We start from the raw sequence: 50097 nt of genomic DNA on the forward strand, positions 1-50097 counted from the left end.
CGTGCTCGCGGTGCTGGCTGGCTGCAGCACCGATGACGTCGACGGCCCCGGCGACACGACGGCCACGGAGACGACGACCGAGACGACCACGGAGGAGCCTGCCGCCGAGGAGACGGGCGACGACTCCGAGTGGTTCGTGCAGGCCGACTACGACGAGCAGGACGCCCAGCGCTCGGCATCCTTCGAGGGTGACGTGTCGGAGCCCTGGCTGCAGTACATCGACGGTCCGATGAGCGACACCGCGGAGTACAAGTCCGAGGGCGCCAAGAAGGTCTGCTTCGCCAACGCCTCGGTCAGCAACCCGTGGCGCCAGACCGGCTTCATCACGATGAACCAGCAGCTCGAGGCGCTCCAGGACAAGGGCGTCATCTCCGAGATGGAGGTGCGGGACGCCCAGGACGACGACAACACCCAGCTGGCCGACATCGACTACTTCATCTCCGAGGGCAACTGCGACGCCTTCGTCATCTCGCCCAACTCCACGGCGGCGCTGACGCCGGGCGTGGAGCGTGCCTGTGAGACCGGCAAGCCGGTCATCGTCTTCGACCGTGGCGTCGAGACCGACTGCGCCACCACGTTCATCCACCCCATCGGCGGCTACGCCTGGGGCATCGACACGGCCGAGTTCCTCGTCGACAACCTCGAGGAGGGTGACAAGGTCATCGCGCTGCGCATCCTGCCCGGGGTCGACGTGCTGGAGACCCGGTGGGCTGCGGCCAAGAAGATCTTCGAGGAGAATGGCATCGAGGCTGATGACTTCTTCACCGGCGCCGACCCCAGCGAGATCAAGAACTACATCACCGACGCCCTCAACCAGGGTGAGGTCGACGGCGTGTGGATGGACGCCGGCGACGGTGCCGTGGCTGCGATCGAGGCCTTCGAGGACGCCGGGGTCGACTACCCGGTGATGACCGGCGAGGACGAGATGAGCTTCCTGCGCAAGTGGGAGGAGACCGGTCTCACCGGGCTCGCGCCCGTCTACTCGAACTTCCAGTGGCGCACGCCGCTGCTCGCCGTCGAGAAGATCTTCGCCGGCGAGGAGGTCCCGAAGGAGTGGGTGCTCCCGCAGGTGCCGATCGCCGAGGACGAGCGCGCGGACTACCTCGAGGCCAACGACGGCATGCCTGACGGGCACTACGCCAAGTTCGGTGGCGAGGACCTGCCGGGCTTCCCGGAGGCCTGGCAGGACCGCTGAGTCGTGCCCGCCATCGGCATCAACACGTGGGTCTGGGTCTCTCCCCTGACCGACGCAGTGGTCGGCGACGTGCTCATCCACGTCGCCGACCTGGGGTTCGACGCAGTCGAGCTCCCGCTGGAGAACGTCGGCGACCTGAGCGTCGACGTGGTCCGATCCGCGCTCGAGCGGACCGGACTGAGGCCCTACGTCGTGGGCGCGATGGCACCAGGTCGCGACCTCGTCGCCACGGGGGGGACGGGCATCGCCGCCACGCAGGACTACCTGCGTGCGTGCATCGATCTCGCCCACGGCGTGGGCGCCCCAGCAGTGTGCGGACCGTTCTACACCTCGACCGGCAGGGTCTGGCGGATGTCGGGCGAGGAGCGTCGAGCGGCGTACGCCGAATGGCGGACCAACATCGCACCGGTCGCCGACCATGCGGGGGAGCGAGGGGTGGTGCTCGGCATCGAGCCGCTGAACCGCTACGAGACGTCGATGGTCAACACCGTGGCCCAGGGGCTGGAGCTGCTGGACGGGGTGCCGGCCACCGTAGGCCTGGCCCTGGACAGCTATCACCTCAACATCGAGGAGCGCTCGACTCCTGCCGCGATCCACGCGGCCGGTGAACGGCTGGTGCACCTGCAGGTGTGCGGCTCGGACCGCGGGGCACCGGGCGGCGACCAGACCGACTGGCCAGCCCTGCTGGCAGCACTGCACCACGTGGGCTACGAGGGCCCGCTCAATATCGAGAGCTTCACCGCCGACAACGCATCGATCGCCACCGCGGCGTCGATCTGGCGACCGCTGGCCCCCACCCAGGACGACCTGGCCCGAGACGGGCTGGCCTTCCTGCGGTCCCTGACTGCACGAGACTGATGAGGACTGACATGGACGACCGCCTGGGGGTAGCCGTCATCGGCTACGCCTTCATGGGCAAGGCCCACTCGAACGCCTGGCGCAACGTCGGAGCCTTCCATCCTCGGGTGCCCGGCATCCGGCAGGAGGTGCTGGTCGGTCGCGACCCGGCCCAGGTCGCGGCGGCCGCCACCCGCTACGGGTGGTCCCGGACGGCCACGGACTGGCGGGCGGTGATCGAGGACGACGCCGTCGACATCGTGGACATCTGCGTGCCGGGTCACCTGCACGCGGAGATCGCCATCGCCGCGTTGGGCGCCGGCAAGCACGTGCTGGTCGAGAAACCGTTGGCCAACACGATCGCCGAGGCCGAGGCGATGGTCGCCGCGGCCGAGGACGCCTCCCGGCACGGTGTGCGGGCCATGGTCGGCTTCAACTACCGGCGGGTGCCGGCCCTGGCCATGGCACGGGACCTGATCGCCGCCGGGCGCCTCGGCACCGTGCGCCAGCTGCGGGTGTCCTACCTCCAGGACTGGCTCGTCGACGCGGCAGCGCCGATGACCTGGCGGATGCGGAAGGAGGCGGCGGGGTCCGGGGCGCTCGGCGACCTCGGCTCGCACGCCGTCGACCAGGTGCGCTACCTGCTGGGCGCCGACGTGGCGTCGGCGAGCGGGCTGCTCGAGACGTTCGTCGGTGAGCGGACCGGCACCGACGGGCCGGAGGCCGTGACCGTCGACGATGCCGCCTGGGCCACGCTGCGGACCACGACGGGAGCGGTCGCCAGCATCGAGGTCAGCCGGATGGCGACGGGACAGAAGAACGCTCTCGCCATCGAGGTCTACGGCAGCCTCGGCTCCCTGCGCTTCTCCCTCGAGTCGCTCAACGAGCTCCACGTCTGCCTCGACGGCAACCCCGGTTTCACCCGGGTGCTCGCCACCGAGGCCCACCATCCCTACGTCGAGGCCTGGTGGCCCCCCGGCCACGTGCTCGGCTGGGACAGCACCTTCACCAATCAGGTCGCCGACTTCCTCGGGACCATCGCAGCCGGGACGGAGCCCTCCCCGAGCTTCGCCGACGGCCTCGCCGTACAACGTGTGCTGGCGGCGATCGAACAGAGTGCGGCACGCTCGGGGTCACCCGTCTCGCTGGAGGACCCCTCATGAGCCGTCCCTACACCCTGTTCACCGGCCAGTGGGCCGACCTCACGCTGGAGGAGGTGGCGGCCCACGCCGCCGGCTGGGGCTACGACGGCCTCGAGATCGCCGTGTCGGGCGAGCACCTCGACGCCTGGCGCTGCGACGACGACGACTACATCGCAGACCGGCTCGCCGTCCTCGAACGCCATGGCCTCCAGGTGTGGGCCATCTCCAACCACCTCACCGGCCAGGCCGTGTGCGACGACCCGATCGACTTCCGGCACCAGGCCATCGTCCGTCCCCGGGTGTGGGGCGACGGGTCTCCGGACGGCGTCCGTGCCCGGGCTGCCGAGGAGATGCAGCACACTGCGCGACTTGCGCAGCGGCTCGGCGTCGACACCGTGGTCGGCTTCACCGGCTCGTCGATCTGGCAGTACGTCGCAATGTTCCCGCCGGTGCCGGCGAGCGTGATCGAGGCGGGCTACCAGGACTTCGCTGACCGGTGGAACCCGATCCTGGACGTCTTCGACGAGTGCGGGGTCCGCTTCGCCCACGAGGTGCACCCCTCCGAGATCGCCTACGACTACTGGTCGACGATGCGGACGCTGGAGGCGGTCGGCCACCGGCCCGCCTTCGGCCTGAACTGGGACCCCAGCCACATGATGTGGCAGGACCTCGACCCTGTCGCGTTCATCACCGACTTCGCCGACCGGATCTACCACGTCGACTGCAAGGACACCCGGATGCGCCTCGGCGGCGGCCGCAACGGCCTGCTGTCCTCCCACCTCCCATGGGGCGACCAGCGCCGTGGCTGGGACTTCGTCACGGCTGGTCGCGGGGACGTGCCCTGGGAGGACTGCTTCCGGGCCCTGGGTGCGATCGGCTACGACGGACCGATCTCCGTCGAGTGGGAGGACGCCGGGATGGACCGGCTGCAGGGTGCCCCCGAAGCGCTGGCCCATCTCAAGCAGTTCGACTTCGACCGGCCCGCCCAGGCCTTCGACGCCGCGTTCTCCCAGGACTGAGCCGCTCAGCGGTAGGCCAGGACGATCCCGATCGCTGACGGGACGAGACCCAGCAGCAGCCACGATGAGACGGGCCGTCTGCCGTGGATCATCCGGGCCAGGGCAACCGCGATGACGCCGAACGCGCCGGCGATGAGGCACAGTCCGACGCGGGCCCCCGGACGTGGGTCCTCCAGGAAGACCGCGGCCAGGATCAGGCCCATCACGAGGTGGAAGATCGTGGTGACGACGAGCGCCGACATGACCCAGCGCTGGACGCGGGTCAGGTTCTTGTCCTCCGCGGCCCGGTCGCGCACCGGGCGAGGTGCATCGGGGTCGATGAGGTGGCGCCGGCGGCGGGGCTGTTCGGGCTCGGTCATGGCTGCTTTCGGTTCAGGGTGCGATGGTCAGGAAGATGAAGGAGGCGAGGAGCACGAGGTGCACGCAGCCCTGCAGCGGCTTGGCGCGGCCGGGGACGACGGTCAGGATGCCGACGATCACCGTCAGGAACAGCAGCACGATCTGCACGTTGTCCAGGCCAAGGGCCAGCGGGCCCTCCAGCCAGATCGAGGCGACCGCCAGGGTCGGGATGGTGAGCCCGATCGACGCCATCGCCGAGCCCAGGGCAAGGTTGAGGCTCACCTGCACCCGCTCGCGCGCGGCGGCGCGGACCGCTGCGATCGACTCGGGGAGCAGCACCAACAGCGCGATCACCACTCCGACCACCGCGTGGGGGAATCCCACGGAGGCAACACCGTCCTCGATGGCGGGCGAGACGATCTTGGCCAGTCCGACCACCGCCACCAGGGAGACGACGAGCAGCCCGGCGCTCCTCGCGGTGGTCCGGTTGTCCGGCGGATCGGCATGCCCGTCGCCGTCCGCGTCGACGTGGTCGCCCGGTGCGAGCGTGGTGCCGTCACGATCGACGGGCAGGAAGAAGTCGCGGTGACGGATCGTCTGGGTGAACACGAACATGGCGTAGAGAGAGAGCGACGCCACGGCCGCGAACGCCAGCTGGGCACCGGAGTACTCCGGGCCCGACTCCGAGGTCGTGAACGACGGCAGGACCAGGCAGAGGGTGGCCAGGGCGACCACAGTGGCCAGAGCGGCTCCGGTGCCCTCCGGGTTGAAGACGGCCAGGTGGTGCTTGAGCGCGCTGACGAGCAGGGACAGCCCGACGATGCCGTTGATGCTGATCATCACGGCGGCGAACACCGTGTCGCGGGCCAGGCCGGAGACGTCCTTCTCCGCCGTCACCATCAAGGTGACGATCAGTGCCACCTCGATCACGGTGACCGCGACTGCCAGCACCAAGGAGCCGAGAGGCTCTCCCACCCGGTGTGCGACGACCTCGGCGTGGTGGACCGCAGCGAGGACGGATCCGATCAGGACGGCGGCGGCCGGGGCGAGCATGACGGGCCCGAGGTCTCGTCCCCAGCTCGCGGCGAGCAGCAGACCCCCCACCAGCGGCGCGGCAGTCGTCCAGCTGGGGCGAGGCATGCCCCCAGCCTAGCGAGACGTGGTCGTCAGGCGTCCGCGGCGTGCATCGTCTCGAGCCGAGCGGTGAGCTTGGCCACGCGGTGGGAGTTTCCCGTCAGGTCGACGTACTGCTGGCCGAAGATCGCGAGCAGGGCGTCGTCGAGCCGACGTACGGCTCCGGCGGGGTAGCGGTAGCCCATCCGCCGGATGATCGCGTCGGGGTCGACCGACGTCAGGAGCCCGCCGAGCTCGTCGAGCGAGGTGATGCCCAGCTCGAGGAGGAGCCCGCCGATCCACCCGTAGTGGTCGGTGTGGGACCAGCCGGCGTCGGCGTACTGCCCCGCCAGGAAGGCCGCGAGCTCCTGGCCGCTGATCCGTGGGTCGCTGGGGTCGGAGTCCTCCGGCGAGACCGGTCCGACGGCCTGGAGGCGCTCACGGATGGTGGAGAACTCCCGGTCGGCCAACTCGAGCAGCCCCGCGGCCAGGGTGAAGCGCCGGTCGAGGTCGGGGACGTATTCCTCCGGGTCGGTGCCCTTGTAGCGGATGTCGTGCTCGAATTCGGCCCAGGCGTGCTGCAGCACGGTGCGGACCTGCACGCTGGCACGGTGGCCGCGCACTGCGTCGTACGGCGCCTGGTGATCCTTGCCGTCGTGGGGATCATCAGGGTCCGGCGTCACCAACAGGTGGCGGCTGGCATATCCGAACCCGCCCGCGCTGGCCGTCTCCTGGCCCATGTCACGGTCGTCGAGGATCGTCAGCTCGTCGTCGAGCAGCTCAGCGACTGCGGCCACGTCGCTGTGGACGTAGGTGATGACGCGCACCCCGATCTGGTCGGTGACCTGGTTGAGCGGATCGGGGTACAACAGCTCGTCGTCGACGACGCGAGCAGCCTTGGCGGCGAAGGAGGCCACGCTCTTGGTCCGCCCGGTGACGCTGAGGTAGTTGATGCCGGCGTCGTCGAGCAGGATGGTGATCAGCTCGACGAAGCGCTCGGTCGGCGCGACCAGCCCTGGTTGGCGAGCGGCGTAGGCGCGCACGGCCTCTCGCACCGGCCGCGAGGTCGGCGCAGGGGCGGGAAGCTGGGCGGGTTGGTCGGGGGACGGCACAGGCACAGCCTGCCGTGTCTGGCCCCGCTTCGCACCCGGCGGTTCCCCGGGGCGGTGGCGGCGGTCCTCCCCAGCTGCGACGAAGGCGGGATTGACCACGGCTCCGAGCAGGAAGGAGGCAGGCACGGCACCCTCATGAAGGAGCATTCCGATGGAACCTACCCGGCTCCGGATCACCCCGGTCATCGACGCCAGCGACGTGGCCTTCCTGTCCGGCTTCTGCCGTCACTCGATCCCCGAGCACGGCGAGCTGCCCTCGTTCGCCGAGGGCGGGATGACCCGGATGTGGCCCGGCCAACCAGCGGTGCCGTCGCCCTGGGTGCCGTGCGCCGACGGCTGCTGCCTCGTGCTGGCTCCTGGCCGAGCCCGGGTGGACGCGGCCGGTCAGTGGCTGCGCTTCCTCATCGATGAGTTCCTGGGTGCGCCCCGCCGGCTCGACGGGTGCATCGAGGTGCCCGGAGCAAGGGGCCGGGGTCCGGTGCTGCTGATCGTCGAGGGCGACGAGGTGTTCGAGGGTGAGCTGGGCGAGCAGCAGGACCGCGGGTGGTCGCGCTGATGCGCTGCTCGGGGGTGAGGGCTCAGTCCAGGACCCCCGCTGCTCGCGCGGGCTCGGCATACGCCCGCGCGAGCGAGGCGACCGTGTGGTGGGCGTTGAGCCCACTGGGGTTGGGCACCACCCACAGGACGGCACCACCGAACGTCTCCGGCTGGCGTCCCAAGGCGGCCTTCGGCACGCCGAACGCTCGGCGGTAGGCAGTGATGCCGGCGACCGCGACCACCCGCGGTGCTCGTTCGGTGACCAGGGCGACCAGCCGCTCTCCGCCGGCGCGCAGCTCCTCGGCGCTCAGCTCATCGGCCCGTGCGGTTGCCCGCGGCGCAAGGTTGGTGATGCCCAGTCCACGCGAGCGGAAGTACGCGCGGTCCGCCTCGACCATCCCGGCCGCTGCGTCGATGGGCCGGTCGATGATCCCGGCCTGCAGCAGCGCGGGGTAGAAGCGGTTCACCGGGTGCGCGAAGTGGGTCTGGGTGGCGGCCGTCCACAAGCCGGGGTTGATGCCGACGAACAGCAGCCGGAGGTCGGGACCGAGGAGGTCAGGCACCTCGGTGTCGCGGAAGGACTCGAGCTCAGCGCGGGTGAAGAGGGCCATGGGCATCCAGCGTAGGGCGCCCGACGGAACCTCCACGGTGGGACTATCGTCCAACTGCCATCGAGTCCGACCCTTCTCACCCAGTGAGGTCCACGTGAGCCCACGACCAGACCGACGCCTGACCGCTGGCACTCTTGCCTCCTGCGCGTTGTTGCTGACGACGCTCGCGGCGTGTGGCAGCAGTGAGAGCGAGGAGCCGACCAGCGCGACCGATTCCTCGGCCAGCGGCTCCGAGTCCGTGACCCCCTCCGGGACCACCAGCAGCACCACCGACCCCGAGGACAGCTCCTCGGAAGGCGCAGGGGGAAGCATGCCGGTCGGTGACACGGTCGAACCCGGGCAGGCACTCATCGTCAGCGCCTCCAACGTCGACGGGGAGACCTCACATCTCGCCAGCGCGTTGGTCGATGCCAAGGCCGTCGACAGCTTCCTCGCCGGCACCGACGCCAGACTGGCCGCCGACGTGCGGGCAGCGGTCAAGGACGTGCAGGTCCCGGACGGCAACACGCTCTTCGGTTCGGTCGTGGCCGTGGGCTGTGAGAGCCCGACGACGGTGGTGTGGGAGAAGACGTTCGAGGGCGTCCAGGTCACCGCGCCGATGCCCAAGTCCACCGTCCAGTGCCTGGTGCCGGTCACGTCGGTGGCGTTGTTCCTCGTGGAGGACAGCGTCTGATCACGGGTCTGACCCCGGGTCTGACCGAGGTCTGATCAGCGGGTGATTCGTCAGGCCGGCGGCGTCGTGGGCACCGGGGTCGGCGCGGGCGTGGGAGCCGGCGTGGGCGGCGGTGGCGGCGGCACGATCGGTGGGAACTCCGCGTGGTAGAAGATCGCGACCCCGTTCGCGACCTTGCGCTCCACGCCGGCCGAGCCTGGCTCGTCGATGTCGGTGGAGGGTTCGTTGATCACGCCCATCTCGCCGGTGACCTTGCGTGAGTACATCGTGGACGACCCGCCACCGTCGAAGTTCAGCGCGCTCTCGGCGCCGAGGGCCTGCATCATGTTGGCGAGCTCGACCATGGTGTAGCCGCGGCTGGCGGTGGAGCGCCCGTCGATGACGAGGAAGAGCAGCTTGCGGCCGTCGACGTCGATGCCTACGGCGGTGCGCGGGTGCATGAGCCGGTCGTTGACGACCGTTCGGACGCCGTTCAGCAGCAGCGGACGGTCCCCGGACACGGCCACCAGGGCGCCGGGCTTCGCCTTGAACTTGAAGGTCGCCTTGCGGCCCACCTGGAGCGTCTTGAGCAGCTTGGCCGCCGATCCCCGGCCGACCATGACCTGGCCCTTGATCTTGCGACCCTTGGACAACGCCCCCTTGTTGGAGACGATCTCGCCCTCGACGACGACCACCTCGCGGACCTGCTTGGTGTCGCCGTCGGTCACCGAGTAACCCTTGGTCCAGCCCCAGTCGGTCGTGTAGAGACCGATCGAGTTGTCGGCGACAGTCGGGGCGTTCAGACCGCTGAACTGCCAGCGCGGTCGCTGGCGCAGCTTGGTCTTGGTCGCCATGGGGCCGATCTGCGGGGTGCCGGCAGCGTCGAGGTAGAAGGACGCGTTCTCCGGGATCCAGCCCGTGGTCGAGCCGTGGAGCACTCCGCGCTCGCGGTCCACCCCGACGCCGAGCGGGGCGCCGGTGTCGGAGATGTCGAAGAAGTCGCCGTTGACGGCGCCGATCACACCCTCGGCCGCCCCCATCTGGCTGACGGTCTGGCGGCGTACGGCATAGGGCGCACCGAGGTAGTCGACGGAGATGTGGGGGGCGTTGAGGTCGATGGTCAGGAGGTTGGCGCGGATCGGGCCCCGCCCGTCCGACTGGTCCCACTCGCGGATCGTCATGCCCGGGGCGATCTCGTAGGTGACGTCACTCGTGACGGTGGCCGGCGTGGCGCGGGCGTTGCGGGGGAGTCGTCGGGCCACCAGGCCCGGAACGCCGTCGGAGGTCTGCCCTCGTCGAGTCATCACGGTGCCGCGCTCGCGCAGTGCGCGTCGTTGCAGGGGACCCAGGCCACGGCGGTCGTGGGCCCTGTCGCCGCCACCGTCGCCGCTGACGAGGTCGTGGGTGGTCATCGATGGTGAGGCGCCCGCAGAGACCGACACCGGGACAGCAACGAGGCAACAGGCGAGGGCGCCGCCGAGCAGGGACGAGGTCAATCGGTTCGAGGCAAACACACGCTCCACAGTAGGTCGGAGCCGGTGGCGGATCGCGGAGACACGGGGTGTGTCGCGGAGTGGTCCCGGGGATGTCGTCACGAGGAGGGAGACGCTCCCCCCGGCTCGTTGGTTGTCGCACTAGGCTGCGCGCCGTGGGCCAGCGTGTGGACAACGTCTTCCTCGAGGGCGACAACCTCGACGTGCTGGCCACGATCGAGCCGGGAAGTGTCGACCTCATCTACACCGACCCGCCCTACAACACGGGCAACGACTTCGCCTACGCCGACTCCTTCCGCACCGACCGCGGAGGTGCGGCCGGTCGGCATGCGGCCTGGGTGGACATGATGCGCCCCCGCCTCGTGGCGATGCACGAGGTCCTGTCGGTCCGGGGCGCGATCTACGTCAGCATCGACGACAACGAGGCGGCGTACCTGCGGCTGCTGCTCGACGAGGTCTTCGGTGAGGCCAACTTCCTGGCCCAGGTCGTGGTGAACCTCAACCCCAAGGGGCGACAGCTCGGCGGCGGGTTCGCGACGAGCCATGAATACGTCATGGTCTATGCCCGCGACGCCAAGCAGTGCGTGCTGGACGCGAGCAGCCACGACACGGTCGATGCTGCCGACTTCGGACAGAGCACCGAGGACGGCCGGGCGTTCCGGCACCTCCCGCTGCGCAACACCAACAAGAAGTTCAACCCGGTCACCGCCCCTACCCTGCACTTCCCGGTGTACGGCGACCCGCTGACCGGCCGGGTCGCCACGGCCGCCTTCGAGGGTGCCGTCGAGGTGCTGCCCGTCTTCGGTGACGGTCGACCGGCGGTGTGGCGCTGGTCCCGGCCGCGCATCGACCAGCGTCCCGACGACCTGGTGTGCCGGGAGATCGCCGGTCGGACCGGGACCCGCGTCGACGTCTTCCAGCGGGACTGGCTGCACCGCGAAGGCGGGCGGCGCAAGAAGCTCCCGACGATCTGGCTCTCGGAGGAGATCGGCTCCACCGACACCGCAGTGGCGGAGCTCAAGGCCCTCATCGGTCACGTCTTCGAGTCGCCCAAGCCGACCGGCCTGGTCAGGCGGATCCTGGGCACCATGCCGGCCGACTCCGTGGTGCTCGATCCCTTCGCGGGGAGCGGGACGACTGCTCACGCGGTGGCGATCACCAACGCGGCCGACGGCGGGACCCGCACCTGCCTGAGCATCAACTCCGCCGAGGCGACCCGTCCGGGGTCCAACGCCGCGAACGCCGGGTTCGCCACGGTCGCCGACATCACCCGCGCCCGGTTGGCTGCGGTGACCGAGCTCCATGGCGGTGGGCTCGAGCTCCGCTGACACCAGCCACTCAGATGCCGGCCGCCGCCTCCAACGCGCCGAGCTCGTCGTCGAGGTAGGTCAGCAACCGCTGGAGGTGCGGCACCGTCCGGCGGCATCCCGTGATCCCGAAGCACATCTTGTCGGCGTACGAGTTGCAGGTGATGTTGAGCGCCATGCCGTTGATGGGGATGGACAGCGGATAGGTCCCGACCATTTCGGCGCCGTTGTAGTAGCGCGTGGAGTTGGGGCCCGGGACGTTGCTGATGATCACGTTGAACGGCGGTCGCACCAGACCGTGCATCCGCATCACCGAGGTCAGGAGCGTCGGTGACATGCCGAGGGCGCTCATGGCGATGATCTGCGTGGGCGTCATCGACGACAGGGCGGCCTTGCCCTGACCCATCGAGCGGTGCACGGACTCGAGGCGGTCGCCGGCGTCGGGGAGGTGCGTCCCGAGCTGCACCATCACGGCCCCGACCGCGTTGCCGCCGTCGGCCGAGGCCACCTGGGACTGCTTGGCGTTGAGCCCGATCGGCACCATCGAGACCAGTGAGGTCTCGGGAAGGGCATCGAAGTCGATGAGGTAGGAACGCAGGGCGCCACTGCACATCGCCATCACGACGTCGTTCAAGGTCGTGCCGGTGGCCTTGCCGATGGCCTGCATCCGCTCGATCGGCCAGTCCTGCGCCGCGAAACGCCGGGACCCGGTGATCCCCTGGTTGAACATCGTCCTGGGGGCGTACAGCGACAGGGCCGAGGTCTCGTTGCGCACGCCGGCGCTGAGGGTCCGGATCAGCGCCCCCGGCAGGCCGGCGGCCTCGGCGCTGATTCCCAGGGCGGTGCGCAGCGCTGCGGCCGGCACCTCGGACGACGGGGTGGGCTCCGACGCCGGCCGGTCAACCTCGGGGCGGGGCGGACGAGCCCCCCACGGCGGCGCCATGTCGCGGAGGTCGGGATCCGTGCTCAGGACGCTCTGCATCAGCCGCATGGCCGAGACCCCGTCGACGAGTCCGTGGTGGACCTTGGTGTAGAGCGCGACCCGGCCGTCGCGCAGGCCCTCGATGACGTGGGCCTCCCACAAGGGTCGCTCGCGGCCGAGCCGCGTGGAGTGCAGGCGCGAGCAGAGGTCCAGGAGCTCGCGGACCCGTCCGGGCTTGGGGAGCGCGCTATGGCGTACGTGGTGCTCGATGTCGAACTGCGCGTCCGGTTCCCAGACGTACTGCCCCGCGGTCGCGAGGGAGCGTCGCGGGTGCTTGAGGAAGAGGGGAGCGATCGCCTGGGGGGTGGACATCGTCTCGTACATGTCCCGGACGTAGTTGCGACCAGCGCCCTCGGGCTTCTTGAAGAGCTGGAGCCCGCCGACGTGCATCGGCTGACGACGGTTCTCGGCATACAGGAAAGCAACGGACGTCGGGTCGATCGGTGTGACCACGCTGTGGATCCCCTCTTCGAAGAAGGCTGATCCTCGCGTGCTCCACGCTTGCTCACAAGGGCAACGACGATCTGGGTCCGCCTTTCGCTCTGGCAGGATCGCCAGCATGGAGGCGAGTCCGTTGGACCGCGTGTGGTCGCGCAGTCGTACGTCGCTGCGTGCCCGGATCGACAGGGTGCGCTCGAAGTCGTTTGCGATCGGGCAGTGTGCCGTCGCCGCGGGAGTGGCATGGTTGATCGCCCACGACCTGATGGGCCACGAGACGCCCTTCTTCGCGCCGATCGCCGCCGTGGTCAGCCTGGGGACGTCCTACGGCCAGCGCCTCCGCCGGGTGGCTGAGGTGACGGTGGGGGTTGCCTTGGGTGTCCTGCTGGGGGATCTCCTCGTGATCTGGCTGGGCTCGGGATGGTGGCAGATCGCGATCGTCGTGGCGCTGGCGATGTCGTTGGCCTTCCTCCTCGACGGTGGCCAGCTGATCGTGATGCAGGCGGCAGTCCAGTCGATCGTGGTGACGACGCTCATCGTCAGTCCGGGCGGAGCGCTGGTCCGATGGGCCGATGCGCTCATCGGAGGCGCGGTCGCGCTCGTCGCGGCGACCGCCGTGCCGGCCGCCGCGCTCCGGAGGCCACGCGAACAGGCGGCGAGGGTGCTGCGCAAGGAGGCCGAGATGCTGCGGGCTGCCGCCGACGTCATGGATGACGGGGAGCTCGACCGCGCTCTGGATCTCCTCGCCGACGCCCGCGACACCGACGACCTGATCCACGAGCTTCGCAGCGCGGCCGACGAAGGCCTCGCGGTGGTGGCTTCATCTCCGTTCCGGGTACGGCACAGGAACGGTCTGCGGCGCATGTCCGACCTCGTCGAACCGCTGGACCGATCACTGCGCAGCACGCGCGTTCTCGTGAGGTACGTCGCCATGGCGGCCTACCGTCGTCGGACCGTGCCCGTGGGCTACCCGCTCGTCGCCCGCGAGCTCGCCGCCGCGGTGGACCTCGTCGCAGACGAGCTGCAGGCCGATCGCCTGGCCGAGGCAGCGAGACCAGCCCTTATCGCTGTGGGCTTGGCGACCTCCGAGCTGCCCCGTGAGGACGCGTTGTCGGTCGAGGTGGTGCTCGCGCAGCTGCGGGCAGTGGTCACCGACCTGTTGATGCTGACCGGGATGGGGCAGCTGGAGTCGACCGACGCGATCCCGCCGCCTCGGGCGTGAGCCACGACTACCTTCCCTTGGGGCGGCCCCGCGTGCGGAAGGCCTAGGGTCCCCGCATGAACCTGGTCCGCCTCGCGGTGTCAGCGGCATTTTCTTCTCAGTGCGTCAGTTGTCGCAGCCTCGCCCGCGACAGCAGACACCGAACGCCTGCGGGACCGGTCTCACGATGTCGTGCGGGTGAGGTGCGAACGACTACAGCAGGACCCCTGCGTCGTGCAGCCCTTCACCGAACCCAAGGTGGCGTTCGCTGACATCGTCTGGGCACGACACACCTACTCCGATCGTCGCTTGGTCCTGCGGATGAGGCTTCGCGACGTGCTCGTGCGCCGTGATGTCGGGACCTACATCAGTTGGAGCGTGCGTGGGCCTCGCGACTCCGGACTGGGGGTGCAAGTGCTGTGGGATCCCGCTGGCCCTTCCCCCGACCTCACTACTACCGACATCACGAACACGCGAGGGGTGGACTACAAGTGCGCCGGCGCACGAACCACCGTCAGCGCCCGCACCGCTACCTTCACCTTGGCAATTCCCAAGCAGTGTCTGCCCGGTGCGCCATGGGTTCGCGTAGCTGCGGGAGTCATGGTCCAAGACTTGGCCAGGGGTAGCCTCTGGCACGACGACCCGCGTGTGGGTGACGACCTGCCAATCAAGTACAACGTCGCCGATCACCCTGAGGGCCCCAGGCTGTACCGAGGCTGAGTCGCGAGGTCAGGGCGAGCGGCGGGTCCGCTGAACCTCAGCCCGCGAGGACGTAGTCGACGCACAGCGCGGGTGCCTGGTGCTTCCGGATCGTGACGATCGGGGGTGGGTGTGTGCGGTGCTGGTGGCCGGTGGGGAGGGTTACCGCGACGGAACCGTCTGGTTGGGTGCGGGCCCGCCATCTCGGGGCGTCCTTGGCGTAGTTGCAGGACTCGCACAGTCCTTGGCTGTTGCGAGCGCTGGTCGGACCGCCGCCGGCATGTGGCTGGAGGTGGTCGACGTGCCGAATCGGCGCGTCGCACCACGGCGTGCGGCAGACCTGGTCACGGAGCCGGATGAACCTGGCCAGGCTGCCGCGGAAGAACCGCCCGGTGGCGTCCATCGAGACGAGCTCACCGGTGGACGGGCTGGTGTAGAGGCGTCGTAGCCAGACGTGTTCGTGGCGGTCGCAGGCTCCGGCCACGATCTCGCGGGCGAGCTCGGCTGGGACCGGTCCGAAACCGTCCAGCCGTGCGGGCTGGTCCGAGCCGCTGAACAAGGCAGTGTCGGTCATGATCAGGCCGAGCGAGACCCGTAGTGCCCCGGCCTCGCCGTCAGCGGTGCTAAGGACTTTGCCGACCAGGGTGTCTGCCATGAGCTGACCTTTGGCCCGCTCATCGCCGGCCGCTCGCGCAGCGTCAGCGGCGCGGGTCAGAGCCGCGAGGACCGCTACTCCGTCCTTCACCGGGAGCAGGGCTGTCAGGTAGGTCATGGTGTCGGGGGCGGGTCGCAAGGTCACGCGTCGCTGGGACTCCGCCCGGCGTCGCCGGGCGACCAGCGCGGCGGCGTCGAGACGCGCCACCTCCTTGAGACAGGCGCCGGCCAGCTCACGCTCGCCCATCGACTCGACGGTCTCGGGGCTGCCCGACACGAGCTCGTCCACGGCGAGTCGGTCCTCCAGGGTCAGACACGCCGTCTCGCGGGCGACGATCGTCGCCTTCCACTCGGTGATCCGCCCGGTCCGCCAGGCCGCCCACGTGTGCGGCAGCTTCGACCGGACGATCTTCGCCAGCCCCAGGTGCTGACGCCCGCGATGGGGCGACTCACGTCGAGCCAGCGCCACCTGCTCGGCAACGCCACGACCCCGGCGCGCAGCGGGGACCCCGGCGGCCTCCTGCTCGGCCCGCTGCGATGCATCGAAGCAGGCGAGGCGGTCCTGGGCAGCGGTGACGACACAGGCCAGACGCTCCAAGGCACGCAGGGTCTCGATCCGCTCAGGGTCGCTCAGGTCACTGGCGCCCTCGATCGTCGAGGACAGTCCGTCTGCCCACGACTCGAGGTTGCTCGCGCTCAGCACGCCCGCATCGCCGTCTGAGTCCGCCGGGCAGATCGGATCTTGTGGAGCTTCTTTTCCCGCACCCCGACAAGGAGCCGAGCCGTTTGCACACGCCGTGCTAGCCCGGATCCCAGGCTGTTCTCAACGGCCCGCGACGATCAGCCGCGACCGTTCAGAGCGAATCGCGGAGCTCTGCGACAACGGAGTCGACGACCGCGACGAGGTCTCCACCGGTAGCAGCGGCGACGGCTCGCTGGCGCTGGTAGGAGGCGCCACGACGAGGTATGTCGCCGACGGACCGCAGCTCGGTCTCGCAGTCGAGGCGACGGGCGACCGGCGCCAACCGCTCCAGCAGGTCGTCGAGGTCGTCGGTGACCAACCGCTCACGGGACTTCTCGTCGAGGATCACGATCGCGTCGAGGCCGTAGCGCGCAGCTCGCCACTTGTTCTCCTGCACGTGCCACGGTGGCATCGTCGGCAGGGTCTCGCCGGCTGCGAGCCGGGTGTCCAGGTCGACCACGAGACAGTGGATCAGTGCTGTCAGCGCGGCGAGCTCGTTGATGTCGGACATGCCGTCGCACACGCGGTTCTCCAGCGTGCCGAGGTGGGGCGCCGGCCGGAGGTCCCAGCGGACGTCGGCCATCGAGTCGATGACGCCGGTCGTGGTCTGGTCGGCGATACAGGACTCGAACTGCTCCCAGGTGTCGAACTGGAAGGGCAACCCGGCCGTGGGCAGCTGCTGGAACATCTGTGACCGGTTGGAGGCATAGCCGGTGTCCTGGCCCGCCCACACCGGGGAGCTGGCCGACAGGGCGAGGAGGTGCGGGTAGGTGTTGAGCATGGAGGACAGGACGGGCATCACCCGATCACGCTCGGGCAGGCCGATGTGGACGTGGACCCCCCAGATCAGCATCTGGCGGCCCCACCACTGCGTCCGGTTGATCAGCTCCTCGTAGCGCGGTCCCTCGGTCAGCTGCTGCGCCGACCAGCTCGCGAAGGGGTGCGTGCCCGAGCCGAGCAGGTCGACCCCCAGCTCGGCCGCCGCGGGCACGACGACGCCGAGGGTGGTGCGCAGGTCCTCGACCGCCTCCGACACAGTGCCGCAGACGCCCGTGACCACCTCGACGGTGTTGCGCAGCAGCTCCTTGTGGAGCCGCCCGGGATCGGCGAGCCGTGGGCTGGCGGCGGCGAACAGGTCGGCTGCCGTGTTGGACAGGTCGCGCGTCTCGCGGTCGACCAGGCCGAACTCCCACTCCACCCCGATCGTCGGGTCGGGTGAAGCCTTGAAGTCGATGCGCACCGGACCATCGTAGGGAGACGGTGGCGCCTGCGGGTCACCCCGACGAGCGGGTGCGAGCATGGGCGCGTGGTGGATGACCCGCGCGAGCTCAACCTGACGATCGACCTCTGCCTGCGGATCGGTGAGGTGCTGCTGTCCTCGGGTGCGGGGGCGGCGGACGTCACTGCCACCATGCAGTCAGTCGCCCACCACTTCGGCCTGCGCCACCCGGAGCTCGACGTGACCTTCACGGCGCTGTCGATGAGCTACCAGCCGTCGCCCGAGGAACCGGCGGTGCTGATGATCCGCAACATCAAGCACCGCGACATCGACTACGCCGACCTCACCCAGGTCGACCACCTGGTGCACGAGGTGATCGCCGGCAAGCTGGACCTCTACCTGGCGCGCACCCGGATGGCCACCATCCTCTCGGTGGGTCACCCGTGGCCGCGGTGGTCGGTCACCCTGGCGTGGGGCGTGATGTGCGCCAGCGTGGCCGTGTTCCTCGGCGGGGACTGGCTGATTGCCCTGATCGCGTCGGCCTCGGCGATGTCGATCGACCGCCTCCAGATGGCGCTCGGACGGCGCCGGCTGCCCACCTTCTACCTCCAGGTCGCCGGAGGTGCCGTCGCGACCCTGTTCGCCACCGCCCTCGCGGCCACTCCGTTGGCAGCCGACCTCTCACTGGTGGTGACCGCCAACATCGTGATGCTGCTGGCGGGTGTCGGTTTCATGGGGGCGATCCAGGACGCGCTCACCGGGTTCTACGTCACCAGCGGCGCGCGGATGATCGAGGCGCTGCTGGCCACCGCCGGCATCATTGCCGGAGTCAGCGGAGGGCTGTCCGTGGCTGACGTCGTCGGTGTCGACCTCGGACAGCTGGTCCCTGGCCGAGCGCTCGGCAACCACGTTCTGGTGGGGGTGATGGGAGCGGCCGTCTCGGCCGCGGCCTTCGCGTTCGCCTGCTACGCCCCGCGCCGAGCGCTGGTGCCGATCGCCCTCACCTCCGCGTTGGCGACCCTGCTGCACACGGTCGTCGCAGACACCGGTCTCGGCCGCACGTGGGCGGCTGCACTCGGTGCGTTCGTCATCGGCCTGGTCGCCTACGCCGTCGCCGGTCGCTTCCGGGTGCCACCGCTGGTGGTCGCGGTGTCATCGATCGTGCCGCTGCTCCCCGGCCTCCTCATCTACCGCGGGCTGTCCTTGCTGACAGCGGGCGGCTCCGGCACCTCAGAAGGCATCGTGGCGATGATGACGGCCGCGTCGGTGGCGGTCGCTCTCGCCTCGGGGGTGATCCTCGGCGAGTACCTCGCCCAGCCGCTGAAGCGCGAGACCTCACGCCTGGAGGCACGCCTCGCCGGCCCCCGCCTGGTCGGGCCCTACCGTGCGTCACGGCGGGGTGGCACGCGCGGCGACCGCATCACCTGACCTCAGGTGGCCAGCTCGGCCAGCCGCTCGAGCCACAGCAAATGGCTCCCGTCGTACGGCGCAGCGCCGGCCTCCACGGCCGCCCTGACCTCGTCCGCACTTGCCCGGGCCGCGGCGATCACGTCGGCCGGGTAGCCGAAGGACACCTGGTGCTCGAGGAACTCGTCCTCGTCGTCGATGAAGACCGAGCCGTCGAAGCGGCGGACCACGTCGAGGTCCAGGTCGACCGCACGCAAGAGGTCGCCCTCCCACTCCGCAGGCGTCGTGGCGTCGACATAGATCTGGACGTCGGAACCTGGGACACCAAGGTCGCCGGCAGCCGCCCAGAAGGTCGCCAGGTGCCACGGACGCTGCCCCTCGACCACCGCAGGGACCAGCCCGACGTGGTTGCGCTGCCCGATGAACTCGTGACCCGGTCGGGAGTACTGCGTCCCCGCCGGGAAGCCGAGCCACTCGCCGTGGTCGTCAGCTCCGAGGATCGTGGCTTCGTACTCCCAGTGCGGCCGGTCGCCCCACTTGCTCATCCGACAGCGGACACGGGTGCCGGGTGCACGGGTCATGCGGTCACGCTAGCGAGTGACGCGGGGGGCGATGCGGGCGACCACGTCCTGGTAGCGGGAGCCGGCGATCTTTGCGAAGTGGTGCAGCAGGTGGGCGTCGGCGCCGACGAGGACCCGGGCCTTGCCGGAGACGGCCCCCTTGAGGATGATCTCGGCGGCCTTGTCGGCCGTCATGCGCGCCAGCTTCTTCTCGAACACCGTCGTCAGCTTCGCGTGGTCCTCGCCGGTCGTCGTGCGGCCGTGGCGGACGATGCCGGTCCTGATCCCGCCGGGGTGGACGCAGGTCACGGTGACCGGGCGGCCGTTGATGAGCATCTCCTCCCGGAGCGCCTCGGTGAAGCCGCGGACGGCGTACTTCGTTGCGTTGTAGGCGGTCTGGCCGGGCATCGAGATCAGTCCGAAGAGCGAGGAGATGTTGACGAGCGCACCGTTGCCCGACGCGATGAGGTGCGGCAGGAACTCCTTGGTGCCGTGGACGACGCCGTTCAGGTTGACCCCGACGATCCAGTCGAAGTCGTCGTAGGTCATCTCCTCGAAGTCCCCGCTGACCGAGACCCCGGCGTTGTTGACGACGAGGTTGACGCGACCGAACTGACCGGCGACGGCGGTGGCCCACTGGGCCACTGCTTCCCGGTCGGAGACGTCGAGCACGTCGCTGCGGACCTCGGCACCGAGCGCCTTGACCATCTCGACGGTCTCGGCCAGGCCGTCGGCGTTCCAGTCGGAGAGGGCGAGCAGGGCTCCCTGCTCGGCGGCCAGCCGGGCCAGCGCGCGGCCGATGCCGGAGCCGGCTCCGCTGATGACGACGACTTTGTCCTGGACGCTCTCGAGGCTCATGCGCGGGCTCCTTCGGTCGTGCGGGCGGGTTCGAGGTCGTAGTGCTCCGCGTCAAAGCGAGCGAGGAGCTTGCGGAAGGAGATCGTGCTCCGCGGCCACAGCGTGGTGTTCTTGCCGTGCGCATCGAGATACCAGCTCGAGCATCCCCCCGCCGACCACACCGTGCGCTTCATCCGGCTCTGGAGGTTGGCGTTCCACTCGTCCTGGGCCTGTTGACGCGGCTCGATGGCGGCGTACTCGTGCGTCTTCATCGTCCGCAGCGCGTCGAGGACGTAGGCGATCTGCGACTCGATGATGAAGACCATCGAGGAGTGGCCCAGACCGGTGTTGGCCCCGACGAGCTGGAAGAGGTTGGGGAACCCGTGGGTCGTCGTGCCCTTGTAGGACGCCATACCGCGCTCTGCCCACACCTCGGCCAGGGATCTCCCGCCCCGGCCGTACAGGTGCTCGGCGATCGGCTGCTCGGTGGTCTGGAAGCCGGTCGCCACGACCAGGACGTCGATGGGTCGCTCGGTGCCGTCGGCGGTGACGACGGCGTCGCCGGTCACCTTGATGATCGGATCTGTCACCAGGTCGACGTTGTCGGCGGCGAGGGCGGGGTAGTAGGTGTTGGAGATCAGGATGCGCTTGCAGCCGATCTCGTAGGTCGGGGTGACCTTGGCGCGGAGCTCCGGGTCGTCGATGGCCTTGGCCATGTGGGCGAGGGCGATCTTCTTCGCCGGGGCCATCAGCTTCGGGTTCCAGACGAAACCGGGCACGTAGAGCTCGCGGCCGAGGTAGATGCCGGCGCGGTAGGCACGCTGGACGGCTGGGACGGTCTTGAACAGCAGGCGCTCCAGGCGGGTGTAGCGGCGGTCGTTGCGCGGCATGACGTACGGCGCAGTGCGCTGGTAGACGTCCAGGTGCGCCACGTCGGGGGCGATCGCCGGGACGATCTGGATGCTGGACGCGCCCGTGCCGATCACCGCGACCCGCTTGCCGGTGAGGTCGACATCGTGGCGCCAGCGCGCCGAGTGGAAGACCTCGCCCTGGAAGGTCTCGATGCCCTCGATCTCCGGCAGCTTCGGTGCCGAGAGCCCTCCGGACCCGGAGATGAGGGTCTTCGAGATGACCTCACCGCGAGTGGTGGTCACGTGCCAGCGCTGGTCGTCCTCGTCCCAGCGCGCGTCACTCAGCTCGGTGTCGAAGCAGAACCGGTCAAGCGTCCCGGACTCCTCCGCGACCGTGCGCAGGTAGGCCTCGATCTCCGGCTGCGGGGAGAACGACATCGACCAGTCCGGGTTGGGTGCGAACGAGAAGGAGTAGAGCTGGCTGGGGACGTCGCACGCCGCGCCGGGATAGCTGTTGGCGCGCCACGTGCCGCCGACGCCGCCGTCCTTCTCGATGACGAGGAAGTCGTCCTCGCCGGCTTCGGCCAACCTGATCGCCATACCGAGACCGGCGAAGCCCGCGCCGACGATCAGATGGTCGACCGTGGCCGGGAGCGTCCGCTGCTGTGTCATGGGGGGAGGCTATTGCGATTACTGAATATCCGTCAATAAGATGTGGTCGTGACCACGTCCGCTCGCACCAGGCTGGCTCCCGAGGCGCGGCGTCTCCAGCTGCTCGACCTCGGCGCGCGCCTGTTCGCGACCCATTCGGTCGAGGAGATCTCGATCGACCTGCTGGCGGAGGAGGCGGGGGTCTCCCGGGGTCTGCTCTACCACTACTTCGGCTCCAAGCAGGACTTCCGTGAGGCCGTCATCAGGCACGCGGTCGAGGACCTCGTCGCCCAGACCGCGCCCCCCGCGACCGGGGAGCCGATCGAGCGACTGGTCGTCTCGCTGGGGGTGTACGTCGACTACGTGCTCGCCAACCTGACCTGCTATCGCTCCCTCGTCCGCGCCGCCGCGGGGGGCACCGGCGAGGTGCAGGCGCTCTACGAGGAGGGACGCGCAGCGCTGACGGACCGCATCTTCCGCGAGGACAGCCTGGGCGAGGTCGTCACGGACACTCCACAGTCGCGGCTCGTCGTCCGCGGGTGGACGGCGATGGCCGAGGAGCTGGTGCTGGCCTGGTGCGACGACCCGTCAGGGATGACCCGCGACGAGCTCGTCGGAGTGCTGGCGTTGTCGCTGCCGGCCCTGGTCGACCTGGTCTGAACGGGGAATGGTCCAGACCAGGCCAACGGGGAGTCCTTCACCGCCTGGCCGATCACCGTGTCCAACCCTGCGGGTGGCGTCACGACGGGTTTGCGTCCGCAGGTGTGGGTGGTCTGCGCCCCGGCTCCTTGACAGCAGGGAGATCCTCAGGGCAGGTGCACTGCGACTGAGGTGTCCTCGTTGCTGGACTGCAGCACGATCCGTCCGCCGTGCGCGGTGACGATGGCGTCGACCAGCGCGAGACCCAGCCCGGCACCGCCGGTGCTCGTGCGCGCCTCGTCCGCGCGCACGAACCGCTCGAACGCATGGTCGGTGAGATGGGCGGGGAAGCCGGGACCGTCGTCGTGGACCACGAACCCGTCGGGTCGGCCGGTGACCGTCACCGTGGTGCCGGGCGGTGTGTGGTGGTGGGCGTTGGTCAGCAGGTTGGTCGCCACCTGGTGCAACCGGTGCGTGTCGCCACGTACCTCCACCGGCTCCTCGGGGAGCACGAGTCGCCAGACGTGCCCCGGCGCGCGTACCCGCGCATCGGCAACCGCCTCGAGCAACAGCTTGGTCAGGTCGACGATGTCGTCGGCCAGGGGCCGTCCCGAATCGAGCCGCGCAAGCAGAAGGAGGTCCTCCACCAAGGAGGTCATGCGAGCCGACTCCGACTCGACCTTCTCCAGCGCGGTCGCTGTGGCCTCGGGCTGGCGCCGCGCGAGCTCGGCGTAGCCCGCAATGGTGGCGAGCGGCGTCCGCAGCTCGTGCGAGGCGTCGGCCACGAACTGACGGACCTGCTGCTCGCTGCGCTGCCGGGCGGCCAACGAGGTCTCGACGTGGTCAAGGAGGATGTTGAGCGCGGCACCCACCTGTCCCACCTCGTTGCGCTCGTCGGTGAGCCGCGCGGGGACCCGGTCCCCGAGGTCGATCTCGCCCTCGGAGAGCGGCTGCTCCGCGACCCGGTGGGCGGTGGCGGCCACCTCCCGCAGTGGGGCGAGCTGGCGGCGTACGACGAAGGCGCCCAGCCCGGCCGCGACCAGGACCGAGAGGAGTCCCAGCACCGCCTCGGCGAGCACGAGTGCGCCGACCGACTCGTCGACGTCCTTGGTGGGTAACCCCACCACGACGACACGGTCCCCGACCTTGCCCTGTGCCACGCGATAGCGACCCACGCCGGGCAACGACACGTCGCGGACCCGTTGATCGACCTCCATCCGTCCCAGGACCTCGTAGGCCTCCTGGCTCAGGGATCGGGACTCGCCGGGACGATCACCCACCACGATCCCCTCGTGGCCGAGCTCTCCGGCGAACACCGCGACGAGGGTGCCGGGAGCCTGGTTGCGCAGGTCGGGCGTTCCCCGACCAGGGCCACCCGGTCCGGCGTCATCCAACCGGTGCAGGGTCTCGACCACGTCCGCGTCGAGGCGTTCGGTCAAGGCGTTCCTCATCACCAGCGTCGTCGCGACCCCGAGCAGGACGGCGACGAGGGCCACGAGTCCTACGGCCGTGATCACGAGGCGTGCCAGCAGGGTGTGCATCGACAAGGTCTTCATGTGCGCGGTTTCAGCACGTAGCCGGCGCCGCGCATGGTGTGGATCATCGGCTCGCGACCGGCGTCGATCTTCTTGCGCAGGTAGGAGATGTAGAGCTCGACCACGTTGGCCTGCCCGCCGAAGTCGTATTGCCAGACGCGGTCCAGGATCTGTGCCTTGCTGAGCACCCGGCGGGGGTTGCGCATCAGGAAGCGCAGCAGCTCGAACTCCGTCGCCGTCAGGCGGACCTCGTTGCCGTCGCGGAAGACCTCCCGACTGTCCTCGTCCAGGCTCAGGTCTCCGACGACCAGTACGTTGCGAGCGTCCGCGACGCTGGCACCGGACCGTCGCATCAGGGCGCGCAGACGAGCGACCACCTCCTCGAGGGAGAACGGCTTGGTGACGTAGTCGTCGCCCCCGGCGGTGAGTCCGGCGACGCGGTCCTCGACAGCGTCCTTGGCGGTGAGGAAGAGGACCGGTATGTCGGGCCGGGTGGCACGCATGCGCCGGAGCACCTCGAGGCCGTCGAAGTCGGGGAGCATGATGTCGAGCACGACCACGTCCGGCCCGACCTCGGCGGCTGCCGAGACGGCCTGCCGACCGGTGTGGACCATCGTGACCTGCCACCCCTCGTAGCGCAGGGCCATCGACAGCAGCTCGGCGATGTTGACCTCGTCGTCGACGACCAGCACGCGCACGGCAGTGCCGTCGTCCCTGGTCAGCTCCATAGGGCCCATCGTGCACACTCGCGCTGTGTGTTTGCTGTGAGGAGCGTGTCACGGACATCTGTGCCAGCTCATGGCCGGCTCACAGCGGGCTGACAGGTACGCCGGTCACGGTGTGGACATGACTGATGACAAGCACGACCCCACGCCCGAGACCGAGCCCATCCACGAGCACCACGAGCACCACGAGCACCACGAGCACCACGAGGCGACACGGCCTCCTCGCCGGGGCCTGCGGGACCGGTTCGCCGCCACCGGCGACCGCCTTCGCGGCACCCGAGGACTGGTGGCAGCCACCCTGGCGGCCCTGATCATCGGGGGCCTCGGCGGCGCCGCCATCCATGCGGCCGTCGAGGACGGCCACCACGACCGCGGGGAGTTCAGCCGCGGCGAGCACCCGAGGGGACCCCACGACGGTGATCATGGCGGCCCGGGAGTCCCCGGCCGCCTGCCGGGCATGCTCCCGCCCACGACTGTCCCTGAGGGCGGCTGACCCGACCCGACCGTGTGGGTCTGGTGCCCACCATTGGCGCCAGATCCACACGGTCGGCGCAAAGCGGGTTGCGGCGTAGGCGAGAATGGGAGGGTTGTGCAGATCTCCTACCCGCCCGCGCTGCCCGTCTCGGCACGACGCGTTGACATCGCGGCCGCCATCCGAGACCACCAGGTCGTCATTGTCGCGGGCGAGACCGGGTCGGGGAAGACCACCCAGCTGCCCAAGATCTGCCTCGAGCTCGGCCGCGGAGCCGGACCCGCCGAAGGTGGCAAGCTCATCGGCCACACCCAGCCCCGCCGGATCGCCGCGCGCAGCGTCGCCGAGCGCATCGCCGAGGAGCTCGGCACCGAGCTCGGCGACGTGGTCGGCTACCAGGTGCGGTTCCTGGACAAGACGTCGAGGAGCAGCCGGGTCAAGCTGATGACCGACGGCATCCTGCTGGCCGAGCTGCAGCGTGACCGTCAGCTGGAGAAGTACGACACGATCATCATCGACGAGGCCCACGAGCGCTCGCTCAACATCGACTTCCTCCTGGGCTACCTCAAGCGCCTGCTGCCCCGCAGGCCCGACCTCAAGATCATCATCACCAGCGCCACGATCGACGTGGAGCGGTTCGCCGAGCACTTCGCCGCACCCGTGGTCGAGGTGTCGGGGCGGACCTTCCCCGTGGAGATCCGCTATCGCCCATTGCTGGAGTTGCCGGAGGACGACGAGGAGGGCGAGCCGGTCCAGCGCGACCAGACCGAGGCGATCATCGCGGCCGTCCGGGAGCTGTCGGCCGAGGGCCCCGGCGACGTGCTGGTCTTCCTGCCGGGCGAGCGCGAGATCCGCGACACGGCCGACGCCCTCGAAGCGCTGAAGAGTGATCGGCTGGAGGTCGTGCCGCTCTACTCCCGGCTCTCCGCGGCCGAGCAGCACCGCGTCTTCTCGAGTCACCCCATGTCCGTACGTCGCGTCGTGCTCGCCACGAACGTCGCCGAGACCTCGCTGACCGTGCCCGGCATCCGCTACGTCATCGACACCGGCGTCGCGAGGATCTCGCGCTACTCGCTGCGCACCAAGGTGCAGCGCCTGCCGATCGAGCCCATCAGCCAGGCGAGCGCCAACCAACGGTCGGGTCGCTGCGGGCGGGTCGAGGCGGGCATCGCGATCCGGCTCTACGCCGAGGAGGACTTCGGGGGGCGCCCGGAGTTCACCGACCCCGAGATCCTGCGGACCAACCTCGCCAGCGTGATCCTGCAGATGACGTCGCTCGGACTCGGCGACATCGCCAGGTTCCCGTTCGTCGAGCCGCCCGACAAGCGCAACGTGCGCGCCGGGGTCGAGCTGCTCGAGGAGCTGGGCGCCGTGCAAGGGCCGACCCTGACCAAGCTCGGCAGACGGCTGGCTCGGCTCCCGATCGACCCACGCCTGGGCCGGATGATCCTGGAGGCGGACCGGCTCGGCTGCGTCCGGGAGGTGATCGTCATCGCCGCTGCCCTCAGCCTGCAGGACCCGCGCGAGCGTCCCGCGGAGAAGCAGGCGCAGGCCGACCAGCAGCATGCCCGCTTCAAGGACGAGACGTCCGACTTCCTCACCTGGCTCAACCTGTGGCGGCACATCAAGGAGCAGCAGCGTGAGCTCAGCTCGAGCGCCTTTCGGCGCATGTGCAAGCGCGAGTTCCTCAACTACCTGCGCGTGCGGGAGTGGCAGGACTTCGAGTCGCAGCTCCGCCAGGTCTGCAAGGAGATGAAGGTGGACGTCGGGCAACCCGCCGACACCCCGGACACGGACGGCATCCACCAGGCGCTGCTCTCCGGACTCCTCAGCCACATCGGTGCGCTCGAGGAGCGGGAGCGGTCGCGCCCGGGGGAGCGGAAGCCGATGCGCGAATACGTCGGCGCGCGTGGCGCGCGCTTCGCCATCTTCCCCGGCAGCGTGCTCAAGGGGAGCAGCCCGCCCTTCGTGATGGCCGGCGAGCTCGTGGAGACCGGTCGCCTGTGGGGTCGGCAGAACGCCGCGATCAAGCCGGAATGGGCCGAACGGCTCGGCAGCCACGTGGTCAAGCGCAGCTACTCGGAGCCGCACTGGTCGGCCAAGCGGGTCGCGGTCATGGCCTACGAGAAGGTCACGCTGTACGGCGTACCCATCATCGCCGACCGGCTGATCACCTACGGGCGGGTCGACCCGGCCCTGTCGCGCGAGCTCTTCATCCGGCACGCGCTCGTGCAGGGGGAGTGGCGCACCAGGCACGCCTTCTTCCATACCAACCGCGCGCTGGTGGAGGAGGCCGAGGAGCTCGAGCACCGGGCCAGGCGGCGCGACATCGTCGTGGACGAGGAGACGCTCTTCGACTTCTACGACGCCCGGGTCGGTGCCGATGTCGTCAGCGGCGCGCACTTCGACCAGTGGTGGAAGCGGGAGCGTCGCGAGCGTCCCGATCTGCTCACCTTCGACCCCCAGATGCTCACCCATGCCACCGCCGAGGAGATCCGGGCCGCGGACTTCCCGACGAGCTGGCACGACTCCGACGAGGCCGGGCTCACCTTCCCCATCAGCTATCACTTCGAGCCGGGCGCGGACGAGGACGGACTCACCATCGAGGTGCCGGTGGCCACGCTCAACCGGGTCGAGGCTGCCGACTTCTCGTGGCTGGTGCCGGGGCTGCGCGAGGAGCTGGTCACCGAGCTCATCCGCAGCCTGCCCAAGAACCTCCGGGTCAACTTCGTCCCAGCACCCAACACTGCCCGGGAGTTCCTCGCGGCCGTGCCGGCGGGGGCCGAGCCCCTGCTCGACGCCCTCGAGCGCTACCTCCTCTCCACCAAGGGGGTGGTGGTCCCCCGTGAGGCCTGGGACTGGAGCAGGGTGCCCTCGCACCTGCAACCGACCTTCCGCGTGGTCGACGAGGAGGGCCAGGAGGCGGCCAAGGGCAAGGACCTCGAGTCGCTGAAGGCACCGCTGCGACCCAGCCTCGAGCGCGCGATCGCCGACGTCGCCGCCGACTCCGGCATCTTGGCCACCGGACAGACCTCGTGGACGTTCGGCAACCTCGAGGAGTCCTTTGTCCAGCGCCGAGCGGGCCACGAGGTGCGCGGCTTCCCGGCGCTCGTCGACGAGGGCAGCACCGTCGGGGTGCGGGTCTGTCCCTCTGCCGAGGAGGCCGCGGCGTGGCACCGGTCAGGCCTGACCCGGCTGCTCCTGCTCGCCCTGGGGCCGGCACCGACCCCTGAGTCACTCGGGCTCGACCAACGCAGCAGGCTCGCGCTGGTCGCGTCGCCGTACCCGACGGTCCTCGAGCTGCTCGACGACGTCCGCGCAGCCGTGGTGGGGGACCTGGTGGATGCCCGACCGCCCGTGCGTGACGAGGCGGCGTACGCCGCACTGCTGGCCCTCGCCGGGGAGCAGCACGCCGCCTCGGTGCTGGCGACCACCCACGATGTGCTGCGCGTGCTCGAGGAATGGCGAGCAGTGGACAAGGTCCTGTCGGGGCGGGCCGAGCTCACGACCCTGCCGGCACTGACCGACATGAAGTCGCAGGTAGAGCGGCTGATGTCGCGCGGCTTCATCGGCCAGGCCGGAGCCGCACAGCTCAGGCAGTATCCCCGCTACCTCAAGGCGGTCCGGCACCGCCGGGAACGGCTCGACGAGCAGGTCGCGCGCGATCGTCAGCTGATGGACCAGATGGCCCACCTGCAGGACGCGTGGCTGCACCAGGTCGCCGCCCTCCCTGCCGGTCGGCCACTGAGTGCCGGCCAGCGCGCCGTGCGGTGGCTGCTGGAGGAATATCGGGTGTCCCTGTGGGCGCAGCACCTCGGGACGTCGGGGACGGTCAGCGACCAGCGGATCCGCAAGGCACTCGCGGCCGCCCAGTAGAGACTCGCGCAGCAGAGACTCGCCGGACCGGGAGCGCCTCACGGCGCGTGGCCGCTCGAAGCGGCTTCATTTGGGACCCGGGGCTGCCGCGGTCCGGCGAGCTCCAAGGAGAGTTTACGTCGCTTTCGTGATCACGCCAGCGAATCGCGGAGCTCGAGGTGCCCCGCCGCCTCGAGCTGCTCGGCGAGGGTGAGCATCCTCACGGTCTCGACGTGGTTCGAGCTCCTCAGCACGGCCCGGCCCGCTGCCACGACGCGGGCGAAGGCGGCCGCCCGGAGCAGGGTGACCGCGAAGTCGCCACCGGCGATGCCGCGCAGGACCTGGTCGACCATCGCCTTCAGCTCCTCGGGTCCCGGCGGGTCGGCGACACCGGCGACCACGCGCGCGACCTGGGCGCGTTCGTACCCGGCGTCGTACTCCGCTGCGACGACGGACGGCGCGCGGTGCACCCATGCCCGGAGCACGTAGAGCCGCCAGAGGCAACCGGCCAGCGTGTCCGCCGGGGCACCGGACCAGACGTCCGCCAGCGTCTCGAGGCCCTCGGTGTCGGCGAGGTGCAGCACGCGCTCCGCGAGCCCGTCGTCATCGGTTCCCTGCGCTCCTCGGACGAGGAGGGTGGCTGCCAGGTCGCCGGCCTCCCGGATCGCGGCCGGGTCAGCTCCTCCGGTGATGTCCTCGAAGAACGCGGCGCCGGGCACGGCGGGGCGGTGGTGTCGCGGTGCGGAGGAGTCGGCCACCGGTCCACTGTAGGAGCAACTCCTATGCTCGGCGGCATGCAGAAGCTCAGGCAGCGCATCGCCCGCCTCCTCTCCGGCCAGACCACGACCCCGGTGCCTGCGGTGACCGACACCTACGCCCCTGAGATCGACGGCGCGCCGGACCCGGGGGAGGTCGTCTGGGCCTGGGTGCCCTACGAGGACGATCCTTCGCAGGGCAAGGACCGGCCAGTGCTGGTGCTGCGGGCCGAGGGGGAGGGCTGGAGCGGGCTCTACCTGAGCAGTCAGGACCACGACCGCGATGCCGCGGACGAGGCGCGCCACGGTCGCTACTGGATGGACGTCGGCACGGGCGGCTGGGACTCGCAGGGCCGGCCGAGCGAGGTCCGCCTCGATCGCCGGATCACGTTGACGCGGGACGGTGTACGCCGCGAGGGTGCCGCACTCGACGCCGCCCTCTTCGCCCAGGTGGTCGACGCCGCTGGACGCCACGGCGGGACATGACGTCCGGCCGACTAGGGTTTGTCGGGCAATCACGACGTCGACGGGAGCGGAGCGGGATGAGACGGGGGCTGGCAGCCACGACCGTGGGGGTGGTGCTGAGCCTGGGCCTGGCGGCCTGCTCAGCGGACGAACCGACGCCGCCGAAGGGCTCTCCATCGACGTCCAAACCCAACGACGGGCCCCGCAGGCTGACCTTCGGTGCCTTCGGGCACCCCGACGAGCTCAAGGCGTTCGAGCAGGTCGTCGACTCCTTCAACGCCTCGTCCCAGACCCGCAAGGTCGAGCTGATCACCTGGCGCGACCAGCAGGAGGCGCTCGACGCCGTCCTCGGCGGCGAGGTCCCCGACGTGTTCATGACGTCGCGGAGCGACCTCTACGAGATCGCGGAGAGCGAGTCCACCCGCCCGGTGAGCCTGCTCCTCGACGAACGCGGAGTCGACTTCGGCGACCGCTACTCCCGCGACGCGCTCGAGGCGTTCTCCTACGACGACGAGCTCCAGTGCATGCCCTACTCCGTCTCGCCGATGGTCATCTACTACAACGACGACCTGATCGACTTCGCGAAGATGGAGCGTCGCGATCTCGACGTGCCCGTCGACGCCGAGGGCGAGCTCACCGATCGCTGGACCATCGAGGAGTTCGCGGCGGCTGCCGAGTTCGCGACGCGAAGACGCAACGTGGACGCCGTGTGGATCGAGCCGACTCTGAGCGGCTTGGCTCCTTTCATCTACTCCGGCGAGGGCCAGGTCCTCGACGACCAGACCGAGCCGACCTCCCTCGCCTTCTCCGACGACGGCACACGCGCTGCGCTCGAGCAGACCCTGGCGATCCTGCGCGACGCGACCCTGACGCCGAGTCCCAACGAGTTGCGCAAGGCCACCGCCCTCCAGCTGTTCAAGCGCGGGAAGCTGGCGATGGTGGCCGGCTACCGCGACCTCGTCCCTGAGCTGCGTGCGGTGGAGAGACTGTCCTTCGACACGATCTCCATGCCCGTCATCGAGACTCCGGCGACCGTGGGCGACGCCGACGGACTGTGCATCAGCGCAGAGACCGAGGACGTCAACGACGCGGCGGACTTCCTGGCCTACGCCGTCTCCGACGCTGCGATCGACATCGTCACCCGAACGGGCTACATCGTGCCGGCCAACACCGAGGTCGCGGGGTCGGAGGCGTTCCTGTGGCCCGGCCGTGAGCCCGCCCACGCGTCGGTCTTCAACGCCGCCATCCGCGGCATGGTGGTCCCGCCCCTGCTCCCCGACCGGCCCGAGCTCGACGAGGCCGTCGCGCCCCTGGTGGAGGGCCTGGTGATGAGCCCGGGAATCCTCGAGCTCGACGCCGCGACCGAGGAGATCGATCTCGTCTCCCAGACGATCCTGGACCCCGAGTCGGTGACGGAGTCGCCGTCGGAGTCCGCGACCGAGTAGGCCTCAGTCCGCCTCGACCTCGGCTTCAACCTCGGGTTCGACGTCCCCGGCGAGCACCGCACCGGTCAGGGCACCCGTGACGAGCGCGACCTGCCAGGGCCGGGCGCCGTACGACAGGAGCTGCCCGCGCAGCTCATCGGCGAGCTCGGCCGGCTCCCGCGTCTCGGGTGGGGTCCACATCGCGCGGCGCACGAAGTCGGGAGTCAGGAGGTTCTCGACCGGCAGGTGGTGGTCCTGTGCCAACCGGAGCATGGAGGCCCGCGCGGCCTTGAACCGACGATCAGCCGCGACGTCCCGCTCGGCCCACATGCGCGGGTGTGGCGGGCCGTCCTGGCGCGGTGCGCGCAAGGGGAGGTCCTCCTCGGGCATCGCGAGCACGGCCTCGAGCGCCGAGAGCCAGATACGGGAATAGCGGTCGGCGCCGCGGCCGTGGAAGCCCGGGGTGCTCATCAGTGCCGCCTTGTCGATGGGCAGGGCGCTGGCTGCGGCGACGATCGCGGCATCGGGGATGACTCGACCGGGAGTCACGTCGCGCCTGGCGGCGATCTCGTCGCGGGCCTCCCACAGCGCCTTGGCAGCGGCCAGGGAACGCCGGCTCCGCAGGCGATGGACGCCGGAGGTACGTCGCCAGGCGTCCTGTCGGACGGCCGGCTCGAAGTCCAGCAGGTGCTCGAACTCCTGGCGGGCCCATTCGTCCTTGCCGGCCCCGGCGAGCTCGGTGAGCATCAGCTCGCGGAGCTCGAGCAGCACCTCGACGTCGAGGGCGGCGTAGTCGAGCCAGGCCTTCGGCAGCGGGCGCGTCGACCAGTCGGCCGCCGAGTGCTCCTTGCGCATGCGTTGGCCCAGCAGCGTCTCGACGAGCGTCGCCAGGCCCACCCTCGGATAGCCGAGGAGTCGACCCGCGAGCTCGGTGTCGAAGAGGGCCGCCGGCCTGAGGCCGACCTCGCGCAGGCACACGAGGTCCTGGGAGGCCGCGTGCAGGATCCACTCGGTGTCGCCCAGCGCCTCCTGCAGGGGGCTGAGGTCGTCGAAGGCGATCGGGTCGATGAGCCAGGTCCCCGCGCCCTCGCGTCGCAGCTGGATCAGGTAGGCCCGCGCGGAGTAGCGGTAGCCCGAGGCGCGCTCGGCATCAATGGCGACCGGTCCCGAAGCAGCACCGAGGGCGGCGCAGGCCGCCGTGAGGCCCTCCTCGGTGTCGACGATCGTAGGCAGCCCGTCGCGGAGGGTGAGCAGCGGAGCAGGGGGTGCCTCAACGGCCTCATCGGCCTCGTCGGCGTCGTCGGCGTCGTCGGGGATCTCGTCGGGGATCTCGTCGGGGGACTCGCTCGCGGCCCCGGTCTCGTCGGTCGTCGTCGTGCCCATCGTCAGGAGCCGCGCTGGCCGCGCCGGCTCGGGATTGCCGTGACACCCTCCGGCACCGGCGGCAGACCGGCGGCAGTGCACAGCAGCTCAGCCCACGCCTCGACGTGCGGGGCGAGGTCGAGGCCTGCCTCGGGGTCGGTGGCGATGGGGGTCCACGACGCCCGGACCTCGATCTGGGCGGACGAGTCGTCCTCGGCCATCCCCCCGAAGCTTTCGGTGGCCACGCACGTGACAGTGCCCGAAGCCGCGCCGTACGACGCGCCGTGCGCCGCCAACGCCTCGGTCAGCCAGGACCAGCCGACCCCGGCGAGCATGGGGTCGTTCGCCAGCTCGGGGTCGATCTCCGCTCGTGCATAGGCCACGCAGCGGAAGGTGCCGTCCCACGCGTCGTTGCCTGCTGGGTCGTGCAGCAGGATGATCCGGCCGGTGCCGAGGTCCTCGTCATCGACGGTGACGTCGGCGGAGAGTGCCGAGGAGAAGGGTGCGATGCGTTGGGGCGCGGGCATCTCCTCGCAGAACACCTCAGGGCGCAAGGCGGCCGTGTTCATGCTCTCGACGGCTGCGCGGAACTCCGCGGGGCCGGCGGCACCCGTCCCCGGGTGCGTCTCGTGACGCGCCACCATGGCTCCACAGTAGGTCAGGGGCGGTCAATGGCGATGTGCCGCCACGCCGCCTGACCTGCGAAGATTCGACGCGTGACAACTCCCGCAGACGCTCGGCTCGACGACTCGGCCTTCCTGGCCGCCGCCCGTGGCGAGAAGCCGAGCCACACGCCGGTGTGGTTCATGCGGCAGGCGGGTCGCTCGCTGCCCGAATACCTCAAGCTCCGCGAGGGTGTCGGGATGCTCGAGTCGTGCATGGACGCCGACCTCGTCACCGAGATCACCCTGCAGCCCGTACGCCGCTACGGCGTCGACGCCGCCATCTTCTTCTCCGACATCGTGCTGCCGTTGAGGGCCGTGGGGCTCGACCTCGACATCGTCCCGGGCATCGGCCCGGTCGTGGCGTCCCCGGTCCGCACGCTGGCCGACGTCGCCGCCATCGCGGACCTGACCCCTGAGCACGTCCCCTTCATCACGCGAGCCGTGCAGCAGCTCACGGCCGAGCTGGGTGGCACGCCCCTGATCGGCTTTGCCGGGGCTCCCTTCACGGTGGCGTCCTACCTCGTCGAGGGCGGTCCGTCCAAGGAGCACGCGAAGACCAAGGCGATGATGTTCGGCGCCCCCGACGTCTGGGACGCCCTCATGCGCAAGATCGCCGGGATCGCGGAGGGATACCTTCGCGTCCAGGTGGAGGCCGGCGCCAGCGCCGTACAGCTCTTCGACTCCTGGGCCGGCGCCCTCACCCCGACCGACTACCAGCAGCACGTGATGCCGCACTCGGCGCGCGTCCTGGCCGCGGCCGGCAAGCTGGGGGTCCCGCGGATCCACTTCGGAGTCGGCACCACCAACCTGCTCTCCCTGATGGGCGAGGCAGGTGCCGACGTCGTGGGCATCGACTGGCGCACTCCCCTCGCCGAGGGCATCGCCCGCGTCGGCGACCGTGCCGTGCAGGGAAACCTCGACCCGACACTCGTCTTCGCCCCCACCGACGTGATGACGTCCCGAGCGGCCGAGATCATCGAGGCGGGCAGGGCGGCCAAGGGGCACGTCTTCAACCTGGGCCACGGGGTCATCCCGTCCACCGATCCGGGACAGCTCAAGGCCCTGACCGAGTTCGTGCAGGCCTATCCGCTCAAAGGCCCCGTCTAGGCCCCTCTAGGCCTGCTGGTCCTTGGCAGCGACCTTCTTGGCCCCACGGGTCCGGGTGGTGACGGTGACGGTCGGTGTGGCAACAGCCGGTGGCGTCGCTTCGGTCGGCGGGGCGGGCGACTCCGCGACCTTGGCCGGCCGTGCGGATCTCGTGGTCTTCTTCACGGCCGGGGCGGCTGCGCTGGGCGCCTTCTTCTCGGCCGGCGCAGCGGACTTCGCCGTCTTCTTCACTGCGGGCGCGGCTGCCTTCGCCGTCTTCTTCTCGGCCGGCGGCGTGGACTTCGGCGACCTGCGCGCCGACTGCTTGCCCTTGAGCTGGATCAGGGTGTCGTTGCCCTCGCCCGTCGTGAGGAGGTAGGGCTGCTCCTTGACCAGCGAGCTCAGGTTCTCGTGCCCGAACGACCGGGTGTTGAAGGACGGGTGCGTACGCCGCAGGTGCTGGCCCAGCGGCCCGAGCCGGGCCCAGCCGTCATCGCCTGATTGCGCATTGACGGCCTTGGTGAGCGCACTCTGCAGGTTGATGCTGGGCAGGGCTCCCGGCTCTTCCTCGGCTGCTTCCTGGTCCACCGGCTCGGCGATGACCTCATCCCCGCGCAGCGTCTCGAGGTGGACGAACTTGTCGCAGGCGTTGGCGAACCCGGCCGGGGTCTTGGCCTCGCCCATGCCGTGCACGAACTTCCCACCCGCGCGCAGTCGCATGGCCAGGCTCGCGAAGTCGCAGTCGCTCGACACCAGCGCGAAGCCCTCGACGTTGTCGGCGTAGAGCAGGTCCATCGCGTCGATGATCATCGCCGAGTCGGTGGAGTTCTTGCGGGTGGTCAGCGCGTGCTGGTGCATGGCCTGGAGCCCGAGCGGGTTGAGCTTGCGGGTCCAGCCGGCGAGGTGGGTCGAGGACCAGTCGCCGTACACCCGTCTGATCGTGGGGTTGCCGTCCCGCGCGATCTCGTCGAGAAGAGCCTCGGCGAACTTGGGCGAGGTGTTGTCGGCGTCGATGAGGACGGCGATCCGGACCGAGGAGGGAGAGTCTGACTGCACCCTGCGACCCTAGCGGCGAGCGTCCCGGGTCACGACGTGGCGGGCTGCTTCGGCTGCCGGCGCCGGGCGGTACGGCGGACGAGGAGCCACATCGGCACCCCGAAGACCGCCAGCACGATGGCGAAGGGGAGCAGCGCGCCGATGATGGTGGCCATCGCGGAGGCGAACGCCCCGAGTGCCTTCATGCCGCCCTTGAGACCGACGAGGAAGCCGGCCGGCTCATCCTTCTTCTCCTTCTTCTTCTCCACCTCGTCGGCGTGCTTGCGCTCGATGTCGATGGTGATCGTGGAGTAGCTCGTCTGGTCGGAGAGCCAGGCCTGCTGTGACTTCAAGGAATCCAGCTCGCTCTGGCGCTGGGTCAGCTGGGACTCGATCCAGACGATGTCCTTGAGCGACCTGGCGCGTGCCAGCAGCTGCTCGACGCGGCGCAGGCTGCCCTCCTGGGCCCGCACCCGCACGTCGGTGTCGATCACCTGGGTGGTGACGTCCTCGCTGGCGAGCTGGGAGCGCCGCAGCGCGGCCGACTCCTCGAGGGCGAGCAGGGTGGCAGCGAACGAGCTCGACGGCACCCGGATGACCAGCCGGGAGTACGTCGCAACGCCCTCGTCGTCGGTCTCGGTGTTCTCCTCGCTGATCGTGCCCTGCTTGACGTCGACGATGCGCTGCACGTCGCGCCTGGTCTTGGCCACGTCGTCGCTGATCAGCGACACCGTGCCGGTGGAGATGACGTGCCGCTGGATCGGGGCTGTCTGGAGGGCGGTGCGCGTGCTCGTGACCGAGTCCGATTCCGTGTCCGATTCAGGTGCTTCGGCCTTGGTGGCGTCGTTGCCTCCCGATGGGGCCCCGAAGGAGCGCTCGCCGCCGTCCTCGGCTGACAGCTCGGACATGGCGTCCCCACTCCCGGCGCTGCTGTCTTCGCTGTCTGCGGACGAGCAGGCGGCCAGGGTGGCCGTCATGGTGAGGGCGACGACCAGGCCGGCCGTGCGGCCACCTGCCAGGAACCGGGTGAGTGTCATGAACCCTCGGACGGGACCGCTGCATCATGTGGTTCCGCACACTCGCCCGCTGTGACCGAACTGTGATGGCGGTCGTGCCAGAGTTGTCACCGTGAGGCATGACGTCGTGGTGGTCGGGGGCGGGATCGCTGGACTGACCGCCGCCCGGTGCCTGTCGGCCGCCCACGACGTGCTCGTCCTGGAGGGCTCGCCTGTCATCGGCGGCAAGCTGCGGCTCGCGTCGGTCGCCGGCGTGAGCGTCGACGTGGGGGCCGAGGCGATGCTGAACCGTCGGCCGGAGGGCGTGGCCCTGGCGCGCGAGCTCGGCCTCGAGGTGGTGCACCCCTCGCTGGCAACCTCCCGCATCTTCTCCCGCGGGGCGCTGCGGCCGTTGCCGCGCTCGCTGATGGGAGTGCCCTTCGACGTCGATGAGGTGGCGGCTTCCGGCGTGCTCTCGGAGGCGGGCCTTGCCCGACTCCGTGCCGAGGACGTGACCGCCGTCGACCAGGACGTCTCCGTGGGCGATCTCGTGGCAGACCGGCTCGGGGACGAGGTCGTGGACCGTCTGGTCGAGCCGTTGCTCGGTGGCGTCTATGCCGGTCGCGCCCGACACCTGTCCGCAGCCGCGGCTGTGCCGCAGCTGCTGCAGATGGCGCGGCGCGGGCTGCTGCTCGAGCAGGCGGCGGGCCTGCCCCGCAGTGACGTCCCCGTCTTCGCCGGTCTCCCGGGCGGAATGGGACGGTTGCCGGCGGTGGTGGCGGCGGGCCTCCAGGTCCGTACGGACGCGCCGGTGCGCGAGCTCGGTCGTGACGGCGACGGCTGGGTCCTCACCCTCGGGTCGGCACACAGACCGGAGACCGTCCTGGCCCGGCGGGTCGTCCTCGCCCTCCCGGCGGCCCCAGCCGGTCGTCTGCTAGCAGGCATCGCGCCGTACGTCGATGCGATCGAGTCGGCCAGCGTGGCTGTCGTGACGCTCGCCTTCTCGCGCGCGGCAGTCGAGCACCTCTCGGGCCTCTCGGGCTTCCTGGTGCCCCCGGTCGAGCAGCGGGGCATCAAGGCCAGCACGTTCTCCTTCGCGAAGTGGGACTGGGTGCGGGACGCCGGCGGCGAGCACGCGATCCTGCGCACGTCCCTGGGACGGATGGGGGAGGAGCGGACGTTGCAGGCGAGCGACGAAGCGCTGGTGGCCCGGTCGCTGGCCGAGCTCTCGGCGTTGGCCGGCATCAGCGCCGTACCCGTCGACACGCACGTGCAGCGATGGGGCGGCGGGCTGCCGCAGTACGCCGTCGGCCACGTCCTTCGGATGGAGCAGGTGCGCTCGTCGCTGCCGGCGGGCCTGGCCGTCTGCGGGGCCTGGTGTGACGGAGTCGGCATCCCGGCGGTGATCGCCTCGGCCCGTCGGGCGGCGGCCGATGTCGTCCGGGCACAATGAGCGGTATGGCGACGAAGGCAGCGCAGCTCAAGGAGCTCAACGACACCATCCGCTACACGATGTGGTCGGTGTTCAAGCTCCGAGACGTCCTGGGCGACGCGGATCGCTCCGGCGAGGCCACCGACCTCGAGGCTTTCTTCGAGGTGCTGGCCGAACAGGACGTGGTGGTCCGTGGGGTGTACGACGTCAGCGGTCTGCGAGCCGACGCCGACGTCATGGTGTGGTGGCACGCGGAGGACTCGGAGGCCCTGCAGGCCGCCTACAACGCCTTCCGGCGCACGTCCTTCGGTGGCCGCCTCGAGCCGGTGTGGTCGCAGATGGCCCTGCACCGGCCCGCCGAGTTCAACAAGTCCCACATCCCGGCGTTCCTGGCCGACGAGGAGCCGCGCGCCCACATCTGCGTCTATCCCTTCGTCCGCTCCTACGAGTGGTATCTCCTCGAGGACTCCGAGCGTCGCGCCATGCTGGCCGAGCACGGTCAGATGGCCCGCGGCTACGCCGATGTCCGCGCCAACACCGTCGCCTCCTTCGCCCTCGGTGACTACGAGTGGATGCTCGCGTTCGAGGCCGACGAGCTGCACCGGATCGTGGACCTGATGCGCGACCTGCGTGCCTCGACGGCTCGTCGCCACGTGCGTGAAGAGGTTCCCTTCTACACCGGCGCGCGCGTCTCGCCCGCGGATCTGCTCGCTCGCCTGCCTTGACCGGGCATAGTGGGCCGTGTCCGACCCGGAGACGGCAGAACCAGGGGAACCAGCGGTGCGCACTGATCGTCGTACTCCCATGAAACGAACCTTCGTCGCGCTTGCTGCACTGCTCGCACTCTCCGCGTGCAGCACCGAGGAGCAGATGGTCGGGGTCGACGGCGACGCCGACCCGTCAGCCGGCGCGGAGCCGGCGGCCGCGGGCCAGCCCACGTCGGCGCCGGCGGCCGATGGCCCGGTGGCCACCGCCGGGTTGGTGACGGTGCTCGACGACGGGGACGGACCAGAGCTCTGCACCAACGTCGCGGAGTCGTTGCCGCCGCAGTGCTCAGGCAGCCCGATCGCGGGGTGGGACTGGGCAGCACACCCCGAGCACGAGGACCAGTCCGGCACCAAGTGGGGGACCTTCGCGCTCAGGGGCACCTTCGACGGCACGACGTTCACCGTGACCGAGGCGATCCCTGCGGCGTTGTACGACGCGGCCCCCGCGCCGGCCGAGCCGGACTTCGAGACTCCCTGCGAGGAACCAGCCGGCGGCTGGACGATGGTCGATCCGGCCACCACGACTCAGGAGTCGACGGATGCCACCTTCACCGCGGCCAGCCGGTTGCCCGGCTACGCAGGAGCGTGGATCGACCAGTCCATCGACGAGGCCGACGAGCCCGCTCCGGGTGAGGCGGAGGCCAACGACCCGACGTCCATGATCATCAACGTCGCCGTCACCGAGGACGCAGCGGCCGCCGAGGCGACCCTGCGCGAGACCTGGGGCGGTGCCCTGTGCGTGAGCGAGGCCGCCTACACCGAGTCCGAGCTCAACGAGATCGCGATGGACCTCCAGGCACTCCCCGGCGCCACGTCGTCCTGGGCGGCGGACGACGTCGTGCACATCGGCGTGCTCCATGACGACGGTTCGTTGCAGGCGTGGGTGGACGAGACGTACGGCGAGGGCCGCGTCGAGGTCAGCGCGACCCTGGTGCCCGCGGGCTGAGGCTCAGACTGCGTCTCACTCCGTGGGGATCGACACGAACTCGAGGGTCCCGGACTCGCTGAAGACGAGGGTCCGGATGTCGAGCGGGGCATGGACCCCTTGGGCGACTGCGGGGTAGGTGACCAGCACGCCGGAGGGGCTCGACTCCCGGGACAGCTGGTAGGGCACCCCGTCGGCCGTGACGAACATGTGGGTGAAGGGCTTGACCAGCGCTCGACCCAGGTGCACGGAGGCGCTGGGAGGATCGGGGGTGAACCTCACCAGCTGGAGGTGACCGGCCGGCGGGACCGGGACCTCCACCGGGGTCCCGGCCGAGACGTGGGACTCACCCGATGACTCCGGGGTGCCGCACCGGTTCCGGCTCTTGGCGAGCAGGGTCCAGATCCCCTCGGCATGCGTGACGCGGTAGTGGCACGAGAGCGCCAGCTGGTAGCGAGGGGAGTCCCACAGCGGGTTGCGGCCGTCGATGGGCACCGCGGCGTGCCGCAGGACCCGCTGTCGGGCCGGCGCCTCACGCATAGCGGCGGCGTTGAGCCCGTCGAGCGCAGGCGTGTAGGCGGAGTACAGCTGGAAGACCGGCGCGGGTCGCCAGTCCAGCCCATAGGCCCACGCGGTCGACGCCTCGGAGGGCTCGATCGACACCGGCTTGTCCTGCACCTTCTCGAGCAGGGACGGCGGCAGCTGGTGCGAAGCGATCATCGCTGCCCGCGCGGCTTCGAGCCGGTCGGTCTGGTGCTCGGCTGACGTCAGCACGTCGAGGTCGGTTCGCCAGCGGTCGGCTGCGCCGGCAGGGTCGGGTCCGGTGAGGATGCCGATCGGGTCGGTGAGCGCCGCGACCAAGGAGGCAGCAGTCAGCGCTGCCCCGGTCGCAGCAAGCCACGAGCCCCACCGGCTCGTGCCGACGATCCCGACGAACAGGGAGATCAGGATCACGAAGTAGACGACCTCGTGGATGGGGTCGTGCCGGGTGAAGGCGGACTTGAAGGCGAACCCGCCGGCGACGCCCAGGACGAGGAGCACACCGACCTGGAGCCGACGCGGCAGGTGACGGAGACCGGGCACGGCAGCGGCGAGCACCAGGAGTCCCAGCAGGACAGCCACGACGTAGGGCCTGGCCGGAGCGTCGGGGAACTCGAAGCCCATCGCCTCCGGGTAGCCGGACGTCAGGTCGAGACTTCCGCGGACCCACGCGCCCAGGTGCGACAGGGACTGTCCACGTGCCAGCCATGCGACACACATCATGGCGACGAACCCACCGGCGGCAGAGGCCCCCACAGTGACGAAGCGACGCAGGCCTCCCAGCCGGGTCGTCGTCAGCACGGCCAGGGCCGTCAGGGCGCAGAGCGCGATGCCGTTGGAGAACTTCACCTGGATCACGACCGCGGCCAGGGCTCCGAGGCAGGCGACCCGGATCAACCCTGTCCTGGGTCGCTCCGAGATCTTCGGGTCGAGGGCGTGGAACAAGACGTACTGCGCCGTGATGGCGACCGTCAGCGCTGACAGCTCACTGGCCGAGACCAGCACCACGAAGGCGGTCGTCACGGGGGCGGCGACCCACAGTGGCCAGACGCGCGTCAGGCTGCGGGTCGAGACGACCCACAGGGCCGTGATCACGCACACCCTGGCCAGGAGCGCCACCGCGAACATGGACCTGTCAGTGATCATCGGATGGTCGAGAAATCCCCACGGACCGTAGGTGAAGAGGATGTCGCGTCCGAACTGCAGGTCCTCGAACGTGTTCATCGCCAGCCGCCAGCTCGGGTCCAGGCCGGGTACGGGCACGGGTCCCCCGAGCGGCACGCTGAACAGCAGCGTTGCGATGAGGAAGCTGAGGCCGACCAGCCGACGAGGTGTCGTCCGGGTCGAGTCGCAGAGCTGGAGCACGTCAGCGCTCGCAGACGGTGAACGGGGAGCCGGGCGCGAGGTCGACCAGGAGCTCGACGTCCGCCGCTGTCACGCCGAGGTGCACCTCGGTGGTGTTGCCGACGAAGCGCGGTACGGGCTCGCTCGTGACACCTGCGTCCCGCAGTCGCACGTTGGTGCGGACCAGTCCGAGGACGCCGGAGCCGACCATCCCCACCTGGAAGGACCAGAGCATGTTCTCGGCGCCGGCGCACAGGAAGACCATGACGGTGGTGACGCCCATCGCGATCCACGGCTGCACCCCGCTTCGGCGCAGCAGGAGGAACAGCAGGATGCACGCCGCCGCGTGCGCCAGGATCGGCAGGATCGCGAACACCAGGTAGTGCTCGAGCCCGACCACCGAGAACACCGCCCGGTAGATCAGGATCGGGACGGTGCTCCAGTGCTCGTTGTGCGGCAGCATGAGGGCGTCGACCCCCCGCCGTTGCGAGATGCTCCGCTCGAGCAGGGACATCCAGTCGTCGCCGAAGAACCGCTGGCGCGCCTGGGACAGCAGGAACACCGAACCGACCAGGACGACCGCGATGGTGGTGACGAGGGGCAACCGCGCCCGGAGGTGCTGCACGGGTTGCCCGGGGATGTCAGAGCCGCCCGTCGGCGACAGCCTGGGTCACCCACGGGATGACCTCGTCGAGCATGTCGTCGAGGGAGGTGGTGCACTCGAAGCCCAGCACGTCCTTGGCCTTCTGCACGTCGGGCACGCGCTTCTGCACGTCGTACTCGTAGGCCTCGTCACTGACCAGGCTGAAGGGGGCGTCGCCCTTGATCTTGCGCCAGATGACCTCCGCCAGCTCGCGCACCGTGGTGCCCTCGGGCGTGGAGATGTTGAAGTCCTCGTTGTACGCCGCCTCCTGGCTCATGCACTCCACGATGCCCCTGGCGAGGTCGCCGCCATAGGTGTAGTGGCGGACCTGGTTGCCCTCGCCGAGGATGTGGAGCGGGTCCTGGCCCTTGACGATCTTCTGCACGAGGTCCGGCACGACGTGGCTCATGGCCAGCTTCACGTTGCCGGAGGCTATCTCGACGTCACCGAGCGCGCGGCCCTCGCCGACACCGACGCAGTTGAAGGGACGCACGATGGTGTACGGCAGCTTGTACTGGTCGAAGGCTGCCTTGGCGAAGTACTCCACGGCAAGCTTCTGGAACCCGTACGACGACAGCGGCGGCGGGATCTTGCGCTCATCGCCCTCCTTGGAGGGCCACGTCTCGGTGGACTCGAAGACCATCGAGCTCGAGAGGTAGGTGACCTTCTTCAGCTTGCCGTGCTGGAACGCCTCGATGGCGGCATCGCACTGCGAGGCCATGATCCGCTCGTTCTGCGCGAGCAGGTCGTAGGCGTAGGCGTGGAAGTAGGAGATGCCACCGATGAGCGCGGCGCCTGCGATGAAGTGGTCGCAGTCAGCGAGCAGCTTCTTCATCACGTCGACGTTGCGGCAGTCGTCCTCGTGGAAGTGGTAGTTGGGGTGGTTGTCGTAGGACTTCTCCACCTTGCCGTACTTGGAGTAGTTGTCGATGCCGACAACCGTGTAGCCGCGCTGGAGGAGCTCCTCGACGACGTAGCCGCCGATGAATCCTGCCGAGCCGGAGACGAGGACCTTCTGTTCCTGGGTCACGATGACTTCCCGTTCTTTGTGGCGGAGCGTTGGTTGATGGCGGCGATGCGACCGGCCTGCTCAGAGACCTGGTCGAGGGTCAGGGCTGGTCCGAAGGCGAACTTGTACCAGCGGAGGTACTTCGGGATCCAGCCCTTCATATCGAAGTTGGAGTCGCCGATGGTGCGGTCGAGCCAGATGGTGGGGATCTCCGCCACCGGCCTGCGCAGACGGCGCGCCTTGGCGGTGAGCTCCAGGCCGATCTCGAAGCCGGTGGTGCTGTGGATGCCCACCTCCCGGACGAAGGCGGTGGAGTAGGCCTTGAAGCTGTTGGTGGCGTCCTGGGTGCCCACGCGGGCGAGCATGCCCAGGGAGCGGCCGGCGCCGCGCGAGAGCACACCCTTGAGCAGGGGACCGCCGACCTGTTGTCCGCCGGAGGAGTAGCGGGAGGCGGCCGCGACGACCACGCCGCGCTCGACTAGGCGGGCGAGCGGATCGATCTGCCGCGGGTCGTCGGAGCCGTCGGCCATCGTGACGACCACGACCTCATGACTGGCGCGGTCGATGCCGTAGCGAATGGCTTGCGCCGGACCGCGACCGTAGGAGTTGACGAGCACCTGCAGGCCGTTGTCGAACCTGGGATGGGCCTTGACCACCGGCACGGTGGTGTCCTCGGGGAAGTCCACGACCACCAGCACCTCGAGGGTCGACTCGACGGCGGGGAAGATGCGGTCCAGGACCGGTGAGATGCCTTCGCCTTCGTTGTAGGCGGGGATCACCACCGAGACGCCCAAGGTCATACGGTCGTTCCGTTGCCGAGGAGGTTCCAGACGTCCACGACGGGCTTGTCGGTCGCGAGGCCGGCATAGGCCTGGTGCGGTGCTCCGATGACGAGGATGTCGGCCTGCTCGAGCACGTCCTCGAGCGGCATCAGGCCGTCATCGACCGTGACGTAGGGGTCGGTGCAGAGCACCCCGCCCGAGCGGAACTCGAGGATCCGCTTGAGCTTGTAGGACAGGCTGGAGCGGATGTCGTCGCTCTCGGCCTTGAACGCCATCCCGAGGATGCCGACGCGGAGCGCGGGCAGGTCGTAGGTCTGCTCCATCTGGGTGACCAGGTAGAGCGGGAGGCCCTCGTTGACCAGCATCGCGGAGTGACCCAGGACGTAGGAGTTGTCGGTGAATGCAGCGAGCTGCATCGTGTCCTTGAACAGGCACGGTCCCGCAGCGAAGCCGGCACCCGGCATGTCGGCCGCACGCGGGTAGTCGTGCGACAGGGCCTTGCGGATCCGGTCGTAGTCGAGTCCGTGGTCGTTGGCCATCCGGTAGAACTGGTTGGCCGCGGCAAACTTGATGTAGCGCCAGTTGTTGGTGAAGAGCTTCGCCAGCTCGGCCTCTTCAGGCTCCAGCTCGACGATGCTCGCCGTGAGGTTGCCGAACAGCTTGGCGGCGCGGTCGCGTGCCTGCGGGGTGCGGGCGGACACGATCTGCGGCAGCGAGAACAGCTCCTCCATCGCCCGACCTTCGGCGATCCGCTCGGGGCAGAAGGCAACGTCGACGTGCAGGCCGGCTCCCTCGAAGAGCTTCTCGATGTTCTTGGTGACGCCCGGGTAGACGGTGCTGCGCAGGACGACCAGCTGACCGTCGCGGAACGAGCCGAGGGACTCTCGCAGTGCCTTGGTGACGGCATGCGGGTCGGGGTTGAGGTGCTCGTCCACGGGGGTGCCGATCACCACGACGACCGCCTCGGAGCGACCGATGATGCCGGGGTCGGTCGAGGCCGTGAGCGCGCCGTTAGCCAGGGCCTTCTGCAGGACCTCTTGGGCGCCGTTCTCCATGAACGGGAGCTCGCCGCTGAGCACGAGGTCGACAGCTGCGCCGTCGATGTCCTGGATGGCGACGTTGAGTCCGCGGGAGGCGAGGGCGATGGCCAGGGGAAGCCCGACGTGGCCGCACCCGCCTACCACGACCACGTCGTGGTCGAATGTGGCGCCGGTCAAGAGAGGATCCTCCAGAGGTCGGAAATGTGGCCCCAACCTATAGGCTCCTCAGCCCTCCCCGCACATTGAGGCGGGGTCCGGCAACCGGCAGTTGCTCAGGCCTTCATGGTCCCTGCGTCGGCCTCAACGTGAGGCTGATCGAGTTGATGCAGTATCGGTCGCCGGTGGGGGTTCCGTGGCCGTCTGGGAACACATGTCCCAGGTGGGAGCCGCAGTTCGCGCAGCGCACCTCGACGCGGTCCATGCCGTGCGAGGTGTCCTTGATGTATTCGACCGTGTCCGTCATGGGCTCGTAGAAGCTCGGCCAGCCGCACCCGGAATGGAACTTCGTGGAGCTGGTGAACAGCTCGTGCCCGCACGCCTTGCACGCGTAGGTGCCCTCGGTCTCGGTGTCGGTGTAGGCGCCGACGAAGGCCGGCTCGGTGCCGGCTCTGCGGAGCACGGCGTATTCCTCCGCGCTCAGCTCAGCGCGCCACTCGTCGTCGGTCTTGTCCACCTGGTAGCCCATGACGCCACGGTACTGGCCACCCGGCTGGGTGAGGCGAGTACCACAGGCCCTTGACGCGGATGAGTGGACAGTTGTCCACTGAGTCCGACAGTAAGGAGTCCCACCGTGGCAGCCATCGATCGCCTGTCCTGGGCCCGCAAGGCGGGCTCGGGGCTCACCACTCCGCTCCAGCCCGACGACTACCTGCGGCTGCTGCATCCGCTCTGGACCGCGCGGGAGCTGCGCGGGCGGATCGAGAAGGTCATCCCCGAGACCGAGGACGCCGCCACCGTGGTGATCCGGCCGGGGTGGGGATGGAGCTTCGACCACAAGCCCGGGCAGTACGTCGGCATCGGCATCGAGGTCGACGGCAAGTTCCACTGGCGCTCCTACTCACTCTCGTCGCCGCCCAAGCGGCAGGGCCGCACCATCGCCATCACGGTCCGGGCGATGCCGGAGGGGTTCCTGTCCAAGCACCTCGTCGAGGGGCTCGAGCCGGGCGCCATCGTGAGGTTGGCCCTGCCGGCGGGAGACTTCGTGCTGCCGGATCCGCCGCCGGCCACGATGCTGTGCCTCGTCGGCGGATCTGGCATCACTCCGGTGATGTCGATGCTCCGCACCCTCGACCGACGCGGGACGATGCCGGACGTCGTCCTTCACTACTCCTCCACGACGCCCGAGCGGATGATCTTTCGCGACGAGCTGGCCGAGATGGCGCGCAAGCACGACGGGCTCACCCTGCACACGCTGCACACCGACCACGACGGGCTGCTCGACCTGGCCGACCTGGACTCGATCTGTCCCGACTGGCGCCGACGCGAGACCTGGGCCTGTGGGCCGGCCCCGATGCTGGACGCCATCACCGAGCACTTCGAGAAGGCGGGAGTGGTCGATCACCTGCACGTGGAGCGCTTCTCGCTCGACCTGGACACCGACGGGGGCGAGGGCGGCACGCTCACCTTCAGCAATTCGAACAAGACCATCGAGGTCGACGGGGCCACCACGGTCCTCGAGGCAGGTGAGCAGGCCGGTGTCGGGATGCCGTACGGCTGCCGCATGGGCATCTGCCACACCTGCACGCTCACCCTGGTCAGCGGCACCGTCCGCGACCTGCGCAACGGCGAGGAGTACTCCGACGCCAACGACCGGGTGCAGACCTGCGTGACCGTTCCCGTGGGCGCCTGCACGCTCGACATCTGAGAGCCCACAAAGGCTCGACTCCACCACCCGAGAAGGGACAGTTCATGGCCATCAGCGACGTCAAGGAATACACGCACCTCACCCCGGAGGAGGTCGACCAGCTCGGTCGTGAGCTCGATGCGATCCGCAAGGACATCGAGGAGTCACGGGGGGGCCTCGATGCGGCGTACATCAATCGGATGATCAAGATCCAGCGCGGTCTCGCGGCAGCGGGGCGGTTGACGCTCTTCGCGAGCCGCTCCAAGCCGGCCTGGGTCGCCGGCGCGACCATGCTCGGCGTGGCCAAGATCCTGGAGAACATGGAGATCGGCCACAACGTGATGCACGGCCAGTGGGACTGGATGAACGACCCGGAGATCCACTCCTCGACGTGGGAGTGGGACACCGCCCAGCCGGCCGAGCAGTGGAAGCACAGCCACAACTACATCCACCACCAGTTCACCAACGTCCTCGGTCACGACAACGACATCGGCTACGGCATCCTGCGGATGGCGCGGGAGCAGAAGTGGCACCCGGTCAACCTCGGGCAGCCGGTCTACAACGCGTTGCTGGCCACCTTGTTCCAGTGGGGCGTGGCCCTGCACGACCTCGACCTTGAGGCGATCCGCAAGCGCGAGAAGGACCCGAAGGTGCTGGCCAAGCAGCTGCGCCAGATCAAGCGCAAGATCACCCGCCAGATCGGCAAGGACTATGTGTTCTTCCCGGTGCTCACCGCCGCGACCGGGCCGGCCAACGTCGTGCCGACCCTGACGGCCAACATGACCGCCAACCTCGCGCGCAACCTGTGGTCCTACATGATCATCTTCTGCGGCCACTTCCCCGACGGCGCCCTGCACTTCACCGAGGAGGAGCTCGAGGACGAGACGCGCGCGGAGTGGTACCTGCGCCAGATGCTCGGGTCGGCCAACTTCGAGGGCAGCAAGATCCTGCACGTCATGAGCGGCCAGCTCGGCTACCAGATCGAGCACCACCTGTTCCCCGACCTGCCGGCCAACCGCTACTCCGAGATCTCCGTGCGGGTGCGCGAGCTCGCAGCGAAGTACGACATCCCCTACACCACCGGCCCGCTCCACCGGCAGTACGGCCAGGCGTTCCGCACCATCATGAAGCTCTCGCTGCCCAACAGGTTCACCTCCTCCGACCAGCCGGAGCCGCCGTCGCCCCCGCGCGACGAGGCACCGCTGTCGGGGCGGCGCCGTACCGATGCCGAGCGACCCAACCGCCGGCAGGAGACCGGTGGCTGGTCAGGCCGGGCGTCGGCGTGAAGGAGGACCTGCGCAGCGGCTCGACCGGGCTCCGGGAAGCCACCCGAGCCTGGGTGACCCAGTGCGCCCTGTCGAGGATCTGCGGGGTGTGCGAGGGCGGTCTCGGTCGCCCGATCGCCTTCGTCGGCTCGCTCGCCGAGCGCGACCGCAACCAGTTCCACCAGCCACCGATGCACCTGGCATGTGCAGAGGGCGTGCGCGTGGACGGTCAGGTGATCGTGGCGACGGCGGGCTTCGACTTCATCCGCCCCGACCGTGAGGACGCCGACCAGTCACCGAGGTTCGAGCCCAACTCGCCGCTCTGACCCAGGTCACCGGGTCGCGTTGCTGCACTGGCACGCTGTCGGGATGGAGACCACCCAGATCCGTCTCGCCCAGCGCCCGGTCGGTGCGCCCGCCCAGGACACGTTCGCCACGGCGACCCAGACACTGCCCGACCTCGAGGACGGCCAGGTCGCGCTGGCGATCCGCTACCTCTCCCTCGACCCCTACATGCGGGGGCGACTGAGCTCGGCGAACTCCTACGCAGAGCCCGTCGCGATCGGGGACGTCATGGTCGGCGGGACCGTGGGCGAAGTGGTCGAGTCCCGCTTCGATGGTCTCGTCCCCGGTGACACCGTCCTGTCCTACTCGGGGTGGCAGTCCGCTGCCATCGCCCAGGGATCCCACGTCCGCAAGCTGGACCCGTCCCTCGCGCCGGTCACCACCGCCCTCGGTGTGCTCGGGATGCCCGGCTTCACGGCCTACGCCGGACTGCTGGAGATCGGCCGCCCGCAGGAGGGGGAGACCGTCGTCGTGGCGGCCGCCACCGGCCCGGTCGGCAGCGCAGTGGGGCAGATCGCCCGCATCAAGGGTGCGCGCGCCGTCGGCATCGCCGGCGGCCCCGACAAGGTGCGCGCCCTCACGGACACCTTCGGGTTCGACGCGGCACTCGACCACCGCGCCCCCGACTTCGTCGAGCAGCTCAAGGCCGCGACCCCCGACGGGATCGACGTCTACTTCGAGAACGTCGGTGGTCACGTCTTCGACGCCGTACGCCGCAGGCTCAACAACCACGCCCGGATCCCCGTGTGCGGGCTGGTCGCCAACTACAACCTCACCTCGCAGCCCGAGGGTCCCGACCAGCTCGCGGGCTTCCTGGGACAGGTGCTGACCAAGAGCCTCACCGTCCGTGGGTTCATCCAGGACGAGTTCACGCGCAGCCACGGGCGCGACTTCGTGCGCGACATGGGTGGGTGGCTCGCCGACGGCCGCGTGCGCTACCTCGAGGACGTCGTCGAGGGGCTGGAGAACGCGCCCGCCGCCTTCGCCGGGATGTTGCGCGGGGACAACTTCGGCAAGCTGGTCGTCAAGGTCTGAGGCGCGGGCTCGGTTAGGTTGGAGCCATGGCAGCGGCAAAGGCGGCGATGGTGCAGGCCGGGGACCGGGAGGTCCGTGTCTCCTCGCCGAACCGCGTGATCTACGAGGCGACCGGCTCCACCCCCAAGGTCACCAAGCTGATGGTGGCGGAGTACTTCGTCTCCGTGGAGGACGGACTGATGCGCGCTCTCCGGGACCGGCCGACTGCCCTCGAGCGCTGGCCCAGCGGTGTCCGCGAGGGCTTCAAGCTCGCCACCGGCCCGAGCGACAAAAACACCGAGGCGTTCTACCAGAAGCGCGTGCCCAAGGGTGCTCCTGACTACCTGGAGTCGGTGGGGATCGCCTTCCCGTCCGGGCGGACCGCCGACGAGATCTGTCCGACCGAGATCGCGGTCCCGGTCTGGTGCGCCCAGATGGGGACCCTGACCTTCCACCCCTGGCCCGTCCGCCGTGACGACGTCGACCATCCCGACGAGCTCCGCATCGACCTCGACCCGCAACCCGGGACGGACTTCT

46 protein-coding genes and 1 pseudogene are annotated in these 50097 nt (G+C 69.7%); 23 read left to right on the forward strand and 24 right to left on the reverse strand.

Annotated features, from left to right (window positions below; all coding sequences use genetic code 11):
- From JWN68_RS06690 to JWN68_RS06705, 4 genes are all read left to right on the forward strand, one after another.
- On the forward strand, positions 1-1195 hold a 1195-nt coding region (locus JWN68_RS06690; RefSeq protein ID WP_297736479.1), incomplete at its 5' end, for a substrate-binding domain-containing protein.
- Between the two features lie 3 nt (positions 1196-1198).
- On the forward strand, positions 1199-2053 hold the full coding sequence (locus JWN68_RS06695; protein WP_297736481.1) for a sugar phosphate isomerase/epimerase family protein: 855 nt from the start codon (positions 1199-1201) through the stop codon (positions 2051-2053).
- Between the two features lie 11 nt (positions 2054-2064).
- Positions 2065-3195 (forward strand): Gfo/Idh/MocA family oxidoreductase, encoded by a 1131-nt coding sequence (locus tag JWN68_RS06700; protein WP_297736484.1) that lies wholly within the window; start codon positions 2065-2067, stop codon positions 3193-3195.
- Positions 3192-4193 carry a sugar phosphate isomerase/epimerase family protein gene (locus JWN68_RS06705; protein WP_297736486.1) on the forward strand — a complete coding sequence of 334 codons (1002 nt, stop codon included), beginning with the start codon at positions 3192-3194 and terminating at the stop codon, positions 4191-4193. Before JWN68_RS06700 ends, JWN68_RS06705 begins: the two co-directional genes overlap by 4 nt.
- Before the next feature lie 5 nt (positions 4194-4198).
- Here the strand turns inward: JWN68_RS06705 and JWN68_RS06710 are convergent, their stop codons facing one another.
- Genes JWN68_RS06710 through JWN68_RS06720 form a run of 3 tightly spaced genes read right to left on the reverse strand, consistent with a single transcriptional unit; the run spans position 4199 to position 6883 of the window.
- The gene (locus JWN68_RS06710; protein ID WP_297736489.1) at positions 4199-4552 is read right to left on the reverse strand and encodes a hypothetical protein; all 354 of its coding nucleotides are present in this window, start codon (positions 4550-4552) and stop codon (positions 4199-4201) included.
- A 13-nt stretch (positions 4553-4565) separates the two neighbouring features.
- The gene (locus tag JWN68_RS06715; RefSeq protein ID WP_297736491.1) at positions 4566-5672 is read right to left on the reverse strand and encodes an ionic transporter y4hA; all 1107 of its coding nucleotides are present in this window, start codon (positions 5670-5672) and stop codon (positions 4566-4568) included.
- A gap of 26 nt (positions 5673-5698) precedes the next feature.
- Positions 5699-6883 (reverse strand): (p)ppGpp synthetase, encoded by a 1185-nt coding sequence (locus tag JWN68_RS06720; protein ID WP_297736493.1) that lies wholly within the window; start codon positions 6881-6883, stop codon positions 5699-5701.
- 25 nt (positions 6884-6908) lie between these two features.
- On the opposite strand from JWN68_RS06720, the gene JWN68_RS06725 reads away from it, so the two are divergent.
- The gene (locus JWN68_RS06725) at positions 6909-7313 is read left to right on the forward strand and encodes a hypothetical protein (protein ID WP_297736496.1); all 405 of its coding nucleotides are present in this window, start codon (positions 6909-6911) and stop codon (positions 7311-7313) included.
- A gap of 22 nt (positions 7314-7335) precedes the next feature.
- Here the strand turns inward: JWN68_RS06725 and JWN68_RS06730 are convergent, their stop codons facing one another.
- Positions 7336-7905, reverse strand: a complete 570-nt coding sequence (locus JWN68_RS06730) for a mismatch-specific DNA-glycosylase (protein WP_297736498.1) — start codon at positions 7903-7905, stop codon at positions 7336-7338.
- Positions 7906-7999: 94 nt separating this feature from the next.
- On the opposite strand from JWN68_RS06730, the gene JWN68_RS06735 reads away from it, so the two are divergent.
- The gene (locus JWN68_RS06735) at positions 8000-8578 is read left to right on the forward strand and encodes a hypothetical protein (RefSeq protein WP_297736501.1); all 579 of its coding nucleotides are present in this window, start codon (positions 8000-8002) and stop codon (positions 8576-8578) included.
- 50 nt (positions 8579-8628) lie between these two features.
- Here JWN68_RS06735 and JWN68_RS06740 read toward each other — a convergent pair whose 3' ends face one another.
- On the reverse strand, positions 8629-9969 hold the full coding sequence (locus JWN68_RS06740) for a phosphodiester glycosidase family protein (protein WP_297736504.1): 1341 nt from the start codon (positions 9967-9969) through the stop codon (positions 8629-8631).
- Positions 9970-10205: 236 nt separating this feature from the next.
- On the opposite strand from JWN68_RS06740, the gene JWN68_RS06745 reads away from it, so the two are divergent.
- Positions 10206-11378, forward strand: a complete 1173-nt coding sequence (locus JWN68_RS06745; protein WP_297736507.1) for a site-specific DNA-methyltransferase — start codon at positions 10206-10208, stop codon at positions 11376-11378.
- 10 nt (positions 11379-11388) lie between these two features.
- Here JWN68_RS06745 and JWN68_RS06750 read toward each other — a convergent pair whose 3' ends face one another.
- Entirely contained in the window at positions 11389-12792 is a 1404-nt protein-coding gene (locus JWN68_RS06750) for a wax ester/triacylglycerol synthase family O-acyltransferase (protein WP_297736511.1), read from the reverse strand.
- Positions 12793-12898: 106 nt separating this feature from the next.
- On the opposite strand from JWN68_RS06750, the gene JWN68_RS06755 reads away from it, so the two are divergent.
- Positions 12899-13999, forward strand: coding sequence for an FUSC family protein (locus JWN68_RS06755; RefSeq protein WP_297736514.1), 1101 nt, complete (start codon positions 12899-12901; stop codon positions 13997-13999).
- Between the two features lie 736 nt (positions 14000-14735).
- Here JWN68_RS06755 and JWN68_RS06760 read toward each other — a convergent pair.
- Both JWN68_RS06760 and JWN68_RS06765 read right to left on the reverse strand, forming a co-directional pair.
- Positions 14736-16034, reverse strand: coding sequence for a DUF222 domain-containing protein (locus tag JWN68_RS06760; protein ID WP_297736518.1), 1299 nt, complete (start codon positions 16032-16034; stop codon positions 14736-14738).
- A 151-nt stretch (positions 16035-16185) separates the two neighbouring features.
- Entirely contained in the window at positions 16186-17313 is a 1128-nt protein-coding gene (locus tag JWN68_RS06765; RefSeq protein ID WP_297736521.1) for a glutamate--cysteine ligase, read from the reverse strand.
- A 66-nt stretch (positions 17314-17379) separates the two neighbouring features.
- On the opposite strand from JWN68_RS06765, the gene JWN68_RS06770 reads away from it, so the two are divergent.
- Positions 17380-18720 carry a threonine/serine exporter family protein gene (locus JWN68_RS06770; RefSeq protein WP_297736524.1) on the forward strand — a complete coding sequence of 447 codons (1341 nt, stop codon included), beginning with the start codon at positions 17380-17382 and terminating at the stop codon, positions 18718-18720.
- Positions 18721-18722: 2 nt separating this feature from the next.
- Here JWN68_RS06770 and JWN68_RS06775 read toward each other — a convergent pair whose 3' ends face one another.
- The 3 genes from JWN68_RS06775 to JWN68_RS06785 are packed head-to-tail and all read right to left on the reverse strand — an operon-like array spanning position 18723 to position 21619.
- A complete protein-coding gene (locus tag JWN68_RS06775) occupies positions 18723-19280 on the reverse strand; it encodes a DUF402 domain-containing protein (RefSeq protein WP_297736527.1) in 558 nt (185 codons plus the stop codon).
- A 9-nt stretch (positions 19281-19289) separates the two neighbouring features.
- Positions 19290-20117 (reverse strand): SDR family NAD(P)-dependent oxidoreductase, encoded by an 828-nt coding sequence (locus JWN68_RS06780; RefSeq protein ID WP_297736530.1) that lies wholly within the window; start codon positions 20115-20117, stop codon positions 19290-19292.
- Positions 20114-21619: an NAD(P)/FAD-dependent oxidoreductase gene (locus tag JWN68_RS06785; RefSeq protein WP_297736533.1), complete on the reverse strand. Its 1506-nt coding sequence runs from the start codon at positions 21617-21619 to the stop codon at positions 20114-20116. Before JWN68_RS06785 ends, JWN68_RS06780 begins: the two co-directional genes overlap by 4 nt.
- Before the next feature lie 48 nt (positions 21620-21667).
- On the opposite strand from JWN68_RS06785, the gene JWN68_RS06790 reads away from it, so the two are divergent.
- Positions 21668-22258 carry a TetR/AcrR family transcriptional regulator gene (locus tag JWN68_RS06790; RefSeq protein ID WP_297736536.1) on the forward strand — a complete coding sequence of 197 codons (591 nt, stop codon included), beginning with the start codon at positions 21668-21670 and terminating at the stop codon, positions 22256-22258.
- 146 nt (positions 22259-22404) lie between these two features.
- On the opposite strand, the gene JWN68_RS06795 is transcribed toward JWN68_RS06790, so the two are convergent.
- Both JWN68_RS06795 and JWN68_RS06800 read right to left on the reverse strand, forming a co-directional pair.
- The gene (locus JWN68_RS06795; protein ID WP_297736539.1) at positions 22405-23793 is read right to left on the reverse strand and encodes a HAMP domain-containing sensor histidine kinase; all 1389 of its coding nucleotides are present in this window, start codon (positions 23791-23793) and stop codon (positions 22405-22407) included.
- Complete coding sequence (locus JWN68_RS06800) at positions 23790-24500, reverse strand: response regulator transcription factor (protein WP_297736541.1); 711 nt, start codon at positions 24498-24500, stop codon at positions 23790-23792. Before JWN68_RS06800 ends, JWN68_RS06795 begins: the two co-directional genes overlap by 4 nt.
- Positions 24501-24618: 118 nt before the next feature.
- On the opposite strand from JWN68_RS06800, the gene JWN68_RS06805 reads away from it, so the two are divergent.
- Positions 24619-24990 (forward strand): hypothetical protein, encoded by a 372-nt coding sequence (locus JWN68_RS06805; RefSeq protein ID WP_297736543.1) that lies wholly within the window; start codon positions 24619-24621, stop codon positions 24988-24990.
- Positions 24991-25086: 96 nt separating this feature from the next.
- Positions 25087-28845 (forward strand): ATP-dependent RNA helicase HrpA, encoded by a 3759-nt coding sequence (gene hrpA, locus JWN68_RS06810; protein ID WP_297736546.1) that lies wholly within the window; start codon positions 25087-25089, stop codon positions 28843-28845.
- 131 nt (positions 28846-28976) lie between these two features.
- On the opposite strand, the gene JWN68_RS06815 is transcribed toward hrpA, so the two are convergent.
- Positions 28977-29582, reverse strand: coding sequence for a hypothetical protein (locus tag JWN68_RS06815; RefSeq protein WP_297736548.1), 606 nt, complete (start codon positions 29580-29582; stop codon positions 28977-28979).
- A gap of 36 nt (positions 29583-29618) precedes the next feature.
- On the opposite strand from JWN68_RS06815, the gene JWN68_RS06820 reads away from it, so the two are divergent.
- Together JWN68_RS06820 and JWN68_RS06825 are read left to right on the forward strand one after the other, a co-directional pair.
- Positions 29619-30065 (forward strand): type II toxin-antitoxin system PemK/MazF family toxin, encoded by a 447-nt coding sequence (locus JWN68_RS06820; protein WP_297736550.1) that lies wholly within the window; start codon positions 29619-29621, stop codon positions 30063-30065.
- A gap of 56 nt (positions 30066-30121) precedes the next feature.
- Positions 30122-31489, forward strand: coding sequence for an extracellular solute-binding protein (locus JWN68_RS06825; protein ID WP_297736553.1), 1368 nt, complete (start codon positions 30122-30124; stop codon positions 31487-31489).
- A 3-nt stretch (positions 31490-31492) separates the two neighbouring features.
- Here the strand turns inward: JWN68_RS06825 and JWN68_RS06830 are convergent, their stop codons facing one another.
- Both JWN68_RS06830 and JWN68_RS06835 read right to left on the reverse strand, forming a co-directional pair.
- Positions 31493-32851 carry an HRDC domain-containing protein gene (locus JWN68_RS06830; RefSeq protein WP_297736555.1) on the reverse strand — a complete coding sequence of 453 codons (1359 nt, stop codon included), beginning with the start codon at positions 32849-32851 and terminating at the stop codon, positions 31493-31495.
- 2 nt (positions 32852-32853) lie between these two features.
- On the reverse strand, positions 32854-33474 hold the full coding sequence (locus JWN68_RS06835; protein ID WP_297736558.1) for a DUF3000 domain-containing protein: 621 nt from the start codon (positions 33472-33474) through the stop codon (positions 32854-32856).
- Between the two features lie 72 nt (positions 33475-33546).
- Here JWN68_RS06835 and hemE point away from each other — a divergent pair, with 72 nt between their 5' ends.
- The gene (gene hemE, locus JWN68_RS06840; RefSeq protein ID WP_297736561.1) at positions 33547-34602 is read left to right on the forward strand and encodes a uroporphyrinogen decarboxylase; all 1056 of its coding nucleotides are present in this window, start codon (positions 33547-33549) and stop codon (positions 34600-34602) included.
- A gap of 6 nt (positions 34603-34608) precedes the next feature.
- On the opposite strand, the gene JWN68_RS06845 is transcribed toward hemE, so the two are convergent.
- Positions 34609-35637, reverse strand: a complete 1029-nt coding sequence (locus JWN68_RS06845) for an NYN domain-containing protein (protein WP_297736564.1) — start codon at positions 35635-35637, stop codon at positions 34609-34611.
- A gap of 29 nt (positions 35638-35666) precedes the next feature.
- A complete protein-coding gene (locus JWN68_RS06850; protein WP_297736567.1) occupies positions 35667-36653 on the reverse strand; it encodes a DUF4349 domain-containing protein in 987 nt (328 codons plus the stop codon).
- A 91-nt stretch (positions 36654-36744) separates the two neighbouring features.
- Here JWN68_RS06850 and hemG point away from each other — a divergent pair, with 91 nt between their 5' ends.
- The 3 genes from hemG (at position 36745) to JWN68_RS06865 (ending at position 39756) form a co-directional block, all read left to right on the forward strand.
- Complete coding sequence (hemG, locus tag JWN68_RS06855; protein WP_297736569.1) at positions 36745-38064, forward strand: protoporphyrinogen oxidase; 1320 nt, start codon at positions 36745-36747, stop codon at positions 38062-38064.
- The gene (gene hemQ / locus JWN68_RS06860; RefSeq protein ID WP_297736572.1) at positions 38061-38768 is read left to right on the forward strand and encodes a hydrogen peroxide-dependent heme synthase; all 708 of its coding nucleotides are present in this window, start codon (positions 38061-38063) and stop codon (positions 38766-38768) included. The genes hemG and hemQ overlap by 4 nt, the downstream gene beginning before the upstream one ends.
- Before the next feature lie 79 nt (positions 38769-38847).
- Positions 38848-39756, forward strand: a complete 909-nt coding sequence (locus JWN68_RS06865) for a hypothetical protein (protein WP_297736576.1) — start codon at positions 38848-38850, stop codon at positions 39754-39756.
- A 15-nt stretch (positions 39757-39771) separates the two neighbouring features.
- On the opposite strand, the gene JWN68_RS06870 is transcribed toward JWN68_RS06865, so the two are convergent.
- The 6 genes from JWN68_RS06870 to msrB all read right to left on the reverse strand — a co-directional run bounded on the left by JWN68_RS06870 (position 39772) and on the right by msrB (position 45778).
- Entirely contained in the window at positions 39772-41640 is a 1869-nt protein-coding gene (locus JWN68_RS06870; RefSeq protein WP_297736579.1) for a hypothetical protein, read from the reverse strand.
- Position 41641: 1 nt separating this feature from the next.
- Entirely contained in the window at positions 41642-42244 is a 603-nt protein-coding gene (locus tag JWN68_RS06875) for a hypothetical protein (protein WP_297736582.1), read from the reverse strand.
- Positions 42245-42260: 16 nt separating this feature from the next.
- Entirely contained in the window at positions 42261-43292 is a 1032-nt protein-coding gene (locus JWN68_RS06880; RefSeq protein ID WP_297736585.1) for an NAD(P)-dependent oxidoreductase, read from the reverse strand.
- Positions 43289-44071, reverse strand: coding sequence for a glycosyltransferase family 2 protein (locus JWN68_RS06885; RefSeq protein WP_297736588.1), 783 nt, complete (start codon positions 44069-44071; stop codon positions 43289-43291). The genes JWN68_RS06880 and JWN68_RS06885 overlap by 4 nt, the downstream gene beginning before the upstream one ends.
- Positions 44068-45270, reverse strand: a complete 1203-nt coding sequence (locus JWN68_RS06890) for a nucleotide sugar dehydrogenase (RefSeq protein WP_297736590.1) — start codon at positions 45268-45270, stop codon at positions 44068-44070. Before JWN68_RS06890 ends, JWN68_RS06885 begins: the two co-directional genes overlap by 4 nt.
- A gap of 103 nt (positions 45271-45373) precedes the next feature.
- Positions 45374-45778 (reverse strand): peptide-methionine (R)-S-oxide reductase MsrB, encoded by a 405-nt coding sequence (gene msrB / locus JWN68_RS06895; protein ID WP_297736593.1) that lies wholly within the window; start codon positions 45776-45778, stop codon positions 45374-45376.
- A gap of 105 nt (positions 45779-45883) precedes the next feature.
- Between msrB and JWN68_RS06900 the strand changes: the two genes are divergently transcribed.
- From JWN68_RS06900 to JWN68_RS06920, 5 genes and pseudogenes are all read left to right on the forward strand, one after another.
- On the forward strand, positions 45884-46957 hold the full coding sequence (locus JWN68_RS06900; RefSeq protein ID WP_297736596.1) for a ferredoxin reductase: 1074 nt from the start codon (positions 45884-45886) through the stop codon (positions 46955-46957).
- 44 nt (positions 46958-47001) lie between these two features.
- The gene (locus JWN68_RS06905) at positions 47002-48222 is read left to right on the forward strand and encodes an acyl-CoA desaturase (RefSeq protein ID WP_297736599.1); all 1221 of its coding nucleotides are present in this window, start codon (positions 47002-47004) and stop codon (positions 48220-48222) included.
- Positions 48219-48527: a hypothetical protein gene (locus JWN68_RS06910; protein ID WP_297736602.1), complete on the forward strand. Its 309-nt coding sequence runs from the start codon at positions 48219-48221 to the stop codon at positions 48525-48527. Before JWN68_RS06905 ends, JWN68_RS06910 begins: the two co-directional genes overlap by 4 nt.
- Positions 48528-48570: 43 nt before the next feature.
- Positions 48571-49581: an NADP-dependent oxidoreductase gene (locus JWN68_RS06915; RefSeq protein WP_297736604.1), complete on the forward strand. Its 1011-nt coding sequence runs from the start codon at positions 48571-48573 to the stop codon at positions 49579-49581.
- A gap of 26 nt (positions 49582-49607) precedes the next feature.
- A pseudogene (locus JWN68_RS06920) lies at positions 49608-50097 on the forward strand (ATP-dependent DNA ligase); the annotation flags it as partial.

It is taken from the genome of Nocardioides sp. (assembly GCF_025964975.1).
Classification (GTDB): Bacteria; Actinomycetota; Actinomycetes; order Propionibacteriales; family Nocardioidaceae; genus Nocardioides.

Bases quoted from the DNA above. Each gene is read 5' to 3' on its own strand.
- JWN68_RS06710 (WP_297736489.1), bottom strand. From the start codon at position 4,552: ATGACCGAGCCCGAACAGCCCCGCCGCCGGCGCCACCTCATCGACCCC.
- JWN68_RS06915 (WP_297736604.1), top strand. From the start codon at position 48,571: ATGGAGACCACCCAGATCCGTCTCGCCCAGCGCCCGGTCGGTGCGCCC.
- JWN68_RS06820 (WP_297736550.1), top strand. From the start codon at position 29,619: ATGCAGAAGCTCAGGCAGCGCATCGCCCGCCTCCTCTCCGGCCAGACC.
- hemQ (WP_297736572.1), top strand. From the start codon at position 38,061: ATGAGCGGTATGGCGACGAAGGCAGCGCAGCTCAAGGAGCTCAACGAC.
- JWN68_RS06705 (WP_297736486.1), top strand. From the start codon at position 3,192: ATGAGCCGTCCCTACACCCTGTTCACCGGCCAGTGGGCCGACCTCACG.
- JWN68_RS06805 (WP_297736543.1), top strand. From the start codon at position 24,619: ATGACTGATGACAAGCACGACCCCACGCCCGAGACCGAGCCCATCCAC.
- JWN68_RS06795 (WP_297736539.1), bottom strand. From the start codon at position 23,793: ATGAAGACCTTGTCGATGCACACCCTGCTGGCACGCCTCGTGATCACG.
- JWN68_RS06865 (WP_297736576.1), top strand. From the start codon at position 38,848: ATGAAACGAACCTTCGTCGCGCTTGCTGCACTGCTCGCACTCTCCGCG.
- JWN68_RS06740 (WP_297736504.1), bottom strand. From the start codon at position 9,969: ATGACCACCCACGACCTCGTCAGCGGCGACGGTGGCGGCGACAGGGCC.
- JWN68_RS06775 (WP_297736527.1), bottom strand. From the start codon at position 19,280: ATGACCCGTGCACCCGGCACCCGTGTCCGCTGTCGGATGAGCAAGTGG.
- JWN68_RS06725 (WP_297736496.1), top strand. From the start codon at position 6,909: ATGGAACCTACCCGGCTCCGGATCACCCCGGTCATCGACGCCAGCGAC.
- JWN68_RS06780 (WP_297736530.1), bottom strand. From the start codon at position 20,117: ATGAGCCTCGAGAGCGTCCAGGACAAAGTCGTCGTCATCAGCGGAGCC.
- JWN68_RS06785 (WP_297736533.1), bottom strand. From the start codon at position 21,619: ATGACACAGCAGCGGACGCTCCCGGCCACGGTCGACCATCTGATCGTC.
- JWN68_RS06825 (WP_297736553.1), top strand. From the start codon at position 30,122: ATGAGACGGGGGCTGGCAGCCACGACCGTGGGGGTGGTGCTGAGCCTG.
- JWN68_RS06715 (WP_297736491.1), bottom strand. From the start codon at position 5,672: ATGCCTCGCCCCAGCTGGACGACTGCCGCGCCGCTGGTGGGGGGTCTG.
- JWN68_RS06800 (WP_297736541.1), bottom strand. From the start codon at position 24,500: ATGGAGCTGACCAGGGACGACGGCACTGCCGTGCGCGTGCTGGTCGTC.
- JWN68_RS06730 (WP_297736498.1), bottom strand. From the start codon at position 7,905: ATGGCCCTCTTCACCCGCGCTGAGCTCGAGTCCTTCCGCGACACCGAG.
- JWN68_RS06700 (WP_297736484.1), top strand. From the start codon at position 2,065: ATGGACGACCGCCTGGGGGTAGCCGTCATCGGCTACGCCTTCATGGGC.
- JWN68_RS06755 (WP_297736514.1), top strand. From the start codon at position 12,899: ATGGAGGCGAGTCCGTTGGACCGCGTGTGGTCGCGCAGTCGTACGTCG.
- msrB (WP_297736593.1), bottom strand. From the start codon at position 45,778: ATGGGCTACCAGGTGGACAAGACCGACGACGAGTGGCGCGCTGAGCTG.
- JWN68_RS06830 (WP_297736555.1), bottom strand. From the start codon at position 32,851: ATGGGCACGACGACGACCGACGAGACCGGGGCCGCGAGCGAGTCCCCC.
- JWN68_RS06905 (WP_297736599.1), top strand. From the start codon at position 47,002: ATGGCCATCAGCGACGTCAAGGAATACACGCACCTCACCCCGGAGGAG.
- JWN68_RS06885 (WP_297736588.1), bottom strand. From the start codon at position 44,071: ATGACCTTGGGCGTCTCGGTGGTGATCCCCGCCTACAACGAAGGCGAA.
- JWN68_RS06835 (WP_297736558.1), bottom strand. From the start codon at position 33,474: ATGGTGGCGCGTCACGAGACGCACCCGGGGACGGGTGCCGCCGGCCCC.
- JWN68_RS06850 (WP_297736567.1), bottom strand. From the start codon at position 36,653: ATGACACTCACCCGGTTCCTGGCAGGTGGCCGCACGGCCGGCCTGGTC.